This is a genomic window from Streptomyces sp. 1114.5 (assembly GCF_003635085.1).
In the GTDB taxonomy this organism is placed as follows: domain Bacteria; phylum Actinomycetota; class Actinomycetes; order Streptomycetales; family Streptomycetaceae; genus Kitasatospora.
Genome location: NZ_RBXE01000002.1, coordinates 801,773 through 858,698 on the forward strand (window position 1 = coordinate 801,773; position 56,926 = coordinate 858,698).

Consider the following 56,926-nt stretch of genomic DNA (forward strand, 5'->3'; position numbering starts at 1 on the left):
GCCTTCCCGGAGGGGGTCAGGAAGACCAGCTCGCGGGCCGGCTGCTTGATCCGGAACCCCAGCGGCAGCCGCACCCGGCGGTTGAAGTCCTCGAAGCCGTCCAGCACCCGTGCCATGGTGTCGCGGATCCGGTCGTAGTCCTCGATGTACCACTCCCACGGGGTGGGGCTGTCCGGCAGCGCCGCGCGGGCCATCCCGGCGATGATCGCGGGCTCGGAGAGCAGGTGCGATGAGGCCGGTTTCTTCATGCCGACCGAGAGATGAACCATGCTCATGGAGTCCTCGACCGAGGTGGACTGCACCCCGCCGCGCTGGTGGTCCTTCTCGGTGCGGCCCAGGCACGGCAGGATCAGCGCGCTGCGGCCGTGCACCAGGTGGCTGCGGTTCAGCTTGGTGCTCACCTGGACGGTCAGCTCGCACCGGCCGAGTGCCTCGTAGGTGTAGGGCGTGTCCGGTGCGGCGAGCGCGAAGTTGCCGCCCATGCCGACGAAGACCCTGACCGCGCCGCGCCGCATCGACTCGATGGTGGCGACGGTGTCCAGGCCGTGCTCGCGCGGCGGCTCGATCCCGCACACCTCGGCGAGCCGGTCCAGGAACTCCCCGTCCGGCCGGTGGTCGATGCCGCAGGTGCGGTTGCCCTGGACGTTGCTGTGCCCGCGCACGGGGGACGGCCCGGCGCCCTCGCGGCCCAGGTTGCCGCGCAGCAGCAGGAGGTTGACGATCTCCCGGACGGTGTCCACACCGTGCTCGTGCTGGGTGATGCCCAGGCACCAGCTGAAGATCGAACGGTCGGCGTCGCGGTAGATCCGCGCGGCCTTGAGGACGTCCGCCCGGCCCAGCCCGCTCTGGCGCTCGATCTCCTCCCAGGGCGTGGCCGCGCAGACCTCCCGGTAGGCCTCGAAACCGGTGGTGTGGCGGTCGATGAACAGCTGGTCCAGCGCCTTGTCGTCGGTCGCGGACTGCTCCAGGACGGCCTTCGCCATGCCGCGCAGCAGCGCCATGTCGCCGCCGATGCGCGGCTGCAGGTTCAGCGTGCCGGTGCGGGTGGACTTGTTCAGCGCCATGTCCGTGAAGTCGTGCGGGATGATCGTCCGCCTCGCCGCCGCCTCGACCAGCGGATTGACGTGCACGATCTGCGCGCCGCGCTTGAACGCCTCGGCGAGCGCGGTCAGCATCCGGGGCGCGTTGGAGGCCACGTTGACGCCCAGGATGAACAGCGCGTCGGTGACCTCCCAGTCCTTGAGGTCGACCGTCCCCTTCCCCGTGCCGAGCGCGGCCTGCAGGGCCCGCCCGCTGGCCTCGTGGCACATGTTGGAGCAGTCCGGCAGGTTGTTGGTGCCCAGCTCGCGGGCCATCAGCTGGTACAGGAAGGTCGCCTCGTTGCCGAGCCTGCCGGAGGTGTAGAACGCCGCCTGATTCGGGTCGTCCAGTCCGCGCAGGGCCCGGCCGACCAGGTCGAAGGCCTCCTTCCAGCCGATCGGCACGTAGTGGTCGGTGGCGGAGTCGTACACCATCGGCTCGGTGAGCCGGCCCTGGTCCTCCAGGGCGAAGTCGCTCCACCCGGACAGCTCGGTCACCGAGTGCGCGGCGAAGAACTCGCGGCCGACCCGCCTGCGGGTCATCTCCCAGGTGACGTGCTTGATGCCGTTCTCGCAGATGTCCAGGTGCAGGCCCTTGGTGTCGTCGGGCCAGGCGCAGCCGGGGCAGTCGAAGCCCCCGTTCTCGTGGTTCATCCGCATCACCGCGCGCGGCCCGTCCACGTACGCGCCCTCGCGCACCATGAAGCGGGTCACGCTCTTGGCCGCGCCCCAGCCCGCGGCCGGGTGGTGGTACGGCTCGAACTGCGGAGCCCCGTCGGGGGAGGGGCCCACCTCGGGCTCGGGCCGCTCCTGGGCGGGGGTGGTCCCGGCGTGGGCGGGTGTGGTCCCAGCGCTGGTCCCGGCGTCATCTGAGGTGGTCACGGCACATCGCCTTCCGTCGCGGGGGTCGGGATTCGGCGGACACCCGGCGCTCGGGTCGAGGCTATGGCGGGCGCCCACCGCCCGCGACCCGGGCCGAGCGGGCCAGGGCAGGCCGCCCGGCCCGGCGGCACTCCGGTCAGGGCAGGCTGCCCAGGACGGCGGCGATCTCGGTGCGCCGGGCGACCTCCAGCAGCGCCCGCGCCATCACCGAGCCCGGCTCCCGGGCGGCGATCACCAGCCCGATCGGTGCACTGTGCACCGGCTCCACCAGCGGGACGGCCTGCATCCCGGGCGGCACGCCGAACACGTGCAGCCAGGCGTACGGCACCACGCTCGCCCAGTGCCCGGTGCGCACGTGGGCGAAGAGCGAGGCCACCGAGTCCGTCTCGACCCGCGGCGTCGGCGCCAGCCCGAGGCCCGCGAACACCTCGTCCAGCACCCGTCGGCCCTGCATGCCCGGGTGCAGCAGGCACAGCGGCAGCCGGGAGGCCTCCTCCCAGGTCGCCCGGGAGTGGCGGGCCGGTCCGTCGGCCGGGCTGGTCAGCAGGACGTACCGCTCCTCGTAGAGGGGGAGCGTGCGCAGGTCGTCGGCGCCGGGCCCGGGCAGGTAGGTGATGCCCGCATCGATCTCGAAGTTCCGTACCTGGCGCAGCAGTTCCTCGGAGCGCAGATCGGTGGACAGCTCCACGGTGGCCAGCGGATGGGCGGCGCAGAGCGGCCCGGTGAGCAGCGAGACGGCGCCCGAGGCGGTCGGCACCGAGCCGATCCGCAGCCGTCCGCTCAGACCGGTGCGCAGGGCGTCCACCTCGTCCCGCAGGGCGTCCCGGTCCGCCAGGATCCGCTGCGCCCACCGCACGATCCGCTCGCCCTCGGGAGTCAGCCCCTCGAAGGCGCGCCCGCGACGCACCAGCAGCACCTTCAGCTCGTCCTCCAGCTTGCGGACGGCCTCGGACAGGGCGGGCTGGGAGACGTGGCAGGCCTGGGCGGCCCGGGCGAAGTGCCGCTCCCGGGCGAGGGCGACGAGGTATTCGAGCTGGCGGAAGAGCATCTACTCGGCCTTGAGGGCGGCGGCCCCGTGGCCGGTGGCCGGCTCCGTGTCGATGCGGCCCGTGTCGATGCGGTCCGTGCGGGTGTAGACGTTCATCGATTCGCCGCGCAGGAAGCCGACCAGGGTCAGGCCGCTCTCCTCGGCGAGGTCCACGGCCAGCGAGGAGGGCGCGGAGACCGCGGCGAGCATCGGGATGCCCGCCATCACGGCCTTCTGCACCAGCTCGAAGGAGGCCCGGCCGCTGACCATCAGCACCGTGCCGCGGGCCGGCAGCAGGCCCTCCCGCAGGGCGTGGCCGACCACCTTGTCCACGGCGTTGTGCCGACCGACGTCCTCGCGCAGGCAGAGCAGCCGCCCCTCCGCGTCGAACAGGCCCGCCGCGTGCAGACCGCCGGTGCTCTCGAAGACCTTCTGGGCGGCGCGCAGCCGGTCGGGCAGGGCGGACAGCAGCGCGGGGGTGACGCGCAGCCCGTCCTCGGCGACGCTCCAGGGCGCGGTGGTGCGCACCGCGTCCAGGCTGGCCTTGCCGCACAGGCCGCAGGAGGAGGTGGTGTAGAAGTTGCGCTCCAGCGAGGCGTCGGGGGCGGGCACACCGGGGGCGAGCACGACGTCGACGATGTTGTAGGTGTTGCCGCCGTCGGCGGTGGCGCCCGCGCAGTAGCGGATCCCGGCGACCTGGTCGGCGGCCTGCAGCGCGCCCTCGCTGACCAGGAATCCGGCCGCCAGGTCGAAGTCGTTGCCCGGGGTGCGCATGGTCACCGTCAGCGGGCGCCCGCCGACCCGGATCTCCATCGGCTCCTCGGCCGCCAGGGTGTCGGGGCGGTGCGAGGGCGTGCCCTGGCGCAGGCGCAGCACCCTGCGCGGAACGGTCACTCGGCCCATCGTCGTCGGCTCCTCGGTGGTGGTGTCGGTCTCGGTCCCGGTCCGGACTGTACGGACTGTACGGACGAACCCTCGCTTGGATCGTCGTTCGGATCCTCACCCGAATCCTCGCCCGTCCCCGTCCCCGTCCCCGACCCCGACCGCGCCGGGCCCGCCGACGCGGGCAGGTGGCGGCGGCTGTGCGCACCGGTGACGGCCAGGCAGAGCACGCCCACGACGGCCATGCCCACCAGCAGGGCCGGGTAGGAGGCGTGGCCGGCCGTCCCGGCGAGCAGCAGCGGGGTGAGGAAGCCGCTGGAGATGGTGCTCTGGTAGAGCGAGGCGGAGGTCGGGCCGCGGCTCCGCGTGGCCAGTCGTTCCACCTCGTGCAGTCCCGCGCCGAGCGTCAGCCCGTACCCGGTGCCGAGGACGACGGCGGCCACGAGCACCAGCCCCACCGAGTCGCGCTGGGCGGCGAGGGCGCCGATCAGCAGCCCGGCGATCACGGTGGCCATGGCGGTGAGGGTGGCCCGGGCGCTGCCGTGGTCGTCCAGACGGGCCGCGAAGGGCTGGGCGAGCACGCCCATGGTGAGCGTCAGCGCCGCCACCAGGCCGCCGAACAGCGGCGCGTAGCCGGGCACGCGGTCGGCGACGAGCGGGGGCAGCACGACGTACGCCACGGTGGCGGCGCCGAGGACGGCAGGGCTGGCAGGGAGCACGACGTAGCGGAACCGGGGGTGCTGGACGGCCGCACGGTGCTCCGCCACGGTGGCCGCACCGGCGTGGGCCCCGGCAACGCCATCGACCCAGCCGCCGTTACGGGCTGTCGCCGGCAGCGTTGCCGTTTCGGGGAGCCGGCGGGTGGCGCGCAGCACCAGCAGGCAGCCCAGGGTGTGGGCGAGCGCGGGCAGCACCGTCGGGCCGGGCAGCCACTCGGCGAGCACCCCGGTGGCCAGCGCGCCCGCCGCGAAACCGGCTCCGGTGGCGTACATCGCACGGCGCGCCGAGGTCTCGGGCGGGACGGACGGCCCGGACAGCTCCCGCAGCCAGGTCGTCCCGGCCAGGAAGACCAGCCCGGCCGCGAAGCCGGTGACGGGCCGGGCGGCGTACACGGCGGGCTCGTCCGCGACGGCCAGTACGGCGCTGGCGACGGCCGACAGCACCAGTGCGCCGCGCACCACCCGTCGGCGGCCGTACCGGTCGGCGGCGGGGCGACCCAACAGCAGACCGGGTACCAGCCCGACCAGGTAGACCGAGAACATCGCGGCCAGCGACAGCGCCGACCAGTCGGTGCGCGCCCGGTAGACGGTGGCCAGGGCGGTGAACTGGTTCGCTCCCCAGGCGGCCACGGCCACGGCTGCTGCCGCCGGGAGCCAGCGGCGGGCGGCGCGGGAGGCGCGCGAGGCGACCGGCGTCGGAGTCGGGGCCGGGGGCAGGTGCGTGCTCATGCTCTGCGCTGCCCCATTTCCGGATCTCGGATTTCCTGGATTCCTTTTGTCCAGTGTGTTGTCGGCGGTCGAGAACCGTCAAAGCGGAAATTCCGCTGAGCTGATAGGCGGCGCTTATCGAGGGATTTTCCTTCGCGCCTGCCAAGGGCGCGCCGCATTTCCCCGACCGGGCGGGCGACCGGGAATTCCCCGCATTGCCGCCCGCCCCGTCGGAGGCCGTCACACCGCCGGAGGCCGCTACTCCCCGCCCCCGCGGCCCACCGCCACCACGACCGCGCTGGCCGCTCCGCCCGGCGTCTCGTAGTTCACCGTGTCCCCGGCGTGGCGGCCCAGCAGTGCCTTCCCGAGCGGGCTGTCGGCCGTCACCAGGGTCAGCTCCCGCTCCTCGGCGAGCTCGGAGACCTCGACGGTCTCCTCCTCCCCGTCCGCGAACCGCACGGTGACGGTGGACCCCACCCCCACCACCTCGGTGGACGGCGCACCGGCGACCGACGCCTCCCGCAGCCGTCCCTCCAACTCGGCGATCCGCCGGTCCAGCCGCGTCACCTCCGACGCCCGCTGCAACTCGTCCGCCGCATCCGCCCGGTCCCCCACGGGCTCCACCCCACGCAGCGTCGCGGCCACCTGCTCCCGCTCGGCCCGTAGCTGTGCCAACTCCTCCTGCACCGCGTGCAGGCCCTCAATACTGATGGGTTCGGGACCACCGGTCATTGCTGCTCCCGGGTCTCTCGCGGAACGGATCTCTCACGGAACGGATCTCTCACGGAAACGGGTCTCTCCCGGAACGGACCTGTCGTGGAACGGATCTGTCGCGGAACGCTCGAATTACCGGCCGCCTCCCATTACCCCACCCCACCCGGCCCCGGGCAACTCCGTGCCGCGGTACCGCGGCCCAACTCCGGCTCCGCCTCCGCCGGTTCGATCCCCTCGACCTCGTTCGGCCGTCGTAGGAGGTCCCGCCGTGTATCCGTGACGAGGGCCGCCCGCGCGGGGTCCCGGAGCCGGCCCCGAGGGTGGCGGTGATCACCTTCCGGGGTGGGGCGGCGGGGGAAACCGCAGGTGGGCGGGGTGGCGCAGGCGCGGGAAGGTGGGACCGGCCGCTGGGCCGCGGGCGGGCGAAGCTACCATGTGCGCAACACCCTCAGCTCGAAAGATGGACTTGTGACTGTCAACGACGACGTGTTCACGGACTGGAAGAACCGCGAGGAGATCGCGGAGTCGATGATCCCGATCATCGGGCGGCTGCACCGGGAGCGGGATGTCACCGTTCTGTGCCACAGCCGTTCCCTGGTGAACAAGTCGGTGGTCAGCATCCTCAAGACGCACCGTTTCGCCCGGCAGATAGCGGGCGAGGAGCTCTCGGTCACCGAGACGATGCCGTTCCTGAGCGCGCTGACCGCCCTGGACCTCGGCCCCTCGCAGATCGACCTCGGCATGCTCGCCGCGACGTACAAGGCGGACGACCGCGGTCTGTCGGTGGAGGAGTTCACCGCCCAGGCCGTCGCGGGCGCCACCGGCGAGAACAAGCTGGAGCGCCGGTCCGCCCAGGACGTCGTGCTGTACGGGTTCGGTCGCATCGGCCGACTGGTCGCGCGGCTGCTGATCGAGAAGGCCTCGGGCAACGGCCTGCGGCTGAAGGCCATCGTCGTGCGCAACAGCGGCGGCGACGACCTGGTCAAGCGGGCCTCGCTGCTGCGCCGTGACTCCATCCACGGCCAGTTCCAGGGCACGATCACCGTCGACGAGGCGAACAACAAGATCATCGCCAACGGCAACGAGATCACGGTGATCTACTCCGACGACCCGACCAAGGTCGACTACACGGAGTACGGGATCCGGGATGCGATCCTGATCGACAACACCGGCCGGTGGCGTGACCGTGAGGGCCTGTCGAAGCACCTGCAGCCCGGCATCGCCAAGGTCGTGCTGACCGCCCCGGGCAAGGGCGACGTCCCGAACATCGTGCACGGCGTCAACCACGACACCATCAAGCCGGACGAGCAGATCCTGTCCTGCGCTTCCTGCACCACCAACGCCATCGTCCCGCCGCTGAAGGCGATGGAGGACGAGTACGGCGTGCTGCGCGGGCACGTGGAGACCGTCCACTCGTTCACCAACGACCAGAACCTGCTGGACAACTACCACAAGGCCGACCGTCGCGGCCGCTCGGCACCGCTGAACATGGTGATCACCGAGACCGGTGCCGCCTCGGCCGTCGCCAAGGCCCTGCCGGACCTCGACGCGAAGATCACCGGCAGCTCGATCCGCGTGCCGGTGCCGGACGTCTCCATCGCGATCCTCAACCTCCAGCTGAAGCGGGAGACCAACCGCGAGGACGTCCTGGAGTACCTGCGCAACGTCTCGCTGACCTCGCCGCTGAAGCGCCAGATCGACTTCATCGACTCGCCCGACGCCGTCTCCAGCGACTTCATCGGCTCGCGCCACGCCTCGATCGTGGACGCCGGCGCGACCAAGGTCGAGGGCGACAACGCGATCCTCTACCTGTGGTACGACAACGAGTTCGGCTACTCGTGCCAGGTCGTCCGGGTCGTGCAGTACATCTCGGGCGTCGAGTACCCGACGTACCCGGTTCCGGCGGTCTGACCGGACTGCGGTAGTTCGTCAGTGGGGCGGTGGCCGGTCGGTCACCGCCCCGTCGGCGTTCCCGGGGCCGGTACCGGGCGGCCGGGACGCTGCCGGACGGGCGTCCGGGGCCCGGCGGTGGGCGGGGGCGGAGCTGCGGCTATGTTGAGGGATCACTGACAGCCGGAGGGAGCGGGGCGATGGGGATGGGTGGTCGGCGGATGGCCGCCGCAGTGGCGACCGGGGTACTGGTGGCGGTGCTGGCCGGGTGCTCGTCCGGGGGGTCGAAGGACGTCAAGGGGGCGGCGCCGGGGGTGCCGAGCGCGGCCGGGGCGAGTACGGCCGGGGCTGCCGGCACGGCTGCGGCGACCGCGCCCGCCGCCGGTGAGACCGCGTCGGCGCCGGCCGGTGTCGCGGCCGGTGCCGCCTCCGGGGCTGCCCCGGCGCCCGCGGGTGGGACCGCGCCGGCCGCCGCGGAGACGCCCGGGGCGGACCTGGAGGGCGTGCTGCTGGACGACAAGGTGGTCGGGCAGGTGCTGCCGGACGCCAAGGTGATGGCCGGGTGGGAGGAGGAGAAGCGCAAGGTCGACACCGCCGACCACACCGTCACCTGCACCGCCGCCGTGCCCTGCACGGGCAAGCCGCTCAGCGGGTCGGTCCGGTTCTCCTCGGGCGACGTGGTCACCCGCTTCATCGTCGAGACCCTGCCCAGCCGGGACGCGGCCAAGAACCGGCTGAAGGAGTCGTACGCCTCGTACGCCGCCGGGCCGTTCAGGAAGCTCGACGCCCCGGCACTGGGCAGCGAGAGCCAGGCGTTCCAGGGGCCGCTGGCCGAGGGCGAAGGCGTCGGCATCGTCGTGCGCTCGGGCACCGTGGTGGCGAGCGTGACCACCGAGGGGGGCCCGGTGGACGTGGCCGCGACGCGGCGGTTCGCGGTGATGCTGGTCAAGCGGATCGAACAGGCGCAGGCGGGCAAGACGCCGGACGCCGGGCTCGGCCTGGCCTGACGGGCGGAGGCGGTCGGGGTCTTCTCCTCCGGTGCGCTCCCCGCCGTGGGAGGGCGCTGGGCTGGGGAAACGGTTGCCGAATGGCGCGGCAGCTCCGACGGCAGCCACACCATCCGCACCCTGCCCGCCGCGGCCAAGCCGGAGCCGGGCACCACCGTGACCCTGGCCCCGCGCGCCAAGCCGGCGGGGCCCCGGGGGCGCGCCCCCGGGGCCCGCGTACCTGTGGTTCCGTCGTGCGGTTCCGGTGTACGGGTTTTCGCTGCGCGATCTCGTCGCGCGGCTCGGTCAGCAGGGCCCGTCGTCGGCCCAGACGCCCCACTGGCCACTGGCGGTCGGCACCTCGTTGAGCGTCCACCACTTGGCGTGGTAGTTGCGCCCGTTGTACGAGACCTTGGCGCCCGCGGTGTACGTGGTGCTCGCGCTCCAGGGCGGTGCGGTGCAGGTGCCGGGGGTGGTCGGCGGGGTGGTCGGGGGAGTCGTGGGCGGGGTGGTGGGCGGCGTGGTGGGCGGGGTCGCGCCGGCGAACTTCACCGTGTACTTGGTGAAGTCCCAGTCGTTCTGCGCCACGCTGGAGCACGAGCCGGACAGCCCCGGGTCCACCGGGCCCGGGCACTGCCGGTCCCGGTTGACCGACCAGTAGGTGTACCGGGCCAGGCCGTGGGCGGTGGCGAAGTCCAGTACGGTCTGGAAGTCGGCCTGGCGGAAGTACTCGGCGGCGTCGGTGCGGCCGTTCATCATCGACACGCCCTCGTGGGCGTACGCGGTGGCCTCGTTCCAGCCGAAGGTGCTCTGCAGGATCTGGTTGAACTTCACCAGTGCGTCGGTCTGCGCCGCCGCGCCGTTGAAGCCGCCGTCGAACGGCATGATCGAGTAGTTGTTCGGCGTGAAGCCCTGCGACTTGGCCTCGTTGAGCATCTGGGTCCCGAACCAGCCGGTGCCCGCGTTGGTGCCGGCGGTGGTGATCGAGACGTACAGACCGGGGTTGTTCTGCTGGAGGATCCGCGCGGCGCCGATCTCGTTGTGGATGGCCGCCGTGTTCTCGTACTCCGGTTCCTCCAGGTCGAAGTCGATCGCCTTGAGCTGGTACTTGGTGATCACCTTCTGGTACCCGGCGGCGGTTGCCTCGGGCGTGCCGCAGACCTGGCCCAGCTTGGTGCCGCCGTACCCGCCGACCGACACCGAGACGTCGCCGCCCTTGCCGCGGACGGTCTGGATGACGTTCGGCATGGTGGTGTCGGTGTCGATCGAGGAGGTGCCGCCCCAGGCGGGGGAACAACTGTTGCCCTGGGCGAGGATGAACGCCAGCTGGAAGGCCTTCTGGCCGGTGGCGTCCATGACGGCGGCGGCGTCCGGCGGGCTGTTGTCCTCGGGCATCAGGTACGGCGCCGAGGCGTACCAGTTGCTGCCGAGGCCGGCGGCGGCGGTGACGGCGGTGGTGTCCGCGGAGGCGGAGCCGGTGCCGGCCAGTGCGGCGAAGCCTCCGGCGACCAGGCCGAGCACGCCGGCCACGGCGAGGGCGGCCCGGCGGGGGCGGCGTCGGTGTTCCGGCAGGGTCTGCGGGCTGACGGGGTGTGGGGGATGAGCGCGTTCCATCGGAAGCCTTCCAGGAAACGGCGGTGGGGGAGGTGCCCGTACGCGCGCCGGAGGTGGGGGTGGCGCGGCGGCGGGCCGAACGACCCAGGGACGTCCGGTGGTTGCCGTGGGCTCCCACTGGTATAGACCTGTCCCGGAGGGCGGGTCAAGACCCGGCGGGAGGGAGGAGTGGTGAACGCCGCGTGGTGAACGCTGCGTGGTGAACGCTGCGTGGTGACTCCCGTGTGGTGGCTCCGTGTTGGTGAACCCGGCGAATCCCGCCGGCATGACCCGGGCTTCGGCGCTGCGTCGGTGCCGTCGGTGCCCTCCGCCTCCTCGTGGTCCGGTCAGGGGAGTCCACGGACCGGGGGAGCCGGGACGGGCCCGGCGGCCTTGAGGGTGCGCAGGACGGGGGCGGTCTCCAGGGCGGCGATCTCCGGGACCGCGCCGAGCCGCTGTGTCAGGTACCGGTGGAGGTCGGCCGGGTCGGTGCACAGGGCGAACGCGGCGAGGTTGCTGGGGCCGGTGGTGGCGGCGACGAAAGCGAGTTCGCGGTGGGTGGCGAGGACCCGGCCGACCCGGTCGAGGTGGGCGGGGGCGACGCTCAGCCAGAGCAGCGCCTGCATGCCCGCGCCCAGCAGCCTGGCGTCGAGTTCGATGTCGAGGAACACCGTTCCGTCCGAGCGGAGTTCGGCGAGCCGGCGGGCCACGGTGGCCGGGGTGCGGCCGGTCGCGGCGGCCAGATCGCCGAGGGGTGTACGGCCGTCCCGGTGGAGTGCGCCGAGCAGGGCGTGGTCGGCTTCGTCCAGGCCGCCGGACGGTGAGGTCACGGCAGCCGGGTGGAGCAGGGCCTGCTGTTCGTCGGTGAGCGCCTCGGTGCTGACCGGCCAGGCGGACGGGCCGCCCCGGTAGGTGTGCAGCAGGCAGTGTGCGGAGACGGCGGTGACGGCCGCGCTGCGGGGGATGTCGCGCAGCAGCAGGGTGTGACCGGCGGCGCCGGGGCCGGTGTCCACGATGGCGGTGATCTCGGTGCCGCCGGAGGCGAGCTTCACCCAGGCGGTGTCGGGGCGTCGGACCAGCGCCTGGGCGAGGTTCAGGGCGGTGTGCGGGCCTGCGGTGAGGCGCAGCAGCCACTGGGTGCGCCCGGCCCGGTGCGGATCGGCCAGCCCGACCACCCGCAGCCCGGCCTCGGCCCGTAGCCGCCGGTAGCGGCGCGCGACGGTCTGCGGGGAGACGTCGAGGACGGCGGCGATACGGCTGAACGGGGCGCGCCCGTCCACCCGCAGGGCGTGGACGAGCGCGCGGTCGAGTTCATCGAGCACGGGTGGGCTCCCGTCGGTCGGACACACCGTCCGATTCTGCCGTGCGCGCGGCGGGGGGAGCCTGGTCGCTGGGGTGGGAGTCGGGATCGGAACCGGCGTGGGCGTCGCTGCAGCCATCGGCGCGGGCATCGGCGCGGACGTCATGAGTGGTGCTCATGACGCGTGCGGCCACGGCGACGGCGGCCAGCACACCGAGCGCCATCCAGCAGGCGTGCTGGGCCCCGGCGGCCTGCGGGGCGGACAGGTAGATCCGGCCGAGCACCGCGACGCCCAGCGTGGAGCCCAGCTGCTGCACGGCGTTGAGCAGGCCGGCCGCCGAACCGGTCTCCTGCGGTCGCAGCGGCCGCAGGGCGGTGGTGAAGAAAGCGGGGGTGAACAGCCCCTGCCCGAGTCCGACCACCGCGAGCGCGTACGGCAGCAACTCCGGCCGTTCGCCGGTGCGGTAGGCAGCGACGGCGGCGACCATCCCCGCCGCCATGACGGCGATCCCGGCGGGCATCACCCGCGCTCCGTACCGCCGGACCAGCGACGTGCCCGCCCACACTGAGCCCACCGCGAGCCCGGCCGACATCGGCAGCAGCGTCAGCCCGGAGGCCAGGGCGTCGGCACCGCTGCCGAGTTGGAGCTGAAGCACGACGACCAGGCTGAGCCCGGTGGTCGCCGCGAAGGCGAGCGACAGGGCGGTCAGCGCGGCCGGGAACCGTGCGGTGGTGAACAGGCTCGGCTCGACCAGCGTGTCGGCGCCGCGCCGGGCCCCGCGGCGCTGGTGGACGGCGAAGCCCACCGCGACGGCCGCCCCCAGGGCCGCTCCGGCGGCCGTCCAGCCGGGCGGTGTGCTTCCGGCGGCCAGGAGCGGCAGCACAACCAGCCCGGTGGCCAGCGCCGCGAGCGCGCTGCCGACCGGGTCGAGACCGGGGCGGCGCGGGGCGCGGTCCTCGGTCAGCTGCGGGGCGAGGGCGAGAACTGCCAGCGCGAGCGGAAGGTTGACCAGGAAGACCGAGCGCCAGGAAGAGCCGAACAGGTCGGCGTGGGTGAGCACCCCGCCGAGTACCGGCCCGGAGACCGCCGCAAGGCCCATCACCGGCCCGATCGTGCCGAGTGCGCGAGCCGTCTCCGGGCCGCGGAACATGGCCTTGATCAGGCCGATGGTCTGCGGCACGATCACGGCCGCCGCCGCGCCCTGGACGGCCCGGAACACGAGCAGCGTGCCGAGGGTGGGCGCGCAGGCACAGGCCAGCGAGGCGAGCAGGAAGCCCACGACGCCGACCCGGAACACCCGGCGCCGCCCGGCCCGGTCGCCGAGCCGACCGCCCGTGAGCAGCAGGACGGCGAACGGCAGCGTGTACGCGGTGGTGAGCCAGGGCACGGCGGCGGCCGGGCCGCCCAGGTCGGCGCGCATGCGCGGCGCGGCGACCTGGACGATCGTCGCGTCCAGCAGGTTCATCGCCTCGGCGGTGAGCAGCGCGCAGAGCGCCCACCAGCGGCGGGGGTGCGGGCGTGCGGGCACCTGGTGCGTAGGCGCCTGCTGTGCGGACTCCTGCTGTTCGGGCGTCGGGTGTGCGGACATCGGGGACTCCCTCGGGTGTACGGCTGGAATGCCGTCACCCTGCGCCCGTACGCCCGCGCCGACCAGTCACGGCCGCCCGGGGCGGTGGGAAATTCCACCGACCCGGCCTTTGGCGCCGAAAAACTCCACTCAGCCAGGTGCCACCGCCACTGCCGTTGCCGCCATAGTCAGCGCCCCCGCCCTGGCCTTGGCCCCGGCTTTGGCCTTGGCCTTCGTCATCGCCCCCACGCCGGCCAGCAGACCGCTGGCCGCCGGCGACCACGGCCGGCTGGCCGGCCCGGTCAGCGTCAGCGTCCGGTGGACGGCGGGGCGGATCGGGACGAGGACGCAGTCGGCCGGAAGCATGGTCACCGCCAGCGCGGGAATCACCGAGATCCCGACACCCGCGTTCACCATGCCGATCAGGGTGTTGAGGTCGCGGATGCGGTGCCGGGGCGCGAAGCGGGCGCCGGCCCGCCGGTAGGCCTCGCGGATGTGGCGCTCGCATCCGCCCTCGGAGAGCAGGAAGTCGTCGTCCTCCAACTCGGCGACGTGGATGCTCTCCTGGCCAGCGAGCGGGTGGTCGCGGCGCAGCAGCGCGTGCATCGAGTCGGCGCCGAGCGCGACAGCCCCGGGCTGCAGGGGCCCGGTGTCCACCAGGACGGCGGCGTCCACCGTGCCGGCTTCCAGCCAGGCGGCCAACTCGGCATCCTCGCCCTCGAAGACCCGGACGGTGACCTCCGGGTACGAGGCCTTCCAGTCCCGCAGCAGCCCGGGCAACAGAGACTGGCAGACGGTGGTCGGCGCGGCCAGCCGTACGGTGCCGGTCAGGCCGCCGGTGTGCTGGGTGGCGATGGTGCGCACCGCGGCGGCGGAGGCGACGGCCGTCCGGGCGTGCGGCAGGACCTGCTCGCCCAGCGGAGTGGGCCGGCACGGGGTGCCGCGCATCAGGACGGGTGCGCCGAGGGCCCGCTCCAGCGCGCCGACGGAGTGTGAGACCGCGGACTGGCTGATACCCAGCTCGTCGGCGGCCGCGCCGAAGCTGCCGGTGTCGGAGACCGCGACCAGTGCCCTGAGCTGGGCCAGGTTGACGTCCGCGCTCACCGGACGCGCTCGGTCATGGGACCTCGGGTCATGAGACTTCCTCATCCAGGCCGGAGTGCCACTTGTTGGACTCATGGTCGGACGGCACAGCATCCTCTGTCCAGGTGCAGGGAACAGCGGAGGAATGCGGGGGTGTTTGCGGTGCGGCGCTGGTTGCCGGGTTTTGTGGCACTGTCGGCGATTTGGGGTGCGAGCTTCGCGCTGATCAAGGTGGCGGTCGACGCGGGGGTGCCCCCGGTCTTCGTGGCGCTGTGGCGCTGCCTGCTGGGCGCGCTCACGCTGGGCGCCGTCCTGCTGCTGCGCGGCGAGCGGATTCCCCGCGATCGTGCGCTGTGGGGGCACTCGGCGGTGGTCGCGGTGCTGCTCAACACCGTGCCGTTCATTCTGTTCCCGTTCGGTGAAACCAGGGTCAGCTCGGTGCTCGCCGGGGTGATGAACGCGACCACGCCGCTGTTCACCATGCTGTTCGCGGTGCTCACCGTCCCGGACGAGCGCCGCCCGGGCGCCCGCCGACTGACCGGCCTCGCCCTCGGCTTCGTCGGCGTGCTCACCGTGCTCGGGGTCTGGCACGGCATCGGCTCCGGCGAGGCCGTCGGGGGCCTCGCCTGCCTGGCCGCCGCCTGCTGCTACGGGGCGGGCTTCGCCTACCTGCGGCGCTTCCTGTCCGGGCGGCCGGAGTCGGTCACCACCCTGTCCGCGCTCCAGGTCGGCTGCGCCGCCGCCGAGTTGGCCGTCATCGCACCGCTCGCCGCGGGGGCCCCGCACTGGCCCGGGGCCGGCCCGGCCGTCGCCCTGCTGGGGTTCGGCATGGTCGGCACCGGCCTGGCGTACCTGCTGAACCTCGGCCTGGTCCGGACCGCGGGCACGACGGTGGCCTCGGCCGTCACCTACGTGATGCCGCTCTGGTCCACCGCGATCGGCGCGCTGTTCCTCGCGGAACCGGTCGGCTGGAACGCCCTGGCCGGCGGCGCGCTGGTGATCGCGGCCGTCGTCCTGGCCCGCCCCCGCCCCCGGCCCGCGGCCGACCCGGCGGACCAGGCCCCGAAGGCGCGCCAGGCCGTCGGTTAGGGCGCGCGCCGCCCCGACGACGGCACGTACGAAGATGCCACGCATGGGGATCTCCCTCCCCGAACGGACCCTCCCGGACAAGCCGGTGGGAACCAGGCTGATCGGACAGCCGAATTCGTACCCGATCTTACGTTCGGTGTCCACTGAATTACGGAATGTCTCAGGGTCCCGCTATGGTGGCCGCGTGGTGAGGACGTGGGACGGGGCGGTGGAGCGGGCGCAGGACCGGTTGGCGGCCGGCCCGCGGCTGAGGTCGGCCGCCGAGGGAGAAGAACAGCGGTTCGCACTCTGGGACTTGGCGTCCCTGGTGGAGGGCGAGCTGGGCGAGCTGGTGACCCCGGACGCGCTGGCGCCGCGGGCCGAGCGCGACTGGCGCGCACGACTGGGGGAGAGCGGCCGGGAATGGCCCGGCGGGGAGCTGTACCGCCGCCGCTACTGGATCCTGGACGAGGGCGGGGCCGTCGCGGGCACGGTCGCGGTGGACAACTGGACCAAGGGCCCGGGCCAACTCGCCGTCTCCTCCCTCTACCTGAGCCCGGCCGCGCGCGGGCGCGGGCTGGCCGCGGCCGCACTGGACGCGGTGTACCGGGCGGCCACCGCCGAGGGCCTGCCCGGGTTCCGGTTGGAAGCGCACTGGACCTGGCGACCGGCCGTCCGCTACTACCTGCGCCGCGGCCTGTGGGTGATCGGCTGGAAGCGCTCCCTCTCGCTCGCGCGGATGCCCCAACTCCCCGCCTACCGGGTGCGCGAGGAGGACGGCCGGCTGCTCCTGTTGGTCGCCGACCGGTCGCGCGGCTGGGTGCCGATACTGGCTGCCGGCCGCGAGGGCCGCTGGCTGCGGCTGGACGAGACCGCCGACTACCGGGGCGCCGACGGCTGGGTGCACGAGTACGCGCGCTCCACGCTGGCCCTGCACCTGGCCCTGGCGGGCTTCCCCCTGGTGCGCGGCCCGCAGTGGTGGGCCGAGGCGTGGCGCTGGGCGGACGCGGGCGAACCGGAGGGACTGGCGCACCGGATCGAGGAGTTCGAGCGGGCCGCCCGGGCGACGGGCCGCGGCACGGCCACCGCGCACCCCCAGGTGCCCGCTCCCCACGCGCCCGCGGCACAGGCCCCGGCGCCGACCGCGCTGCCCTCTCCGCAGCTGGCAGACTCGGGGGATGGCTGAGATCGAGATCGACGGCGCCCCGGCCGACCCGGCGCGGCTGGCCGCGCTGGGGCTGCTCAACTACGGGCACTTCACCACCCTGCGCGCCGAGGCGGGCCGGGTCCGCGGCCTGACCCTGCACCTGGACCGGCTGGTCCGGGACTGCCGGACGCTGTTCGCCGCCGAGCTCGACCGGGCCGCCGTGCGGGAGCGGATCCGTGCGGTGCTGCCCGCCGACGGCGCGCCGGTGACCGTCCGGGTCACCGTGTACGACCCGGCACTCGGCCTGGAACGCCCAGCCGCCCCGGCCGCGCCCGCCCTGCTGGTCACCACCCGCCCGGCCGCGGCCGCCGAGCCCGCCCCGCTGCGAGTCCGCAGCGTCGCGTACCGGCGGGAGCTGCCGCAGGTGAAGCACGTCGGCCTGTTCGGCCTGGTCCACCACCGCCGACAGGCCCAACTCGCGGGCTGGGACGACGTGCTGCTGGTGGACGAGGACGGCCGGGTGACCGAGGGCGCGACCTGGAACGTCGGCTTCCTGGACGAGGACGGGCTGGTCTGGCCGCAGGGCCCGAGCCTGCCCGGCGTCACCGAGGCCCTGCTGTCCGGGGCTTACCAGGGACCGCAGTCCCGCGAGCCGCTGCCCGTCGCCGAGCTCGGCCGCTTCACCGCCGCGTTCGCGGTGAACGCGGGCATCGGCCTGCGGCCGCTCGCGGCCGTCGACGGCACCGCCCTCGACCCCGCCCACCCGCGGCTCGCCGAACTGTGCGCGGCCTACCTCGGGATCGCCGCCGAGCCGCTGTAGGGACAACCTCCGTAGGCACGACGCCGTAGGCACGACCGCTGCGGGGACGACCACCGCCGTGGGGATAACCCCACCACCGGTCCGCCGGTGACCTCCATGGTTCGCCGCGCCCGGACTTCCTAGCGTGGAGCACGTTGACGACGAGCGACACGGAACCGAAGGAAGGCCCCTCCATGGCACGCCGCCACCTCCGCCGCAGGACCGACGAGCACGGCACCGATCCGACCGGCCCCGGCGGCGGGTACGCCACAGACGCGTACGGCGCCGACCCGTACGCCGCACCGCAGGCGGCCCCCGCGATCGAACTGCGCGGCGTGCGCCGCAGCTACGGGCACGGCGAGGGCGCGGTACAGGCGCTGAGCGGGATCGACCTGGCGCTCGCCCGCGGCAGCTTCACCGCCGTGATGGGCCCGTCCGGCTCCGGCAAGTCCACCTTCCTGCAGTGCGCGGCGGGCCTGGACCGTCCGGACGCGGGCGAGATCCGGCTCGGCGGCGAGGAGATCACCGCGCTGAACGAGAACCGCCTCACCAAGCTGCGCCGCAGCCGCATCGGCTTCGTCTTCCAGTCCTTCAACCTGCTGCCCTCGCTGAGCGTCGAACAGAACGTGCTGCTCCCGCAGCGGCTCGCCGGCGAGCGCCAGGACCGCGCCCGGGCCCAGGACCTGCTGGAGCGGGTCGGCCTCGATCGGCACGCCCGGCGGCGGCCCGGCCAGCTCTCCGGCGGACAGCAGCAGCGCGTCGCGATCGCCCGCGCGCTGATCACCCGCCCGGACGTGGTGTTCGCCGACGAGCCGACCGGCGCCCTGGACACCAGTACCGCGCACGAGGTGCTGGGCCTGCTGCGGCAGGCCGTGGACTCCCTGGGCGCGACCGTCGTGATGGTGACCCACGACCCGGTGGCCGCCTCCTTCGCCGACCGGGTGCTGTTCCTGGCCGGCGGCGCGATCGTGGACGACCTGCCGCACCCCGGCCCGCAGGCCGTCGCGGACCGGATGGTCGCGCTCACCGCCCGCCCGGTGGGGGCCGCGGCATGACGAACGGACTCGCGCGCGCCTCGGTGCGCTTCCGGCCCGCCTCCTTCGCGGGCACCCTGGTCGCCCTGCTGCTCGGCGCGGCCGTCGTGGTGGCCTGCGGAGTGCTGCTGCAGACCGGTCTCACCGCGGGCCTCAAGCCCGACCGCTACGCCTCCGCCCCCGTCGTGGTCGCGGCCGAGCAGGCGGTGAAGATCGAGACGAAGGTCGGCGAGGACACCGAGACCCGGGAGCAGGCCACCCCGGAGCGGGCCCGGACGGACGCCGCCCTGGTCGGCCGGCTGAGCGCCCTGCCGGGGGTCGCCGCCGCCCGGCCGGACACCGCCTTCCCATTGCCCGCCTCCGCCTCGGCCCCGGCGCTGACCGGCCGGGGCTACGCCGCACTCGGCATCGCCGGACCGGGCGATCACCTGGTCGAGGGCCGCGCACCCGGCGCGAACGAGGTGGTGCTTGACGCCGACACCGCGCGCACCGCCCGCCTCGCGCCCGGCGCGAATCTCACGCTCACCGCGCCCGGCGGCACTGCGAGCTACCGGATCTCCGGCCTCGCCGCCGCCCAGCCGGCCGGCCCGACCGCCTGGTTCGCCGACGCCACCGCCGACCGCCTCTCCGGCCACCCCGGCCGGATCGACGCCATCGCCGTCCAACCCCGCGCGGGCGTGACCACCACCGCGCTCGCCGCGCAGGTCCGCCAAGCTGTCGGCGGCGACGCCAGGACCTTCACCGGCGACGGCCGCGGCACCGTCGAACACCCCGCCCTCGGCGAGGCGCGGACCACGCTGATGGGCATCGGCGGCAGCTTCGGCGGCTACGCCGTGATGACCGCGATCTTCGTGGTGATGAGCACCGTCGCCCTCGCCACCGGCCAGCGCGCCCGCGAGTTCGCCCTGCTGCGTGCCGTCGGCGCCACCCCGCGCCAGATCCGGCGCACCATCGCCGCCGAGGCGATGCTGGTCGCACCCGTCGCCGCGGCACTCGGCATCCTGCCCGGACTCGCCCTCGCCCGCTGGTGGTTCGACCAGCTGGTCGCGCGCGGGGCCGTCCCCGCGGGCATCCACCTCGACATCGGCCCGCTGCCGCCGCTCGCCGCCGTCCTCACCTGCACCCTCGCCGCGCTGACCGCCGGCTTCCTCGCCTCCCGCCGGCCGTCCAAGCTGCGCGCCGGCCAGGCGCTCGGCGAAGCCGCCGTCGAGGCGCCCCGGCCGGGCAAGGTACGCACCGTCCTCGGGCTCGTCTTCGCCGGTGGCGGCATCGCGATCGCCGGTGTCGCCGCCGCCCTCGACGGCGACAAGGCCGCGCAGACCGCCCTCGGCGTGGTCATGTGCCTCATGCTGGCCGTTGCTCTGCTCGGCCCCTGGGTGGCACGGATCGCCACCGCCGTGCTCGGCGCACCCCTCCGGGCCGCCGGCGCGCCCGGCTCGCTCGCCGCCGACAACACCCGCGCCAACGCCCGCCGTCTGGCCTCCGCGATCACCCCGATCGTCCTGGTCACCGCCTTCTGCGGCACCCTGCTGATCCTCCAGAGCACCCTGCGCCACACCGCCGGCGAGAACGTCCGGGCCGCTGTCACCGCCGACCACGTGATCGGCGCCACCGGCCCCGGCCTGCCCGCCGGCACCGCCGAACGAGCCGCGAAGGTGCCCGGCGTGGACACCGCCATCGGCGTGCTGCGCACCGGCCTCGTCTACCGCAGCGGCGGCGAACTGGGCTCCGCCCCCGCCCTCGGCATCGACGGGGACCCGGCCCGGCTGCCCGCGGTACTCGACCTGGACGTACGCGACGGAGCCCTCGCGGACCTCGGCCGCGCCCCCGACACCATCGCGCTCAGCACCGGACTGGCCGACACCCTGGACGCGAAGGTCGGCGAGCGGGTCGCGCTGCGGCTCGGCGACGGCACCGCCGTCCGGCCCATCGTGGTCGCCGTGTACGGCCGCGGGCTCGGCGTCGGCCAGGCGCTGCTGCCCCGGGCCGCCGTGAGCGGGCACGTCACCACCGGGTACGACAGCCAGGTGCTGGTCGCCGACACGCCGGGCGCCGACCGGGCGGCGGTGGCCGCCGGGCTGGGCGCGCTGGGCGGGGCGAACGTGACCGACCGGGCCGGGTTCGCCGCCCAGTCCGACAAGGCCATGGAGCTCAGCGGCTGGGCCAATTCAGTGATGGCCGGTGTGCTCGGCGGGTTCGCCGCCGTCAGCGCCGCCAACACTCTGGTGATGACGGTGCTGGACCGCCGCCGCGAGGTCGCACTGCTGAGACTGGCCGGCACCACCCGGCGCCAGGTGCGCGGCATGATGCGCTGGGAGGCGCTGCTGGTGGCCGCGACCGGGCTGGCGCTGGGCGCGGTGATCGCCTGGATCACCCTGGTGCCGGTCGCCCGGGGCGTCGCCAACGCCTCGCCGTACGTTCCGCCGACGCTCGCCCTGCCGCTGGCCGCCGGAGCCGTGCTGCTCTGCCTCGGCTCCACCGGACTGCCCGTCCGCGCGCTGCTGCGGACCCGACCGGTGGCACTGGGAGCGGCCCGGCAGTAGCGGGGGGCGATGAGAGAAGGCTGATGAGAGAAGACCGATGAGAGAAGGCTGATGAGAGGAGGTCATGGGGCGGCCCGGTGAGAGGAACTCATGGGGTCGCCTCAATGGGTTAACCGCATGGTCCAAATGCCTTGATCGGAGCTGATCGTGATGTCCGATCAGCTACGCTCTCGCCCGCTCCGCCCCCGTTCCGCCCCCGACCCGCCCGCCCGAAGCAGAGAGTAGGCCCGACATGAGCAGCCCCCCTGCCGCCCCCGCGCCCCGCTGGCCGCTGATCCTGCTGCGGACCACCGCCACCGCGCTGGCCGTGCTGGCCCTGCTCCAGGTCATGCTCGCCGGCAGCTTCCTCAACGGCACCTACGACTCCCTGAAGGACCACGAGGACACCGCGATGCTGCTGGCCACCGTCGTGGTGGTCCAGCTGGCGGCGGCCGTCGTGGTCCGGTGGCCCGGCCGGGGGCCGCTCTGGCCGCTGTGGACCACCGGGCTGCTCACCGCCGCGGTCATCGGCCAGATCGCCGCCGGCTACGCCCGGTCGCTCGGCGTGCACGTCACCCTCGGCGTGCTCCTGGTCAGCGGCCTCCTGTTCGGCCTGGTCGGCGCCTGGCGCCTGCCGCTGCCCGCCCGCTCGGAGCAGTACGAGGCGGGTCCGGACGGCAGCGGGCGCCTCCCGCGCCCCGGCGCGCCGCTGGAGGTGTCCAAGTGAACCGACGCCGGTTCCTGGGCATCGGCGTCTCCGCGCTCGGCGCGGGCGCGCTGGCCGCCGTCGCCGCCCCCTCGGCGGCCCGGCTGTTCGCCGCGGGCCAGCCCGGTCGGCTGCTGACCAGCGAACTCGACCTGCCCGAGGCCTTCCGGATCCCGCTGCCGGTGCCACCCGTGCTGCAGCCCGTGCGCACCGACGGGACCACCGACTACTACGAGATCACCCAGCAGGTCGCCGAGCTGGAGATCCTGCCCGGGGTGAAGACCCAGGCGTGGACGTACGGCGGCAGCTTCCCCGGGCCGACCGTGGTCACCCGTGCCGGGCGGACGGCCGTGGTCAAGCACCGCAACGAGCTGCCGGTGCCGTCCGTGACCCATCTGCACGGCGGGCACACCCCGGCGGACAGCGACGGCTACCCGGTCGACCTGCTGCTGCCGGTGGGATCGGCGACGGACGCCGACCAGCGGACGGCCGGCATGGCAGGCATGAGCGGCATGCAAGGCACGCCCGGCGCGACTGGTACGCACGGAACACCCGGTACGCACGAGATGCATGGGATGCCGGGGATGCGCGCCGCGGCGGGCCGCAACGTCGTCGGCGAGCGCAGCTACACCTATCCGGGCAAGCAGCGCGCCGCCACCCTCTGGTACCACGACCACCGGATGGGCTTCACCGGCCCCGGCGTCTGGCGCGGCCTGGCCGGCTTCCACCTCGTCCACGACGAGCCGGAGGACGCCCTGCCCCTGCCGCGCGGCGAGCGCGACCTGCCGCTGATGATCGCCGACCGCTCCTTCGCCGCCGACGGCTCCTTCCGGTACCCCGCCGTCGACCCGTCGCTCGCCGACCCCGGCGTCACCGGCCCCTACGCCAACGGCGTGCTCGGCGACGTCCTCCTGGTCAACGGAGCGCCCTGGCCCCGGCTGGACGTCGACCGCGCCCGCTACCGGCTGCGCCTGCTCAACGCCTCCAACGCCCGCCCCTACCGGCTCGAACTCGACCCGCAGCCCGCCGGCGGCGGCGCCCTGGTCCAGATCGGCTCCGACGGCGGCCTGCTCGCCGCCCCGGTCGCCCACGACGGCATCCAGATCGCCCCCGCCGAACGCTTCGACGTCGTGGTCGACTTCTCCCGCTACGAGCCCGGCACCCAGGTGCGCCTGGTCAACCGCCTCGGCAGCGACCGGACGGCGGAGGTGATGCGCTTCGACGTCTCCTCGAAGCCGGTGAAGGACGACGCGATGGTGCCCGACAAGCTCGTCGCCGTCGAGGCCTTGGACCCCGCCGCCGCCGTCACCACCCGCGACTTCGCCTTCCGCCGCAGCCGCGGCGACGGCTGGACGGTCAACGGCGACCCGTACCAGCCCGGCCGCAGCATCGCGGCACCCGCCCTCGGGACGGTCGAACGCTGGCGCTTCTCGTCCGACCTGCACCACCCCGTGCACGTCCACCTGGACCATTTCCAGGTCATCGGCCGCAACGGGGGCGACCCGGGACCGTTCGACGCGGGCTGGAAGGACACCGTGGACCTGCGCCCGGCCGAGGCGGTGGAGGTGCTGGTGCGTTTCACCGACTACGCGGGGACGTACATGCTGCACTGCCACAACCTGGAGCACGAGGACATGGCGATGATGGCGGACTTCACCGTGCGGTGACCCGGGCGGTTCGTCCGAACGGCCGAGTGCCGGAGGGTGTGCGCTGCGCCCTCCGGCACTCGTGTCCTAGCGTCGCGGGGAGGGTACCCGTCGCCTCCTGGCGGCGCGGGGAGGGGTGCCCGAGGGACGGAGCTGCCGCATGACCACCCCCGCCGAACGCCGCCGGCGCGGCCGAGCCGCCCGGGACCGCGTGTCCCGCTCCGCCCACGGCCGGTGGATCCCCGCCGCCGACCGGCCCGACCCGATCGGCGTGCTGCAACGGCAGGCCGAGGACCGGGTGGCCCGGCTGCTGCCGATCCGCTACGGACGGATGGCCGACAGCCCGTTCGCCTACCTGCGCGGCGCCGCCGCGGTGATGGCCGCCGACCTCGGCGCCGTCCCCGGCACCGGCCTCACCGTCCAACTCTGCGGCGACGCGCACCTGGTGAACTTCGGCGTGTACGCCTCCCCGGAACGCGCCCTGCTCTTCGACGTCAACGACTTCGACGAGACCTTCCCCGGCCCCTTCGAGTGGGACGTCAAGCGCCTCGCCGCCAGCGTCGCCGTCGCCGCCCGCGACAACGGCCAGGACGAGCAGCGCGTGCGCCGCGCCGCCCGGGCGGCCGCCGAGGGGTACGCCGTCGCGATGCGCCGACTGGCGGGTATGGGCGAACTCGACGTCTGGTACACCCGGGTGGACACCGCGGACCTGCTGCCGATGCTGCGCAAACCCCGCCGGCGCAAGCGCGCCGAGACCAACCTCGCGCACGCCCGGCGCCGCACCAGCCTGCAGGCCTTCGACAAACTCACCGAGGAACGGGACGGGCAGCGGCGGATCATCAGTGCGCCGCCGCTCGTCGAGCCGTTGAAGCGGTCCGAACTGGGCGGCATCGGCAAGGTGTTCAGCGACTACCGGGCCACCCTGGCCGAGGACCGCCGGGTGTTGCTCGACCGCTACCGGTTCGTGGACGCCGCGACCAAGGTGGTCGGCGTCGGCAGCGTCGGCACCCGCTGCTACATCGTCCTGCTGGAGGGCCGGGATCCCGGCGACCCGCTGTTCCTGCAGCTCAAGGAGGCAGGACGGTCGGTACTGGAGGATCACCTGCCGGCCGCCCGGGTGGACGCCGAGGTCGCCCCCCACCACGGCGGCCGCCGGGTCGTCACCGGCCAGCACCTGATGCAGGCCGCCAGCGACATCTTCCTCGGCTGGACCACCGGCCCGACCGGGCGCCACTTCTACGGACGCCAACTGCGGGACATGAAGGGCTCGGTGGAGATCGGCGACCTGAAACCTGCCGGCCTGCGCGCCTACGCCGACCTGTGCGGCCGCACCCTCGCCCGGGCCCACGCCCGCACCGGTGACCGCCTCGCCATCGCGGGCTACCTCGGCGGCGCGGACACCTTCGCCGAGGCGATCGCGGACTTCGCGGTGCGGTACGCGGACCGGACGGTGGCGGACCACGCGGAGCTGGTGGCGGCGATCGCGGCCGGCCGGGTGCCGGCGACCCGCGGTGTGTGAGGCGGTGGTGTGTGAGGTGGTGTGTGACGTGGGGCCGGGAGCCGGACCGGGCGCCGGGAAACGGGCGGGCCGGGGCGGGGGCGGTCAGGTCGAGCCGAGGTTCGTGACGGCGGCGAGGCGGTCCAACTGCTCCAGCTGGTCCGGCGGTTCGAGCGCGCCGAGGCGGGCGACGAGGTGGTGGGCACCGGCGGCCGTGTAGCGGGCGAGCGTGGCGGCGACCTCCTGCGGTGTGCCGAGCGCGAAGGCCTGGATCCGCTCCGTCTCGGCAAGCGGCAGACCGTAGTTGGCGCGGGTGTAGGCGTCCATGACGCGGCGGGCGGACCGGGCGCTGCGGTCGATCCGGACGTTGACGAACAGGGCCGGGGTGACGGACTCAGGCGCACGGCCGGCCTGCCGTGCCGCTGCGCGCACGGCGGCGAGCCCGGTGGCGTAGTCGGCGGGGTCGGGCGGGTAGGGCATCCAGCCGTCGTAGTGGCGGCCGGTGCGGGCGAGGGCCGCCGGGGTCGCGCCGCCGAGCCAGACCGGTGGGCCTTCGGTGCGGAACGGCCTGGTCGCGGGCGGGAGTTCGGTGAAGGAGTGGAACGCTCCGCGGAACTCCGTCGCCCCGGCCCAGAGAGCCCGCCACAGGGCGACCGTTTCGTCAAGCCGGGCGAAGCGGCGCTCCCACGGGACCTGGGAGAGTTCGTGCAGCGGCCGGCCGAAGCGTCCCGGGAAGCCGGCGCCGACTGCGACCGTCAGCCGCCCGCCCGAGAGCTGGTCCACCGAGGCCAGCGTCTGCGCGGTCTGCACCGGGCGGCGCAGGACCGGCAACAGGGCGCCGGTGCCCAGCCGGATGCGCTCGGTCACCGGGGCGACGGCCGCCAGCATGGTGAGCGGTTCGATCCTCGGGGTGAGCAGGGAGTCGTTGACGAAGAGGGAACAGAAGCCCGACTGCTCGGCCCGGCGGGCGAATTCGATCAGGCTGCGGGGGCCTGCTGCCGCCCACTGGGCCTGGCCGGTGGGAAGGTAAACACCGATGTCCATGGCGTCGATGCTGGTCGCCGGGATGCATGGGCTCAATTCCCCCGGGGGAATGGCGCGCTGCGGCCCGCCCGGTGTTGGCTGGTGGCGTGGACTTCCCCCGAGCGCTGCGTGAGCGCCGTTCCAGCCGCCGGCTCAGCCAACTCGACCTCGCCCTCCGTGCGGGCACGACGCAGCGGCACGTGAGCTTCATCGAGTCCGGCCGCTCCGCACCGGGCCGAGGAATGGTCGTCCGGCTCGCCGAGTCGCTGGACCTGCCGCTGCGGGAACGCAACGAGCTTCTGCTGGCCGCCGGTTACGCACCCGCCTACCCGGAGACGCCGCTGGACGGGCCGGAGCTGGCACCGGTGCGGGAGGCGATCGACCACCTGCTGGCCGGCCACCACCCCTACCCGGCACTGGTGGTGGACCGCCGGGGCGACGTGGTGGCCGCCAACACGGCTCTTGCGGTGATCACCGAAGGTGTCGACCCGCGCCTCGTCGGCCCCGGGACCAACGCCTACCGGCTGGCGCTGCACCCGGACGGCCTGGCCCCGCGCATCCTCAACTTCGCCGCCTGGGCCCGGCACATCGTCGAACGCACCCGCCATCTCGGCGACCTGCACGAGGAGTTGTCCTCGTACGTGCCAGAAGTCGAGGTGACGGAGCAGCACTTGGGATTCGCCGTCCCGCTGGAGCTGCGCAGCTCGCTCGGTGAGCTGCGCTTGATGACGACCGTCACTTCCTTCGCCACCGCGGTGGACGTCACGCTCGCCGAGCTGAAGCTGGAGGCCTTCCTTCCGGCGGATGCGGCGACCGCGCGGGCGCTGCGGCGAGCTGCCGGTCAGAGCCCGGGGAACTGGTAGTCGGCGGTGGCCCGACCGGAGCAGGTGCACGCCGTCCTCGGCCCACAGCCCTTCGATCGCCTGCCGGCGGGAGCCGGGGAATGGCTCGGTGGGAACGGTGAGCAGGAACGGGCGGGGTGGGACGGCCTGGCGGCGAGCGGAGGAGCGCCGGGTCAGGGGCGGGGCCGGAAGCCGTCCAGCACCAGCCGGAAGAGATGGTCGCGCCGCTCGGTGAGGGTGGGCGCCCGGTCGGTGATCCAGCTCAGCGCGTTGGCGAGGGCGAAGACGTCGAGAGGGGTGACGTCCGGGCGGATCAGGCCGTCCCGCTGGGCGGCGGCGAGCAGGCGTCCGCCGGCCTGGCGCATCCGCAGGCAGCCCGCGTACAGGGCGGACTCCGGGTCTTCGAGGGTGGCCATCAAGGTGGCGGGCAGGCCCTGGTAGGCGCCGGCATCGAGGGTGAACTCGTAGAGCCAGTCGGTCAGGGCGCGTTCGGCCGGCTCGGTGGCGGCGAGGGTGTCGGCGCGGGCGGCGAGGTGGTCGAAGCGGCGGCCGAGCAGGGCCTCCAGCAGGTCCTCCCGGGTGGGGAAGTGCCGGTAGAGCGTGCCGAGGCCGACCCCGGCGCGGCGGGCGACGTCCCGCAGCGAGGCCTGGGTGCCCTGCTCGGCGACCAGGGCGGCCGCCTCGGCCAGGATGCGGTCGCGGTTGCGCTGGGCATCGGCGCGGGGGGTGCGGGGATCGACGGGAGTGCTCGGCTCAAGGGGCATGGGGTTCCTCGTGGTTGACAATCGGAGCAGCGCTCCGGTTAATCTCTTCCGGAGCACTGCTCCGGATTCTAGCCGGGCAGTCCGACCTGCGTTGGGGAGAAGCATGGGTGCGGAAGCGACGATGAAGGCCGTCCGGCTGCACGCCTTCGGCGGGCCCGAGGTGCTGGTGTACGAGGAGGCGCCGCGGCCGGAGCCGGGGCCCGGCGAGGTGCTGGTCCGGGTCCACGCCGTCGGCCTCAACCCGCTCGACTGGTACGCGCGGCGCGGCTTCGTCGACTTCCCGCCCGAGGTGCGGCCCGACTGGCGACCGCCGCTGATCCTCGGCACTGACGTCTCCGGGGTGGTCGCGGCCGTAGGCGGCCCGGACACCGGGTGGAGCGTCGGTGACGAGGTCTTCGCGCTCGTCAACTTCCCAAGCCGCCCGGTCGGTTACGCCGAGTACGCCGTCGTGCCGGTCGCCGACCTGGCCCGCAAGCCGGCCGCGCTCGGGCACGTCGAGGCCGCCGCCGTCCCGATGGCCGGGCTCACCGCGTTCCAGTTCCTGCACAAGCGCCTCGGTTACGACGGGGGCGGGCCGGCCGTGGTCGTCGGCGCGGCCGGCGGGGTCGGGCACTTCGCGCTCCAGCTCCTGCGCCTGGGCGGGGCGGAGGAACTGATCGCGGTCGCCTCGGGACGCCACGAGGAGTTCCTGCGCGGCCTCGGCGCCGACCGCTTCGTGGACTACACCCGCACCCCGGTCGCCGAGGTCGTCGAGGGCGCCGACCTGCTGGTCGACACCGTCGGCGGCCCCGAAGCCCACCGCCTGCTGCCCGCCCTGCGGCGCGGCGGCCGACTGGTCTCCTGCTTCCTCGGCGACTACCGGCCCGAGCGGGCGGCCGAGCTCGGGGTGGAACTCCAGCAGGGCCGCTGGCAGGTCCGCTCCAGCGGCGCCGACCTCGCCGAACTGGCCGCCCTGCTGGCGGACGGCCGGATCCGGGTGGCGCTGGACAGTGTGTACCCGCTGCGCGAGGCCGCGGCCGCCCACCGCAGGGCAGCGCAGGGGCACATCCAGGGCAAGATCGTGCTCAGCGTGGTCGAGTAGCGGGAGCTGATCGGTCCGCGGCCCTCCGTCCGCTGGTTGCCGTCCGTGGTCCGGTGGTCGGCGGCAGACGGCGCGGACGGTGCTGGTAACGGCATGAGCGAGGCTCAAGAGGGTGGCCCATGAGCGTCGCTCATGACCGCGAACGATGAGCGTTGCTCATGGGCGCCGACATGAGCGTCGCTCATGGGCCGGCGGCCTCCCCAGGAACCGGGTTATTCCACTTGCCCCGGCCGGCCGGTGTGACGTTGGCTTGGCTGCGTGAACGAACTGCGCACCGAACGCCTTCTGATCCGCCGCTGGCGGGAGTCCGATCTCGCCCCGTGGGCCGCGATGAACGCCGACCCGGAGGTCCGCGAGCACCTCGGGGACCTGCTCACCCGCGAACGGAGCGACGCCTCGGTGGCGCGCTTCGAGGCGGCGACAGAGCAGCGCGGGTACGGCTGGCTGGCCGTCGAGGTGCGGGAGAGCGGCGAGTTCATCGGCTTCGTGGGCCTGGACGACATCGAGGAGACGGACCCGGTGGACGGGGTCGAGATCGGCTGGCGGCTGGCCCGCTCCGCCTGGGGCCACGGCTACGCCACGGAGGCGGCCCGCGCCGTCCTCGCGCACGGCTTCGACACCCTCGGCCTCCCCGAGATCCTGGCCATCACCACGGCCGCCAACCTGCGCTCCCAGTCGGTGGTGCGCCGCCTCGGCATGACCCACGACCCCGCCGAGGACTTCGACGACCCCGCCGCCCCCGAGGGGCCGCTGCGCCACAACGTGGTCTTCCGGGTGCGGCGGGAGGACCACCTGTCGTAGGGCAGCCCGTCGGTGCCGGACGCGCGGCCCGAGCCGCACCGGAACCGAACTGCCGGATCGGCCGGGGTGATTGTCAGTGGTGGGTGCAAGGGTGGCCCCATGCTGGCGATCACGGTGCAGACGAACGACGGACAGCGGTGCTTCCGGCCGAGTGCGGACGAGTTGGCGGGGCTGGTCCGGCGCATCGGTGCGGAGGACGACCGCTTCCTCGTCGTGGAGCGGATACCGGACTTGCCGGACGTGTACATCCAGGTGTGGCACGCCGCCGGCGGGGACTACACGCTGGAGCACCGCGACGGCTCCGCCGAGCGGCACTTCGAGGTGCGGCTGGACGGACCGGGGCAGGTGGCTCAGGTGATGACGGCGTGGGCGCGAGGTGCCGCGGGCTGGGGTGACGGTCTGGGCTGGGCGTCGCTCGACATGGGCCCGGCCCCGGAGCCCGTACCGCCGCTGGAGCTGGCGGCGGGCGCGCGGCGGGAGCTGGAGGACCGGCTGCGGCTGAGTCTGGCCTGTGGTTACACCGACCGGGCCCGGCTCGCGGAGGAGGCCGAGGAGTTCCTGGTCTCGGACGGCCGCCGGCCGGTCTCGCGCGCCCAGGCGGAGCAACTCGCCGACCGGCTCTGGCTGGAGCGTGTCGGCGAGCAGACCGGCTGGATCGGCGAGACCGACCCGGAGCGCCTGGCCCGCGCCTTCGCCGCCCTGGAGGCGGGCGGCATCACGGCCCGGGAGGACTTCACCTGCTGCCGCTCCTGCGGTGAGGCCGAGATCGGCGCCGCCGGCGCCGCGGACGCCCGCGGCTTCGTCTACTTCCATTCCCAGTGCACCGAATCCGCGGCCGCGGGCCGGGGCCTCTCCCTCCTCTACGGTGGCTTCGACGGCTCCCCGTCGACCACCACCGCCATCGGCCACGAGGTGGTCGCCGCCCTCGCTGCCGTCGGCCTGCCCGCGGTCTGGGACGGCGACGCCTCGCACGCGATCGAGATACGTCCGCTGCTCTGGCGGCGCCGGCTGGGCGGGTGAGCGGCGTTCTGCAGCGGGGGCAGGTGCCGCGCAGTAGCGTGCGGGAGCTCCGCCGAGCCCGGCAGGTCGAGGCCGCCTACCCGGTCAGGGCAGCAGCCGACCCACCACGGACTGCCGGCCAGGCGGGCACCGGCCAGGAGGGCATGGGACGAGCGACGGCGTGCTGCCGGTGATCCCGACCGACTCCTGTCGGTGGGGATGCGTGGCGCTCATCGGGTGGTGGTGGCGATGAGTGCCGTGAGCACGGTGGCCGCGTGGATCGTGGACGCGGTGACCGGTGCCGCGGGCGGGAGCGGCCGGGCCGCGGCACCGGTGTGTCAGGGCACCAGGAGGTGCAGGGCTGCTCTCTCCACTGCCACCTCCACCGGCAGCGGGGTGATGAACTCGCCGTCGGCGTAGGCGGTGATGCCCGGGGACTCGATGCGCAGGGACTGGGTGCGCAGCGTGGTGACCTCGGGGCGGGTGGTGTGGGTGCCCTTGAGGAGGGTGGGGAAGAAGCGGGCGATGCGCAGCCGGGGCATGGCGTCGACGAGGGTGACGTCGAGCAGGCCGTCGTCAGGGAGGGCATCGGGGCACATGAGCATGCCGCCGCCGTAGCTGCTGGTGTTGCCGACGGCGGCGAGGGTGAGGTCGCGTTCGATGACGGTGCCGTCGGCGAGGGTGATCCGGAACGGCAGGGGGCGCAGGTTGGCGAACTCGATGAGGATGGCGAGGTTGTAGCGCATCCGGCCGCGCGGCCAGCGCAGGCGGTTGGTGCGGTCGCTGACCAGGGAGTCGAAGCCGGTGGCGAGGATGGATCCGTACCGGCGGACGGTGCCGTCGGGGCCGGTGACCCGGCCGAGGTCGACGGCCCGTACCCGTCCGGCGGCGATGACGTCGGTGGCGGCCTCGGGGTCGCCGAGCGGGAGGCCGTACGCGCGGGCGTGGTCGTTGCCGGTGCCGGCCGGTATCACGCCGAGCGGGACGGGGGTGCCGGCGAGGGCCTGCAGGGCGAGGTTGATCATGCCGTCGCCGCCGACCACGGCCACCGCGTCGACGCCGTCCGCGGCCGCTTCGCGGGCGAGACGGACGGCGTCCTCGGCGGAGCGTCCGGCGTGCGGTTCGGCCTCGATGCCGAGGGAGCGCAGGCGGGCGACGGCCCGCCCGGCGGCGGGGCCGGCGTGACCGGCGCCCGCCGCCGGGTTGCTGAGGACGGCGACCCGGCGGATGCTTCTCCGGCCGGTCGGGCCCGGAGGGCCAGCCGGCCCAGAAGGGCCGGTCGGACCGATCGGGCCGTTCGCCCCATGAGCTTCGCTCATGGGATCAGCTTGCCGGGGTTGAGGATGCCCGCAGGGTCGAGCTCGGCCTTGACGGCACGCAGGATGCGGACGCCGAGGTCGCCGACCTCGTCGGTCATCCAGGGGCGGTGGTCGGCGCCGACGGCGTGGTGGTGGGTGATGGTGCCGCCCGCCCCGAGGATGGCGTCCCCGGCGGCGCGCTTGGCCGCGTCCCAGTGGGTGAGCGGGTCCTCACCGAGCGCGGCGACGACGGTGAAGTAGAGCGAGGCGCCGGTCGGGTAGACGTGCGAGATGTGGCAGAGCACGAGCGCACCGGGCAGGGCGGCGGTGAGCGCCTCGGTGACGGCGGCCCGCAGGGCGGGCAGCCGGCTCCAGCTCGCCGCCGTCTCCAGGGTCTCGCACAGCGCACCGGCGTTGAGCAGCGAGTCGCGCAGGTAGGGGGCGTTGAACCGGCCGTGTTCCCAGGCCCGGGCGGGGCCCTCGCCGAGCGAGGTGGCGCCGGCGGCGAGCAGGGCTTCACGGGTGGCGCGGTGCCGGGCGGCGGCCTGGTCGGCGCTGCCCTCGAAGACGGTGACGGCCAGGCAGCCGCTGACCGCCGGGGCGCCGCCGATCTGCTCGGTCATGGCGAGGTTGACCATGGTCTCGGCCTCGTCGGAGAGCCGGATCACGGTCGGGCCGGTGCCCTGCTGCTCGACGGCGCGCAGCGCCGCCGTCCCGGTGGCGAAGTCGGGGAAGCTCCACGCCTCGTACACCTTGACGGCGGGCAGCGGGTGAACGCGCAGCCGGACGGCGGTGATCACGCCGAGGGTGCCCTCGGAGCCGAGGAAGAGCTGGCGCAGGTCGGGGCCGGCGGCGGAGGCCGGGGCACGGCCGAGGTCGAGCACCCCGACGGGGGTGATGACTCGCAGGCCGCGCACCATCTCGTCGAAGCGCCCGTACCCGGCGGAGTCCTGGCCGGAGGAGCGGGTGGCCGCGAAGCCGCCGATGGTGGCGTAGCGGAAGCTCTGCGGGTAGTGGCCGAGTTCCCAGCCGCGTTCGGCGAGCAGTTCCTCGGCGGCCGGGCCGGTGAGGCCGGCTCCGAGGACGGCCTCGCCGGAGGTCTCGTCCAGGTCGAGCAGCCCGTCGAGGCGGCGCAGGTCGAGCGAGACGACGGCTTCGAGCCCGCCGCGCTCGGGGTCGAGGCCGCCGACGACGCTGGTGCCGCCGCCGAACGGGACGACGGCGATGCGGTGTTCGGCGCACACAGCGAGGACGGCGGCGACCTCCTGCTCGTTGCCGGGCAGCACGACCGCGTCGGGCGCGTCCTGCGGCTCGCGGCTGCGGCGGCGCAGCAGGTCGGGGGTGGACTTGCCGCCGGCGCGCGGGAGGCGGTCGGCGTCGGCGGTGCTGACGTGGGCCTCGCCGACGGCGGCGGCGAGCGCCTTGAGGCCCGCGGCGGGGAGCCGGGAGGGGCGCAGGACGACCTCGTCGGCGCTCGGGCCGGGGGAGGCGTCGCCGGTGACGCCGAGGGCGGCGGCGAGCAGTCCCTTGATGTCGGCGGACAGCTCCTTGGCGAGGGCCGGGTCGCCCCAGGCGTCCCACTTCATCGGGGGGAGCGGAAGGGCCGCGCCGGCCGGTCCCGCTTGCGTCTCAGGTGCCATGCGTTACAGTTTCACACATCATGTCAAGTAGTAACGCCGCCGAGTCGGCGACCCCAGCCGAGCAGCCCGGCAGCGTCGGAGCCGCGCGGCCCGCGAAGCCCGGGGCCCGCAGCACCGACGACGCGATCCTGGACGCCGCCGCCGACCTGATCGTCCATCTCGGTGTGCGCCGCACCCAGTTGGCCGAGATCGCGCGCCGCGCCGGGGTCAGCCGGCCGACCGTCTACCGGCGCTGGCCGGACGTCCGGGCGGTGATCGGCGCGCTGCTCACCCGGGAGATCCTGGCCACGCTGGAGGGCACCGCGCTGGACGTCGAGGACCGAACGACCCTCGTGGAGCGGGTCGTCGAGGTCGCCGTCCGGCTGCGCGACCACCCGGTACTCGGCGCGCTGCTCCGCTCCGACGACTCCGACCTCCTGCTGGAGTACGTGGTCGAACGGCTCGGCGCCAGCCAGCGCGGCCTGCTGGAGGCGCTGCGCAGCGGAATCGAACACGGCCAGGCGCACGGCTCGATCCGCGCCGGGGAACCGCTCGAACTGGCCGCCATGGTCCTGCTGATCGCCCAGTCCACCGTCCAGTCGCACCGCATGGTCGCCTCCCTGCTGCCCGAGGCGGCCTGGCGGCGCGAACTGGCCAGAGCGCTGAACGGATACCTCGCACCATGACGACGCCCGCCGTCGGTCCCTTCGCGGGAACGAGCCGACTCAACGCCGCACGCCGCACACTGGAACTCCAGGCGCTCGGCGACGACCCGCACGTCGACCTGCTGGTCATCGGCGGCGGCGTCACCGGCGCCGGGGCGGCCCTGGACGCCGCCTCGCGCGGCCTGCGCACGGTGCTCGTCGAGTCCCGCGACCTGGCCTTCGGCACCAGCCGCTGGAGTTCCAAGCTGGTGCACGGCGGCCTGCGCTACCTGGCCTCCGGCCGGATCAAGGTGGCCCGGGAGAGTGCGGTCGAACGCGGCGTGCTGATGACCCGCACCGCCCCGCACCTGATCCGCGCGCTGCCCCAACTGGTGCCGCTGCTCCCGGACCTGCTGCGCCCCGGGCAGGGCGCGCTGATCCGCGCGGGCTTCCATGCCGGGGACGCGCTGCGGGTCAGCGCCGGCACGCCCGGCACGCTGCTGCCCCGGGTGCGCCGGATTGACGCCGCCCGCACCCGGCGACTGGTGCCGGGCGTGCGGACCGCCGGCCTGCGCGGCGCACTCGTCGCGCACGACGGTCAACTCGTGGACGACGCACGGCTGGTGGTCGCCCTCGCCCGCACCGCCGCGCAGTACGGCGCGAGCGTGCTGACCAGGGTGCGCGCCGAGTCCGTGACCGGCACCTCCGCCCGGCTGGTCGACACGCTGACCGGGCAGGAACTGACCGTACGGGCGGGCGCGGTGGTCAATGCCACCGGCGTCTGGGCGGGCGAGGTGGACACCTCGATCACGCTGCGCCCCAGCCGCGGCACCCATGTCCTGGTGGACGCCGGGGCGTTGGGGAATCCGACCGCCGCCCTCACCGTGCCGGTGCCCGGCTCGACCAGCCGTTTCGTCTTCGCCCTGCCGCAGCAGCTCGGCCGGGTCGCGATCGGCCTGACCGACGAGGACGCCCCGGGCCCGATCCCGGACGAGCCGCAGCCCACCGAAGCCGAACTGGCCTTCCTCCTCGACACCGTCAACACCGCCCTCGCCACCGCGCTGACCAGGGCGGACGTACGCGGCGCCTACGCCGGGCTGCGTCCGCTGATCGACACCGGCGGCGGCAGCACGGCCGACATCTCGCGCGAGCACGCGGTGCTGGAATCCCCGTCCGGGGTGGTCACCGTGGTCGGCGGCAAGCTCACCACCTACCGCCGGATGGCAGAGGACGCGGTGGATGCCGCCGTCCGGCTGCGCGGCCTGCCCGCCCGGACGTGCTGGACGGCCCGACTGCCGCTGGTCGGCGCCCCGGGGCACCGGGACAGCCGCCCCCTGCCCGGCGAGGGGGTGCCCTCCTCGCTGCTCGCCCGGCACGGCGGCGCCGCCCACGAGGTGCTGGCCGCAGGGGAGTTGACGCCGGTGGCCGAGGGCCTGGACGTGACGCGCGCCGAGATCGCGTACGCCCTCACCCATGAGGGTGCGCTGGACGCCGCCGACGTGCTGGACCGCCGCACCCGGATCGGGCTGGTCGCCGAGGATGCGGAGCGGGCCCGGAAGGCGGTCGAGGAGATCCTGACGGAGTGTCAGGAGGGCTGATCCGCCCAGCGGAAGGGCGTCAGGTCCGGCTCGACCCAGGCCGTCCGGGCCTGCTCGCTTGCGAGCGTGGCGGGCCGGTAGTGGCGGGCGAGCAGTTCCTTGTCGAGCAGGTCGGGGTGGCGGTCGGCGAATCCGTCGAACTCGTTGAACCCGTCGATCTCTTCGATCTCTTCGATCTCTTCGATCTCTTCGATCTCTTCGATCTCCGCGAAGTCCGGTGCGGCGTCGGCGTGGTGGGCGGCCAGGTGGTGGGCGACCAGTTCGACCCAGGCGCGGGTCATGGTGACGTGGAACTTCTGCGGCGCTCCGGCCTTGGCGGCGGTGCGCCGGATCCCGTCGGTGATCAGGCCGAGGGCGGCGTCCACGCCGTGCCGGCGGACCGCGAGCCAGGTGAGGCGGACGTGCTGGCGGTGGCCGAAACGCTCGGCGCCGGTCATCGCCTCGCCCAGCAGCAGCCCGAAGGCATCCGGGGCCTCCTGGGTCTCCTGGGCGTCCGGGGCGTCCGGGGTGTCCGGGGTGTCGGCGGGAGCCGGAGCGTCGGCGGGATCGGGGGAGGTGGAAGGGGGTGTCGGGGAGGTCATGCGGAGGCCTTCGTCAGGGCCCGGAGTGCGGCGTGGAAGCCGTCCACCTGGGCGGGCGAGAGGTCGCCGAGCGCGCGGCGTTCGAGGTCGGTCACGGTTCGCCGGATGGTGTCGGCCGCGAGCCGGCCGGTGGGGGTGAGTTCGATCAGTACCGAGCGGCGGTCCCCGGCGCGGGTGCCGCGGGTGATGTGGCCGCGCCGCTCCAGCCGGTCCAGGATGCCGGTCAGGGTGGTCGGCCGGGTGCCCACGGCGGCGCCGAGCTCGGAGACCGTCCGGCCCCGCCCGTCCGCGAGGTTGGCGAGCGCGTTGATCTCGGAGGCGGTCAGGTCGAGGTCGACCAGTTCGGCGGCGAGCAGCTGCAGCGTGGCGTGCGTCGCGCGCTGCAGGGCCAGCAGGGCGGATTGCTCGGGGGAGGTCGCGGTGGTTGCGTTCTCGGACGTCACGTTTTCGGATAGTACGGTTTCGTAGTATTCGGTCGCAAACGGCCGAGGCAGGGTGGGGAGGGGTGGGGTGGGGCCCGGGCCTCAGCGCGCCGTTCGCTCCGGCATGGCGTGCTCGGCGCCCGCCAGCTCCAGGACGCAGGAGAGCGGGTGCTCGGCCGTGCCGGTGCGCTCCAGGGTGACCGCGAGCGGCCGGGGCGGTTCCTCGGCGAGCTGAGCGGCGAGCGTCAGAGGGTAGCCGCCGTGCCCGTGGACGCGGTGGAAGGCGAGTTCCTTGCCGTCCACCAGCAGTTCGGTCTCGGTGATCCAGCCGGAGCGGACGTTGACGGTCACCGAGTGCCCGCCCTGGTCGACGTGGAAGCTGTACCGCTGGCGCATGGGAACCTCCCGCGAGGCGCCGCACCCGGGGGACCGGGATTCGGGGGATCGACGCCAGTCTAGGTCGGGCGCACCGCCGGGGCGCCCCGGCCGGGGCGACGGGCGCGAGGTCGGTTGCAGCGCCGGCCCGGGTACGGCCGTACGGACCGGTGCGAGCGGTTCCGGCCGGGAACCCCGAAAAGCCCCGGAGAAGCCCCGGAGAAGCCCCGGAGGCGACACCGGGGAGAATTCCTGGGTGGAGCCCGCCTGCAGGCGGATTCTCGTGATCTCTACAGTGTTGTAGATTCGTCCGCAGGGAGAGATCGAGGAGGGCATTGTGGGAGTTTCGCTGGCCAAGGGCGGCAACGTCTCGCTGAGCAAGGAGGCGCCCGGTCTGAGCGCCGTGATCGTGGGTCTCGGCTGGGACGTGCGCACCACCACCGGGGCCGACTACGACCTGGACGCCAGTGCGCTGCTCTGCAACGCGCTCGGCAAGGTGGTCTCGGACCAGCACTTCGTCTTCTTCAACAACCTTCGCAGCCCCGAGGGTTCGGTCGAGCACAGCGGCGACAACCTGACCGGTGGCGGCGACGGCGACGACGAGCAGATCAAGGTCGACCTGGAGCGGGTGCCGGCCGACGTGGCCAAGGTCGTCTTCCCGGTGTCGATCTACGACGCCGACGCCCGGCTGCAGAACTTCGGCCAGGTCCGCAACGCGTTCATCCGGATCGTCAACCAGGCCAACGGCCAGGAGATAGCGCGCTACGACCTGTCCGAGGACGCCTCGACCGAGACCGCGATGGTCTTCGGTGAGCTGTACCGCAACGGCGCCGAGTGGAAGTTCCGTGCCATCGGCCAGGGTTACGCCTCGGGCCTGCGCGGCATCGCCACCGACTACGGCGTCAACGTCTGATCCTCGCAACGGATTCGACCGGATCCGGCCGGGCCCCGCACGGGGCTCGGCCGCATCCCGGTGGTGCCCCGCCGGGTTCCGGCGGGGTTCCGGCGGTCATGGTCATGGTCATGGTCATGGTCGCGGAGACGGGGACGGGGACGGGGATGGCTCGGTCCGGCCGAGCGCGTGGCCGCCGAACCCTGCGCTGCCGGTGACCTGGTGCTGCCACCAGGCGACCATGGCCGACTCGCCCATCGCGGACCAGTCCGGCGCATCGGTGACCTGGGCCCGGCCGAGCTTCCGCCCCAGGTCCACCAACTCCCGCCCGGCCGCGCTGCGTTCGCGGTCGTAGGCGGCCAGCAGCGCCGACCAGGAGCCGGCTGCCCGGCCCGCATTCCCCGCGTTCACCGCATTCCCCGACTGCCCCGCCTGCTCGAAGGCGTGCGCGTCCTGGAGAGCCTTCACCGCACCGCTGGTGTTGTGCGGACGTACGACGGTGGCCGCGTCCCCGCCGATGAGCAGTCGCCCGGCGGTGCGGTGCGGCGTCGCCAGGTCGTAGACCGGCTGCAGGAAGGTCCGTTCGCGCGGGGTCAGTGTGACCACTCCGGCCCAGTACGGTGGCAGGTGCCGTTCGGCGAGCTGCCGCAGCCCGTCCAGCCGTGCGTCGGTGAGGGCGCCGGCCGGGATGCTGGTCGGGCCGTCCAGGCGCAGCCAGGCCGGGGTGGGCGCGTAGAAGACCCAGTTCACCTGAGTGCTGCCGGGGGCGAGTCCGGGGATGCGGTAGATCACGACCTGCCCGCCGCGGTAACAGACGGTGATGCACTCCTCCTCCGGCCAGGCCCCGGCACCGCCGGGCAGTTCGGCCAGTAGCGCGGTGTCGTAACTTCCGCGCCAGCACACGTACCCGGCGAACTCGGGTGCGGCCTGCGGGCAGACGGCGTCGCGCACCACCGAGCGGTAGCCGTCCGCGCCGATCACCAGGTCGTACGGGTGCCGGCCGCCGTCGGCCTCCTCGACCCAGGCGCCCTCCTCGTCGCCGCCGACCGCGGTGACGGTGGTGCCCAGCCGGTACTCGACCTGTTCGGGGGTGCGCTCGCGCAGCGCCTGCCAGAGCACGGCCCAGTGGTGGGAGTGGAACGGGAAGGGCTGGTCCCAGAGCAGCCGCCCACGCCCGTCGGGGCCGTCGCCCTCGCCGGCCGGCCCCCGGGTGACCCAGCGGCGGACGGTCAGGCGGTGGCGGCGGGTGTCCGTGGCGAGGTGCCCGGCACGGACCAGTTCGTCGAAGCGGTCGTTGTGGGTGCAGATCCCCACGCCGCGGTCCTCCAGTCGGCCGGGGCTGCGCTCCAGCACCACGACCCGTTCCGCGCCCAGCCGGGCGGCGGCCCCGGCGAACGCGCTCCCGGCGATGCTGCCCCCGACCACGGCCACCGAACCACCGCGCACGGCCGCCCCCTCTCTCGGGCCTGTGACTTCCCGAGCCTGTGTTCCCAAGCCTGTGATGTCCGAGCCGTGTGATGTTAGAGCCCTGTGACGTCCGAGCGTGCGACGTCCGAGCGCGCGACGTCCGGGACACGACGATACGCGGCCGCCGTGGCGCGCGGGCCGGGTTCGGCCGAGTCGCGCTCCGCGGGCTTTATGCAACTAGTTGCATGCCGCTCCGCCCGTCCCCTACCCTGCGGTAACCACGACACCCAGCCCGCGCCCCAGGAGACGTCGATGAGCGCCCACCCCGGCAGCAGCCGCTACCCGCACCTGCTCAGCCCGCTCGACCTCGGCTTCACCACCCTGCCCAACCGCGTGATCATGGGCTCGATGCACGTCGGCCTGGAGGAGGCCCCCGGCGGGTACGAGCGGATGGCCGCCTTCTACGCCGAGCGCGCCCGCGGCGGCGTCGGCCTGATCGTCACCGGCGGCATCGCCCCCAACGAGGCCGGGCGCCCCTGGGAGGGTGGCGCGATGCTGACCACCGAGGAGGAGGCCGACCGGCACCGCGTGGTCACCGACGCCGTACACGCCGCCGGCGGGAAGATCGCCCTGCAGATCCTGCACTTCGGCCGCTACGCCTACCACCGGGACCTGGTCGCCCCCAGCGCCGTCCAGGCCCCGATCAGCCCCTTCGTGCCCAACGAGCTCACCGCCGAGCAGGTCGAGCAGACCATCGAGGACTTCGCCCGCTGCGCCGAACTCGCCCGCCGCGCCGGGTACGACGGCGTCGAGATCATGGGCTCCGAGGGCTACCTGCTCAACGAGTTCATCGTCGCCGCGACCAACCACCGCGAGGACGAGTGGGGCGGCCCCTACGAGCGGCGGATGCGCTTCCCGGTGGAGATCGTCCGGAGGGTCCGCGAGCGGGTCGGCGAGGACTTCATCATCGTCTACCGCCTCTCCATGCTCGACCTGGTGCCCGGCGGCTCCACCCTGGACGAGGTGGTCCTGCTCGCCCAGGCCGTCGAGGCCGCCGGCGCGACCATCATCAACAGCGGCATCGGCTGGCACGAGGCCCGCATCCCCACCATCGCCACCTCGGTCCCGCGCGGCGCCTTCGCCTGGGTGACCAAGAACGTCATGGGCAAGGTCGGCATCCCGCTGGTCACCACCAACCGCATCAACACCCCCGAAATCGCCGAGCAGTTGCTCGCCGACGGGAACGCCGACCTGGTCTCCATGGCCCGCCCGCTGCTCGCCGACGCCGACTTCGTCGCCAAGGCGCGCGACGACCGCGCCGACGCCATCAACACCTGCATCGGCTGCAACCAGGCCTGCCTGGACCACACCTTCAACCTCCAGATCACCTCCTGCCTGGTCAACCCGCGCGCCTGCCACGAGACCGAACTCGTCCTCGCCCCCACCAAGGTGCGCAAGCGCCTCGGCGTCGTCGGCGCCGGACCGGCCGGCCTCGCCTTCGCCGTCTCCGCCGCCGAGTGCGGACACGAGGTCACGCTGTACGACGCCGCCGAGGCCGTCGGCGGGCAGCTGAACATCGCCCGGCGCATCCCCGGCAAGGAGGAGTTCGACGAGACGCTGCGCTACTACCGCACCCGGCTCGCCGAGTTGGGCGTCACGCTGCGCCTCGGGACCACCGTCACCGCCGAGCAACTGGCCGCGGAAGGCTACGACGACATCGTCCTCGCCACCGGCGTCACCCCGCGAACCCCCGCCGACATCCCCGGAATCGACCACCCCAGCGTGCTCGGCTACCTCGACGTGCTGCGCGACGGCGCGCCCGTCGGCGAGCGGGTCGCCATCCTCGGCGCGGGCGGCATCGGCTTCGACGTGGCCGAGTTCCTCACCGACGAGGGCGACCAGGCGAGCCTCAACCCGCCGGTGTTCCAGGCGAGGTGGGGCATCGACCCGGAGTACCGCGAGCGCGGCGGCCTGCGCGCCCCCGAGCGCCCGAAGCCCCCGCGCAGCGTCCACCTGCTGCAGCGCAAGACCACCAAGGTCGGCGCCGGGCTCGGCAAGACCACCGGGTGGATCCACCGCACCGAACTCAAGCACCGCGGCGTGGTGATGGTCCCCGGCGTGACGTACGACCGCATCGACGACGCCGGCCTGCACATCACCGTGGACGGCGAGTGCCAACTGCTGCCCGTCGACACCGTGGTGCTCTGCACCGGGCAGGAGCCGCGCCGCGACCTGTACGAGGCGCTGCGCGAGCGCGGGCTGGCCGTGCACCTCATCGGCGGCGCCGACGTGGCCGCCGAACTGGACGCCAAGCGGGCCATCAAGCAGGGCACCGAACTGGCCGCCTCCCTCTGACGGCGGTCCCGGTGGCCGTACACCCCTAGGATCGTCGCCATGTCGCTGCCGCACGCCATCCTCACCGCCCTGCTGGAGAAGCCGTCCTCGGGGCTGGAGCTGACCAGGCGGTTCGACAAGTCGATCGGTTTCTTCTGGCCCGCCACCCACCAGCAGATCTACCGCGAGCTGGGCCGGCTGGAGGCCTCCGGACACATCCGGGCCCTCCAGCCGGACGGGCCGGTGCGCGGGCAGAAGAAGGAGTACGAGGTCCTGCCGGAGGGCCGCGCCGAACTGGCCCGGTGGACGGCCGACGGTGACGCGCCGCGGGCCGTCCGGGAACCGCTGCTGCTGCGGCTGCGGGCGGCCGCGGTGGTCGGCACGGACGGCCTGGCGGCCGAGCTGGAGCGCCACCTGGAGCTTCACCGTGAGCAGCTGGCCGACTACCTGGAGATCGAGCGGCGGGACTTCCCGGCGGAGAAGGCGGACGGGGAGAACCGGCTCCAGCACGCCGTGCTGCGGGCCGGGATCGGGTTGGAGGCCTTCTGGGTGGAATGGCTCACGGAGACGCTCGATGCGCTGCCGTCCGATGAGCGGCGCTCATCGCGACCGGGATGAGGCCCGCTCATCGAGTGCTTCGGCATGAGACCTGCTCATGTGTGCTCGGGGCTGCGGCATGAGGTTCGCTCATGGGGTTTCGCCATGAGGTTCGCTCATGTGCGCCGTCATGAGTTCCGCTCATGCGCACCCTGATGAGTTCTGCTCATCGGCCACCGTCATGAGCTCCGCTCACGTGCGTCGCACGGGCCGTGACCTGCGTCGATGCCTGCCCGCCGCGCCCCGGTCGGTACCCGGTGGGACACTGGTTGCCTGTCCCTGCCCGAACTCTCGACCGGGGGCTCGTATGTCTCTCCCGAGGCCTCTCCACGCTGTCACCGCCGCGGCCGTCGTCGTGGCGGTCGCCCTGGGCCCGGCGCACCTGGCGTCGGCCGCGCCGGCCCAGCAGCTTCCCTCGGCCGACCAGCTGAAGTCGGCGCTGCTCACCGCGGCCGACCTCGGCCCGGGTTTCACCGAGGCGCCCGCCACCGAGAGCCCCAGTCCGGGTGAGAACCCGAGCCCGGTCAGCGGCTGCGACACGCTCAGCGCCCTGATCAACATGCACGTCGGCCAGACCGGCCCGGCGAACCCGCGTGCCGAGACCGAGCTCGACGGCCCGGACGGCAACCCGATGGTGACCGAGGCGCTTGCCGCCGAGGCGCCCGACCAGCTCGCCACCGACTTCAACACGGTGGCGGATGCGTTCCGGACCTGCCACACCATCACCTTCAACGCGGGCATCGAGGACACGGTGACCTTCACCGTCACCCCCGTCACCCTCGGCGACCGCCAGGACGCCCCCGCCGTCCGTCTCGACGGCACCCTGGCCGGCGTCCAACTCAACGCGTTCATCGGCATCGAGCGCTTCGGTACGGTCGCCATGGCCTTCGGCTACTTCCAGCGCGAGGGCGCCTCCTCCCAGACTGCGTCGATGCAGTACCGCACCGCCGTCGCCAAGGTCGAACGCACCCTCGGCACGACCGCGGGCAGTACCACCCCGCCCACTGCCGTCGCCACCCAGGGCATGAAGGTCTGAGGGCCGATCACCCCGCTGCACTCCCCGGACGCGTCCTCGAAGTTCGGTAGGGTGATCGGCTCGTCCACGGCCCGACCGACGTGACGGTGGATGTGACCGGTATGCCAGGGCCGTTCCGGCGAGGCCGGGTGGAGAGCGCGTCGCCGGGCTCAGTCCCGGGCCGTGCCGAAGGGGTTGTCGATCACGTAGTGCCAGTGGCCGTCCGGGTCGCGGCGGGCGACGTCGGTGGCGGTGCCGGCGAGGTGGACGGGGGAGCCGTCCGGGGCCGTGCCGCTGATGCTCCAGTCGACGATCAGGAGGGCGATGTCGTCGGCCACGTAGGTGTGCCGGGGGCGGACCGTGATCGGCAGGCCGAGGGCGAGGAACTCGGCGTTGGCGCGGTGGAGTTCGGGCCCGACGGCGGTGGTGCCGGGCGATGGGACGAAGACGGCGCCGGGTTCGTAGACCCGGGCGAGGAGGGCCGGGTCGCCGGAGTTGAAGGCGGCGGCGAAGACGGCCGGGTGTTGTGCCGGGTCGGTGCTTGCGGGGAGGCTGCTGGGGTGGGTCATGTGAGCAGTGAAGCCGGGCGGGACGTAGGTCACCAAACGGGAAGCGACGTGCGCGCCGGGGACCGTTGCCGGGACGCCGAGTTGGTGCCGGACGAGCGCGGCCGTACGGCGCGACCGGAGGCGGACTGCCCGGTGGAGGTGGCACTGGCGGCGGTGGCGGGCCGCTGGACGACGCTGGTGCTGCGGGAGCTGATGCACGGCCCCGCCGCGTACGGGGACTTGCGCGAGCGGCTGCCGGAGATCAGCTCGAAGGTGCTCGCGGAGCGTCTGCAAGCCTTGGCCGAACGGGAGTTGGTGTCCCGGGAACGGCTGGCGGGCTTCCCGGTGCGAACGCGGTACCGGCTGACGCCGGCCGGGGAGGCGCTTCGCCCGCTGCTGGTGGAGCTGTACCGCACGGGGGAGCGGCTGACGGGCCGGCGGTGAGCCGAGGGCGCTGAGCGAAGGGGCGGCCGCACCCCCGTCGCGGCCGCCCCAGCACTCACCACATCCCCGGCTCGCCACATCACCACATCGCCGGCGAACCGGCGCACCGGCTCAGCCGTGGAAGGCGACCTCCGGGAAGGCCTGCGACGGCCCGTCGAGCAGATGGCGGCCGCGGTGGCGCAGGTGGAGGTCGAAGAAGGCGAGCGGGTAGGCCTGTTGGATGCGGATGCCGCGGTCGGGGTCGAGCGTCCCGACCATCTGCCGGACCTGCTGGACGGGAAGGCCGAGCAGTTTCGCCGCCTGCGGGACCAGCGTCATGTTGTCGCCGTACGAGGAGTGGACGGCCCCGGTGGCCTGGATGTCGAGCCGCCAGCCGCGCAGGTGGGTCCAGAAGGTCTGGGCGGCGGGGTTGACGGCCCGCGCGAAGTCGGCGGTCATCATCATGAACGGCCGGTCGAGGTCGGCGCTGGGGGCCGGGTTCGCCATCATCGGCCCGTCGACGGCGAGCCCGGCGCGGATGCGCGGGTCGGCGCCCATGGCGAGGGCGGTGGCGGTGCCGCCCTTGGACCAGCCGAACATGCCGACGGTGTCCGGGTCGAGGGCGCCGAGCAGGCCGGCCGGGAGGACGCGCCCGTCCACGTCGGGGTTGCGGCCCGCGGCGAGGCCTTCGACGCAGTCGAGGACGAAGCGGGCGTCGGCGGCGTGGTCCCTCGGGTAGATCGGGACGCTGTCGGACGGGGTGGAGACGGTGCCGTCCGGGAACTCGGTGAACGCGTCGTAGGTGTGATCGACGGTGAGGACGGCGTAACCGTGGCTGGCGAGTTCCTGGACGATGACCGTGTGGTCGGCTCGGTGGGAGCCCGCGCCGTGGGAGAAGACGACGACGGGCAGTCGGTGGCCGCTCCGGTGGACGGGCGCGCCCTGGTGGCCGGAGGTGAGCGGGGCGAGTGAGGGGTCGAGGGCGAAGCCGACGTCGGTGAGGAAGGCACGCAGGGCGCCGTCGGTCATCCAGGGGGCGAGCGGGTAGGCCGCGGCGTCGGCGCTGCGGGCCGGGTACCAGACGGTGGCCATCAGCTCGCGGAAGCGGCCGGGCCCGGCGGCCGGGTCGGGGCGGGAGGTGTCGCGCAGGTGGAGGGGCACCATGCCGACGGGGCACGGGCCGGTGGGTGCGGGGAGGGTGAGCCGGGCGGAGGGGGCCGTACCGGTGGCGGAACCGGGGGAGGGGGCCGAGGCGGCCCGGGCGGTGTCGGTGAGGCCGAGCGGCACGGCGGCGCCGACCGCCAGTGCGGCGGCCCCGCTGCGCAGCATGCGTCGGCGCGTCAGTCCGGTACGGCTTGCGAACGGCGTGGTGTCCATGCGCGGAACGCTGTCACGCGCGGCGGCCGACCGACATCAGCCCGCCGACGGAACCTCCGTCACCTCGTAGTGGCCCGGAGGTTTACGTCCCCGGGCTGATGCGACCGACACCCGGGCCGTCCCGGTCAGACGACGTTCTTGTCGATCAGCATCTGGAGCACGTTGACGTGGAAGTCCGGGAAGTCCATCGGCACGATGCCGAACCGGGCACGCTGCTGGGTGCGGGCGTTCAGGTACGGGTAGACGGTGTGGTCCATGAGGGCCTGCGAGCTGAGCTTGGGCCAGTAACCTCCGGCGTAGCTGAGGAAGTTGACGAACATCCTCGGGGAGTTCGGGGTGAGGAAGGCCTTGTCGAACTGGGCGACGATGTACTGGCCCTTCGCGCCCAAGGGGTCGAGGCCGCCGATCTCCCACACGTCCTGGGTGTCGACGTAGTCGTTCCGGCCGCTGGACCAGTCGATCAGGCCCCACGGGTTGGTGAAGTCGGCGAGCAGGACGACCTTGCCGCGGGCGGTGGCGAGGGTGGGCCAGCCGTAGAAGTGGAAGAGACCGCGGTAGCCGAGGCCGTCGAGGTAGTGGTCGACCCGCCGCAGGAACTCGTCGTCGCCGAGGGCCTGGCCGCCGGCCCGTTCGTTCCTGAGCCGCATCACGACGGTCTCGCCGGGGTGCGCCTGCAGGAAGGACCTGCACTGGTCCAGCACGTCCTGGAGGCGGATGTGCTGGTAGTTGTCGGAGTGGTAGATCCCGAGTTCGTCGGGTGCGCCCTGCAGGCCGTTGCAGCGGATGTCGAGGAAGCGCACGCCCTCCTGCAACTGTTGCGGGAGGCCCCAGTTCTGGGTGTGCGACCACTCGGTGCCGTAGGCGGGGTTCTCGCAGCACGAGTCGTGGGTGCCGGGGATGGTGAGGTCGAGCAGGGAGAGGCTGCCGTTCAGGTGGCTCATCCAGGTGTCGGTCGGCAGGCCGCGCGGGGTGGTCCGTACGGCACCCCAGGCGGTGGACGGCAGGACGAGGCCACCGACGACGGCCGAACCGCCCGCTCCGGCAGCCAACTTGAGAAGATCACGACGTGTGATGCCCATGGTGTGGCTCCTTAGGCCTACCGAAGGCCTGCCGAAGAGCGGTCGACGGCGGTCGATCGGCGGGGACGTGTGCGCTGTCCCTGGTCCTACCCCGTCGCGCGGTCGGCGAACAGCTGTTCCATGGGACGGCAGGTCGTCCGCGACCCCCATGAGCAACTCTCATGAGCGGAACGGGAAGTCGGCCGGGCCGACTTCCCGTTCCGGGCTCGGCTGCCGGGGCCGGGCCGTCCTTCGCCGGTCATCGGGTCTCGATGACGACCTTCTCGATGACCACGTCCTTCACCGGACGGTCGGTGCGGGGGTCGGTCTCCGTGGCGGCGATCGCGTCGACGACGTTCTCGCCGGCCTCGTCGGCGACCTCGCCGAAGATGGTGTGCTTGCCCGTGAGCCAGGTGGTCGGTCCGACGGTGATGAAGAACTGGGAGCCGTTGGTGCCCGGACCGGAGTTCGCCATCGCCAACAGGTACGGCCTGGTGAACGCCAGGTCCGGGTGGAACTCGTCGGCGAACTCGTAGCCGGGCCCGCCGGTGCCGTTGCCCAGGGGATCACCGCCCTGGATCATGAAGCCGTCGATGACCCGGTGGAAGACCGTGCCGTCGTACAGCGGGTCCGAGCTCGGCTGCCCGGTGTTCGGGTCGATCCACTGCCGTTCGCCCCTGGCGAGTTCGACGAAGTTCCGGACGGTCTTGGGGGCGTGGTTCGGCAGCAGCCGGATCACGATGTCGCCCTGGTTGGTCTTCAGCGTCGCGTACAGCTCTTCTGCCATCGCTAGTCCTTCGGTGTGTCCTACTGGCGCGGCCAGTCTTCCGACCGGAGCGGACCGACTCGGGACGACAGCGTGGCATCTCACCCGCACGAGTGAAGCGACAGCGGAGCGGGAATCAGGGGCACCGGTCGACGCCGCCTGGGACGCCTCGCCGGGCCTGCTCGACAAGGTCCGCCCGGCCTTTCCCGAGCTGCCGCCGGCCGGCGGGGCCCTGGCCCTGCGGATCTGGGGCCACCTGCCCGGCCTGGTGGCCCTGGAGGTCTACGGCCACCTGCGAGCCCAGGTCCTCGCCCCCGACAAGCTCCTCCGGGCCGAACTCGCCCACCTGCTCCGCTCCCTGGGCCTGGCCGTCGACTGACGCCCTTCCGTCAGCCCGGGCGGCCGACCCGGCGGCCGGTTCAACGGTCGGCGAGGTGTGCCGCCGTGCCGGTCGTCACTCATTCGGGTGGGGTGTGAGGGGGCGTCAGTTTAATCGTGCGTGCCCGGAACATGATGCGCCTGGGCGGCGCCTTCAAGGGCGCTTCCGGCTGTCATGGAAAGGGCGGTTCGTATGACTACTTCTGGTGGAGAGCCCATCCCCTCGATCACCGACGCGACACTCGACGACATCGCCACCAACGGCATCTGGGCGGGGGCCGGTCTCAATCCGAGCCCGGCGGTCATCGCCGTCGCCCGGGCTCTGCTCGCGGCTCTGGAGGGTGCCGAGGGCATCGCGCTCCCGCCGGAGTTGGCGGAGACGGTGGCCGACGTCCGCCGGCGGGCCGTCGCCGGTGTCTCGCGCATCGAGGCCTCGGACGGTGTCCAGCTGTCGGCGTTCTCGATCAGGCTGAGTGGCAGCGAGCCGCGTCCGGTCGTGATCGTCCCGGCCGGGTGGAACCCGTACGGCTGGCTGCCGTTCATGTACTCCTACCTCTCGCTCGCGCTGCGGGGCTACCACGTGCTGGCGTACACGCCCCGGGGGCTCGGCCTTCCGGGGTGGGTGTCCACCTCCGAGGGCTTCGTCGACGTCGCCGGGCCGAAGGACCGGGCGGACGGGTCCGTGGTGATCGACCACGCACAGGAGCACTTCTCCCCGAGCCGGATCGGATTCCTCGGCGAGTCCTACGGATCCGGCATCAGCCAGCTGGTCGCGGCGCACGACCGGTACGACGAACCGCGGGGGCGGGTCGACGCCGTGGTCGCGCTGAGCACCTGGGGCAACCTGGCCACCGCCCTGTACGACAACGGCACCCGGCACCTCGCGGCCGTACAGGCGCTGATCGAGTTCACCGGCGGCCCGCTGGAGGAGAAGTTCGACCCGGAGACCCAGCGGATCCTCCGGAACTTCCTCAGCGGCGAGGGCCTGGACGAGGTCGTGGCCTGGGGTGCCGAGCGCTCCCCGGAGTCGTATCTGGACCGCACCAACGCCCGGGGCATCCCGACCTTCGTCTCGAACACCTGGCACGAGAGCCTGTTCCCGGCCGGGCAGACGATCGACACGTTCGTCCGTCTCACCGTGCCGAAGCACCTGAACATGTGGATCGGCGACCACGGCGCGCCCGAGGGTCCTGGCCTGGCCGGCCTGGTGGGCGGGGTGCCGTTCCCGGGGCTGCGGGAGCCCATGCGGGAGGCCTACGAGTGGCTGGACCACCACCTGCTCCGCGCCGGCAGCAAGGTGCCCGACTGGCCGCAGGTGAACAACCAGATCATGTTCACCTACCGGACCGAGCCGGTCATCGGCGGTGGCCGGCGGATCACCGTCCCGGCGCGCCGCGAGCCGTACCCGACGTGGTCCGGGGAGCCCGCCGACATCGAGACCTGGTACCCCACCGGGACGGGTGGCACCGGTGACGGCGCGCTGGCCGAGAAGCCGGCCAGCGGCTGGACCCGGGACTTCACGGCCGGGGACCTGACCTCCGCCACCGCCATGGACGCCGTGATGGCGACCGGGCAGAAGGAGTGGTTCGGCAGTCCCAAGGCCTATGCGGTGGGCGGGTTCGAGCGGGAGCGGCTGCTGGTCTGGTCCACGGATCCGCTGTCCGGCCCGGAGGGTGTGGCCCGCCGGATCCGCGGCGCCGCGACGGTGCGGCTGACGGTGCGCAACACGGCCGGGGCCGCCACCCTGGTGGCGTACCTGTTCGACGTCGCTCCGGACGGCACCGCGCGGATCATCACGCACGAGCCGTTCACCGACCCGGACCTGCCCGCCGCGACGGACCGCACCGTCAGCTGGAAGCTCCAGCCCGCCGCGTACGACCTGCCGGAGGGCCACCGACTCGCGCTGGTGGTCAACAGTCGCGACAAGCTGTACGCGTTCACCGGCAGCGAAGGCAGCACGACGGCCGTCAGCTCCCCGAGCGGGAGCGAGGCGCGCCTGGAGCTGCCGCTCGGCTGACGCCCGGCCCGGCCGGGCCGACTCCTGGCCCCAGGCCGGTTCTGTCCGATCGCCGGTTCTGCCCGACGGCCCGTCGCGAGCTTGCGGCGGGCCGTCGGCGTATCCGGGGTCGTGGTCGCTGACCTGGGCGATTCCCCACAACGCGGTCCACACACGTTTTTAATACACCTGTTCGCTTCCACGTGGCCTACACCACAGTAGCTTCGCCGTGAACGGAGGTACGATCACGCTCGCACCTCCGATCGGAGGGGTACCTACATGCAGGAGCACAGAGGGGGAAGCTCAGCCATGTCCACGATCCTCGACGGTACTCTCACGTACTCGAACACCGTCCCGCGTGCCACCGTCCACCGGGCCGCCATCTGCGAGGTCTTCCTCACCGATTCCGTCCGGGTCGCCGAGGGCGAGTACCTCATCGCCGCGCAGCTCCCGCGCGTCCACAGCTACTACAGCGACAACGTCACCGCGCCCGCCGCCTATGACCCGCTGCTGCTGGTCGAGGTGTTCCGCCAGGCCTCCATCTACGCCGCGCACACCTTCCTGGGCGCGCCGCTGGACAACAAGTTCATCTTCGTCAGCGGGGAACTGAACATCACCGACCCGGAGGCGCTGCGGATCGGGGCGCGCCCCGGCCAGGCCGTGATCCGGGCCCACCAGGCCGACCTCAAGCACCGCGACGGCGTCGTCACCGGCAGCACCCTCGACCTGGTCCTCTCGGTGGACGGCAACGAGGCCGCCACCATGCGCACCGTGTGCCAGTGGATGCCGGGCGCGGCCTGGGACCGGATGCGCGACAAGGGCCGTGCCGTCCTCGCGCTGACGCCGGCCCGGCCGCACCACACCGGCCGCCGGGTGCCGGCGATCTCGGTCGGCCGCGCCTCCGGGCAGAACGTCGTGCTGGCCGGGGTCGAGGTGGGCGACCACGAGCTGCGCACCCAGGTCGTCGTCGACCAGGGCAACCCGGCGCTCTTCGACCACCCGCTGGACCACGTTCCGGGCGCGCTGATCTTCGAAGGGTTCCGGCAGTCCGCGATGTACGCGGCGCAGGAGCTGTTCGGGCTCTCGCCGCGCAGCCTGCTCCTCGCCCGGGTGGAGACGGACTTCACCCGCTTCGGCGAGTTCGAGCTGCCGACCGACTGCGTCGTGCGGGTGGTGGAGCCGCCGGCGGCGGACACCGTCGCGTTCGAGATCACCATGGTGCAGGAGGACGAGCAGATCGCCCGGGCCCGGGTGCACCTCACCCGCACCAGCCCGATCACCGGCGCGCTGGAGAATCGTTTCTCCTATGCCGCGGCCAGCGTCTGAGCGCCGCCGCCGAGCGCCGACACCGCGCGCCAGCACTGCGCGCCAGCACCGAGCACCGAGCACCGCAAGGAGACGCTGCAATGTCCAAGCCCATGATCTGGTTCGACTTCGGCGGAGTGCTCTCGCCGCCGCTGGACGACCTCTTCGACTCGTACCACGCCCGCACCGGCATCACCCCGCGCCAGCTGAAGACCGCCCTCGGCACCGTCGCCGGCGAGCTGGGCGTCGAACCGCTCGCGCCCATCGAACTCGCCATGCTCACCGAGGCCGAGTGGGGCGAGGCCATGGTCCGTGTCCTGCAGGACGGGAACCCCGGCATCGACCTGACCCGCGCCCGCTTCGAACGCTTCGGCGAGCAGTGGTTCGAGGGGGTCAACGCCAACCCGGTGATGGCCGCGACCGTCCGGCACGCCAAGGAGAACGGCTTCCGGGTCGGCATCCTCAGCAACAACGTCGCGGAGTGGGAGCCGTACTGGCAGGCCATCGTGGCGCCGGCCGGCGAGGTCGACTGCGTGGTCGACTCCTGCAAGGTCGGGTTCCGCAAGCCCGACCCGGAGATCTTCCGGCTCGCCGAGCAGGAGGCGGGGGTCACGGCGGAGGAGTGCGTGCTGATCGACGACCTCCCCGAGAACTGCGTTGCCGCCCGGCGCTGCGGCTGGCGCGCGGTGCACTTCCGCAACAGCGCCCAGGCCGTACGGGAACTGACCGGCCTGATCGGGCTGCCCGCGCTCACCTGACGCCCTGACCTCACGGGCCGGCGCTCCCCTGTTCCCGAGCCCCCTTGCTCCCGCACCCCCTCGCCTCACACGTCCAACCGGAGAACGCATGACCACCGTTGTCCCGTCCGCAACCGTCACCGTCACGGACGTCCCGCACCTGGACCCCGTCCCGGCCTTCATCCCGCTGGCCGAGCCCGGCCCGAACGGCGTGCCGCTGATCGAGCTGCCCAGCGGCCACCCCGCCGTTCACCTCACCCGGTACGCCGACGTCCACAAGCTGCTCACCGACCCGGCCTCCGGGCGCACCGAGACCAACGTCGAGGGCGGGCCCAGCTTCCTGCCCACGGTGATGCCGAAGGAGCTGCTGCTCAACCTGGACGCCCCGCACCACGCCAGAGTGCGCGGGTTCGTCGCCGCCGACTACAGCGCGAACGGTGTGGAGCGGCTGCGACCGGTGCTCGACCGGGTCATCGAGGAGGGGATCGCGCGGCTGCGCGCCGCCGATTCGCCGGACCTGTTCCGCGACCTGGTCGACCGGGTGCCGATCACCGTCAACTGCCACTTCCTCGGTGTGCCGCTCGACGACGTCGAGTACTTCCGGCCGTCCTCGCGGGTGGTCCAGATCGCCTCGCACGAGAACGTGCCCGACCTGGTCCAGCACTTCTACCGGGTCTACGGCTACGTGCAGGACCTGGTCACCGGTGTGCGGCCGGTGCTGCCCGGCGGGCTGATCGAGCAGTTCCGGGACAACCGGGACAAGGTCGAACCCGCGCTGGACGATGCCGAGTTGACCGGCCTGTTCTTCGGCTCGCTGCTCGGTGCCGACCAGAACATCGTGTCCGTGCTCACCAAGTCGCTCTACGCCCTGCTGGCTGCCCCGGCGCTGTGGCGCCGGCTCGCCGAGGAGCCGGAGATCGCGCCGCAGCTGGCCGAGGAGCTGATCCGGCTGATCCCGCTCGGCACCATCTCCGCCTTCCCGCGGATCGCCGGCCGGGACTTGGAGACCAGCGTCGGCCTGGTGCCCGAGGGCACCGTCGTGTACCCGGACGCCTTCGCCGCCAACCGCGACCCGGAGGTCTTCCCGGACCCGCTGGTCATCGACCCCGACCGTCAGCCGGCCAAGCGGCACCTGCAGTTCGGGTACGGCATGCACCACTGCATGGGTGCGGCGCTGGCGCGGATGGAGATCGTTTCCGTCCTGACCCGTCTGGCACAGGAGTTCCCGACGCTGGAGCTGGCCGTCGAGCCCGCCGACGTGCCGTGGGACATCGGCACGGTCCTGCGGCGGCCGACTGCGCTGCCGGTGCGGTGGTAGCGGCCGCGTAGGCCGGACGCGTTGGTCGGACGCGCAGGTCGGACGCGTAGGTCGGACGCGTGAGTCGGACCCGTAGGACACGGGGCGTAGGCGGAAGGGCGGGTACGGGATGCCGTACCCGCCCTTTCGGGTTCTGCCGGTCCGGGCCTACCGGGCCTGTCTGGCCTGCCGGTCGGGGTCGCCGCTGGGCTACGGTTCGCCGAACCATTCGCGCAGCGTGCCGGCCAGTGGGCCGCCGTCGGAGGCCCAGGCGACGTAGCCGTCCGGGCGTACCAGGACGGCGTCCCACGGGAGTTGGCGGTCGCTCTCGGCCCGGACCACGCGCAGCAGGTGCGACCAGCTCTCGGCCTGCTTGCGGTGCGCCTGCTCGTCGGCACCGAGCAGGAGCAGCACCGGGCGGCCGTCCAGCAGCAGGCGTATGACGTCGGTCGGGCCGTCCGCCGTGGTGAGGGGGAGGTTGGGCAGGAAGTGCCCCTCCCAGGGGGAGCCGTCCGAGGTGCGGGCGGGGTAGACGGTGTCCTGGGCGCTGATCATGTTGCCCAGGTGGGCGTTGGCGCCCTCGACGCCGAGCAACTCGGAGACCAGGTCGCGCAGCGGGTCCAGGCCCGGGTCGGGCCGCATCAGGGCGAGTTGGGCGCGGGTGTTGTCGACCACCCGGCGGGCGACCGGGCGGCGCTCGGCGGCGTAGGTGTCCAGCAGGTCCTTGCCCGCGGTGCCGGCCAGGGTGTGGGCGAGCTTCCAGCTGAGGTTGAGCGCGTCCTGCAGGCCGAGGTTGAGGCCCTGGCCGCCGACCGGGAAGTGCACGTGGGCGGCGTCGCCGGCCAGGAAGACCCGGCCCTTGCGGTAGTCGCACACCACGCGCGAGAAGTCGTTGAACTTGGAGAAGAACACCGGGTCGGTCATCGGCACCGGGTGGCCGAGGATGCGTTCGGCCTCGGAGCGGAGTTCGGCGAGGGTGAGCGGCGCGTGCCGGTCGGGGTGCGGGCCGCGGAAGTCGATGGTGAAGAAGCGGCTGTGCCCGTACGGGTTGACGCCCGCGATCGTCCAGCCGTGCGGGGTGCGGTTCCAGCCGGAGGGCACTCGGTAGGGGTCGGTCAGCCGGACCAGGCCGAGCAGGGCGGAGACGGTCGCGGGGTGGGTCTCGGAGGCGAAGCCGAGCAGGTCGCGCACCGAGCTGCGGGCGCCGTCCGCACCGACGACGTATTCGGCCGTGAACTGCCGTACGCCGTCCGGGCCCTGGGCAGTGACCTGGACGGCGTCGGGGCCCTGGACGAGGTCGGTGACGGTGTGGCTGCGCAGGACCGTGACGCCGCGGGTGCGGGCCCGGGCCTCGAAGTCCCGTTCCAGGTCGGCCTGGGAGCGGCCGTAGATGGGGGCGGGCTCGGTGCCGGGGGCGGTGATGACCAAGCCCGGCAGGCCGGCGAAGTGGAAGGCGTCGGCGTTCCGGCGGGAGAGGCCGTCGCCGGCGGCCGGCTGGGCGCGCAGGTGGCCGCGGCGGGCCAGGCCCTGGACGGTACGGGCGTGCAGGGTGCCGGCCTTGGGCTGGTCGACGGTCTCCGGATTGGTCTCCAGGACGACGGTGGAGACGCCGTGGTGGCCCAGCTCGGCGGCGACGAGCATGCCCACCGGGCCGCCCCCGACGACGACGACTTGGGCACGGGTGGTGACGGCGGGGTCCATTGGTGCGGAGTCCTTTCGGAGTGGATTGCGCGGGGCGATGAGGAACTCTCATGGGCGATCGGCATGAGTGGAGCTCATGGGCGGGGCAGGAGCGTATGAGTGGCGTTCATGAGCCAGCCCGATGAGAGGAGTTCATGAGCTCTGTCCATGAGCCGCACTCATGGGCCCGGCCTCATGAGTGGAGCTCATGGGCGCAGTGCATGAGCACCGCTCATGGAATGGGTGCGGGCCCGGCGCCGCTCGGGGGTGTCGGCGCCGGGCCCGGTCTCGGGGTGGTGCGGGTGAGGTGGTGGTGCGGGAGGGCGGCCCGGGGGTAGCCGCCCTCCCGCGTTTCGGAACGGCCCTGCGGCCGTTGGCTCTTACGGGAGGTCGGGGCGGCGGATCAGGCCTGGGCCTTCTGGCCGCCGCCGCGCAGCAGGGTCGCGATCACGACGATCAGCACGACGCCGACGGCCGCGAGGCCCCACAAGACGGAGTGGAAGGCGGAGTCGTAGGCGTTGGCGAGGAAGTCCACGAAGCCCTTGTGGTCGGTGGCGCCGGACAGGTCGGCCGCCCCGGAGAGGTCGCCGCCGGCCGCCTGGTCGGCGACCTTGTCGGCCTGCGAGGCGCCCTCGTGGGCGCCGATGCCGTCGGTGATCCGGGTGCCGAGCACGGTGGCCAGCGCGGAGCCGTACACCGCGACGGCGACGGCCTCGCTGCCCAGCCGCAGCGTGTTGAGGAAGCCGGCCGCCATGCCCGCCTTGGCCGGGTCGACCAGTTCCAGGGCCTGGCCGTCGACCAGGCCGGCCGACAGGCCCATGCCGGCGCCGGTGATCAGCATCGGGGCGGCGAGCGCCAGGACGGTGACGGAGGGGGAGAGCAGGGTGAGGGCGATGTCGCCGACGACCAGGCAGACCAGGCTGACGTAGATCAGGGTGAGCGCGGAGACGCCGCGGGTGACCAGCTTGGCGGCGAGCATCGGGAAGACCAGCACCGGCGCGGTGAGCAGCAGCATCAGCACGCCGGCGGCGCCGGTGTCGCGGCCGGTGACGGCGGTGAGGTAACTCGGCAGGTAGGTGAGCATGGTGACGAAGCCGAAGGAGGCGGCGACCGGCACCAGGCAGAGCCCGACGAAGCGGCGGTTGCGCAGCACGCTGAGGTCGAGCATGGGGTGGGCGCTGCGGTTCTCGACGGCGGCGAAGACGGCCAGCACGACGACCGCGCCGACGAACAGGCCGATCACCCCGATGCTGCCCCAACCCCACTGGGAGCCCTGCACGATGGCGGTGGTGAGCAGCACCATGGCGACGACGAACAGTGCGCTGCCGGGGACGTCGATGCGTCCGCCGCTGCCCGCGTCGGAGGGCATCGCGCGGGAGATCGCGGGGATCGCGAGCAGCACCACGGCGAGGGCGACGGCGTGCACCGCGAACACCCAGCGCCAGCCGAGGCCCTGGACCAGCACGCCGGCCAGGGACGGGCCGATGGCGACGCCGATGCCGGCGATGGTGCCGAACATCGCGAAGGCCTTCGCGCGGGCCGGGCCGTCGAAGACGGTGGAGACGATGGCGGCTCCGCAGGAGAAGATCGCGGCGCCGCCGATGCCGGTGAGGGCGCGGGCGGCGTCCAGCCAGATGACGTCGGTGGCGACGGAGCTGGCGAGCGAGGCGACGGCGTAGACGGCGACGCCGGCCGCGAAGGCCTTGACCCGGCCGATGACATCGGCGATCGAGCCCCAGACCAGGGTGAAGCAGGCGAAGGCCACGTTGAAGGCGTTCACCACCCACTGGAGCGGGGCGAGGTCGGCGTGGGTGCTGGTGCCGATGTCGGGGAGGGCGACCGCCGTGCCGGAGATGGACATGGGCACGACGAACACCGCGAGGAGGACCGCGGCCAGGGTCAGCGTACGGCCGGGCGGCTGCTGCCCTTCCGTCGCCACCGGTGGCGTGGCAGACGACGTGGTCTGCGTACTCATGGGGCACAACTCCAGGCTCGGCCCGGCCGCGGAGCGACCAGGTAAGGAATTTTTCGAACCTTACGGTGCCATGCGGCGAGGTACGATGCAACCCATACCTGAAGATGCCTGATGAAGCCTGAGGAAGGAGGATCCGATGCCCGACCCGGAAGGCCACCCCTCGATCGAGGAGATGGACCTGCGGACGGTCCTGAACGCACTCGCCGATCCGCTGCGCTACGGGGTGATCTCGGCCCTGCTGCG

Annotated in this window: 50 protein-coding genes (2 of these 50 cut by a window edge); 27 read left to right on the plus strand and 23 right to left on the minus strand. The window is 73.4% G+C overall.

The features are described from left to right. The 5 genes from BX285_RS26850 to BX285_RS26870 all read right to left on the minus strand — a co-directional run. A protein-coding gene (locus tag BX285_RS26850; RefSeq protein ID WP_183107272.1) for an FdhF/YdeP family oxidoreductase crosses the window boundary here: on the minus strand, window positions 1-1,871 show its 5' portion. 397 nt of this gene lie to the left of the window's left edge; 1,871 of the gene's 2,268 nt are visible here — the first part of the coding sequence; it begins with the start codon at window positions 1,869-1,871; the stop codon falls past the left edge of the window. 226 nt (window positions 1,872-2,097) lie between these two features. After that, a complete protein-coding gene (locus tag BX285_RS26855) occupies window positions 2,098-3,009 on the minus strand; it encodes a LysR family transcriptional regulator (protein ID WP_097235540.1) in 912 nt (303 codons plus the stop codon). Continuing rightward, the gene (gene fdhD / locus BX285_RS26860; protein ID WP_121178474.1) at window positions 3,010-3,891 is read right to left on the minus strand and encodes a formate dehydrogenase accessory sulfurtransferase FdhD; all 882 of its coding nucleotides are present in this window, start codon (window positions 3,889-3,891) and stop codon (window positions 3,010-3,012) included. It abuts the gene before it with no gap. Continuing rightward, a complete protein-coding gene (locus tag BX285_RS26865) occupies window positions 3,879-5,318 on the minus strand; it encodes an MFS transporter (RefSeq protein ID WP_121178475.1) in 1,440 nt (479 codons plus the stop codon). The genes fdhD and BX285_RS26865 overlap by 13 nt, the downstream gene beginning before the upstream one ends. A gap of 237 nt (window positions 5,319-5,555) precedes the next feature. Continuing rightward, a complete protein-coding gene (locus tag BX285_RS26870; protein WP_121178476.1) occupies window positions 5,556-6,029 on the minus strand; it encodes a GreA/GreB family elongation factor in 474 nt (157 codons plus the stop codon). A gap of 450 nt (window positions 6,030-6,479) precedes the next feature. On the opposite strand from BX285_RS26870, the gene BX285_RS26875 reads away from it, so the two are divergent. Together BX285_RS26875 and BX285_RS26880 are read left to right on the plus strand one after the other, a co-directional pair. After that, a complete protein-coding gene (locus BX285_RS26875) occupies window positions 6,480-7,922 on the plus strand; it encodes a glyceraldehyde-3-phosphate dehydrogenase (RefSeq protein ID WP_097235537.1) in 1,443 nt (480 codons plus the stop codon). 200 nt (window positions 7,923-8,122) lie between these two features. Then, window positions 8,123-8,908: a hypothetical protein gene (locus BX285_RS26880; protein ID WP_121178477.1), complete on the plus strand. Its 786-nt coding sequence runs from the start codon at window positions 8,123-8,125 to the stop codon at window positions 8,906-8,908. Between the two features lie 285 nt (window positions 8,909-9,193). Here BX285_RS26880 and BX285_RS26885 read toward each other — a convergent pair whose 3' ends face one another. From BX285_RS26885 to BX285_RS26900, 4 genes are all read right to left on the minus strand, one after another. Then, window positions 9,194-10,501 carry a carbohydrate-binding protein gene (locus BX285_RS26885; protein ID WP_121178478.1) on the minus strand — a complete coding sequence of 436 codons (1,308 nt, stop codon included), beginning with the start codon at window positions 10,499-10,501 and terminating at the stop codon, window positions 9,194-9,196. Window positions 10,502-10,827: 326 nt separating this feature from the next. Further along, the gene (locus BX285_RS26890; protein WP_179852620.1) at window positions 10,828-11,802 is read right to left on the minus strand and encodes an Lrp/AsnC family transcriptional regulator; all 975 of its coding nucleotides are present in this window, start codon (window positions 11,800-11,802) and stop codon (window positions 10,828-10,830) included. Next, the gene (locus BX285_RS26895) at window positions 11,792-13,369 is read right to left on the minus strand and encodes an MFS transporter (protein WP_121178479.1); all 1,578 of its coding nucleotides are present in this window, start codon (window positions 13,367-13,369) and stop codon (window positions 11,792-11,794) included. The genes BX285_RS26890 and BX285_RS26895 overlap by 11 nt, the downstream gene beginning before the upstream one ends. Before the next feature lie 129 nt (window positions 13,370-13,498). After that, window positions 13,499-14,452: a LysR family transcriptional regulator gene (locus BX285_RS26900; protein WP_220783978.1), complete on the minus strand. Its 954-nt coding sequence runs from the start codon at window positions 14,450-14,452 to the stop codon at window positions 13,499-13,501. Between the two features lie 165 nt (window positions 14,453-14,617). Here BX285_RS26900 and BX285_RS26905 point away from each other — a divergent pair, with 165 nt between their 5' ends. The 8 genes from BX285_RS26905 (at window position 14,618) to BX285_RS26940 (ending at window position 24,872) form a co-directional block, all read left to right on the plus strand. Then, the gene (locus tag BX285_RS26905; RefSeq protein WP_220783979.1) at window positions 14,618-15,520 is read left to right on the plus strand and encodes a DMT family transporter; all 903 of its coding nucleotides are present in this window, start codon (window positions 14,618-14,620) and stop codon (window positions 15,518-15,520) included. Between the two features lie 184 nt (window positions 15,521-15,704). Further along, a complete protein-coding gene (locus BX285_RS26910) occupies window positions 15,705-16,685 on the plus strand; it encodes a GNAT family N-acetyltransferase (RefSeq protein ID WP_183107236.1) in 981 nt (326 codons plus the stop codon). Beyond that, window positions 16,678-17,466 carry an aminotransferase class IV gene (locus BX285_RS26915; RefSeq protein WP_121178483.1) on the plus strand — a complete coding sequence of 263 codons (789 nt, stop codon included), beginning with the start codon at window positions 16,678-16,680 and terminating at the stop codon, window positions 17,464-17,466. Before BX285_RS26910 ends, BX285_RS26915 begins: the two co-directional genes overlap by 8 nt. A 173-nt stretch (window positions 17,467-17,639) precedes the next feature. Then, the gene (locus tag BX285_RS26920) at window positions 17,640-18,500 is read left to right on the plus strand and encodes an ABC transporter ATP-binding protein (RefSeq protein ID WP_121178484.1); all 861 of its coding nucleotides are present in this window, start codon (window positions 17,640-17,642) and stop codon (window positions 18,498-18,500) included. After that, window positions 18,497-21,022, plus strand: coding sequence for an FtsX-like permease family protein (locus BX285_RS26925; RefSeq protein WP_121178485.1), 2,526 nt, complete (start codon window positions 18,497-18,499; stop codon window positions 21,020-21,022). Before BX285_RS26920 ends, BX285_RS26925 begins: the two co-directional genes overlap by 4 nt. Window positions 21,023-21,254: 232 nt before the next feature. Beyond that, entirely contained in the window at window positions 21,255-21,728 is a 474-nt protein-coding gene (locus tag BX285_RS26930) for a hypothetical protein (RefSeq protein WP_097235529.1), read from the plus strand. Further along, entirely contained in the window at window positions 21,725-23,374 is a 1,650-nt protein-coding gene (locus BX285_RS26935) for a multicopper oxidase family protein (RefSeq protein WP_121178486.1), read from the plus strand. Before BX285_RS26930 ends, BX285_RS26935 begins: the two co-directional genes overlap by 4 nt. A gap of 139 nt (window positions 23,375-23,513) precedes the next feature. Then, a complete protein-coding gene (locus tag BX285_RS26940; protein ID WP_097235527.1) occupies window positions 23,514-24,872 on the plus strand; it encodes a DUF2252 domain-containing protein in 1,359 nt (452 codons plus the stop codon). 84 nt (window positions 24,873-24,956) lie between these two features. Here BX285_RS26940 and BX285_RS26945 read toward each other — a convergent pair whose 3' ends face one another. Continuing rightward, entirely contained in the window at window positions 24,957-25,895 is a 939-nt protein-coding gene (locus BX285_RS26945; RefSeq protein WP_121178487.1) for an LLM class flavin-dependent oxidoreductase, read from the minus strand. Between the two features lie 86 nt (window positions 25,896-25,981). Between BX285_RS26945 and BX285_RS26950 the strand changes: the two genes are divergently transcribed. Then, on the plus strand, window positions 25,982-26,737 hold the full coding sequence (locus BX285_RS26950; RefSeq protein ID WP_121178488.1) for a helix-turn-helix domain-containing protein: 756 nt from the start codon (window positions 25,982-25,984) through the stop codon (window positions 26,735-26,737). Window positions 26,738-26,889: 152 nt separating this feature from the next. Here BX285_RS26950 and BX285_RS26955 read toward each other — a convergent pair whose 3' ends face one another. Further along, a complete protein-coding gene (locus tag BX285_RS26955) occupies window positions 26,890-27,480 on the minus strand; it encodes a TetR/AcrR family transcriptional regulator (RefSeq protein WP_121178489.1) in 591 nt (196 codons plus the stop codon). 103 nt (window positions 27,481-27,583) lie between these two features. Between BX285_RS26955 and BX285_RS26960 the strand changes: the two genes are divergently transcribed. The 3 genes from BX285_RS26960 to BX285_RS26970 all read left to right on the plus strand — a co-directional run bounded on the left by BX285_RS26960 (window position 27,584) and on the right by BX285_RS26970 (window position 30,382). Further along, window positions 27,584-28,561, plus strand: coding sequence for an NADP-dependent oxidoreductase (locus BX285_RS26960; protein ID WP_259470804.1), 978 nt, complete (start codon window positions 27,584-27,586; stop codon window positions 28,559-28,561). A 258-nt stretch (window positions 28,562-28,819) separates the two neighbouring features. Then, complete coding sequence (locus BX285_RS26965) at window positions 28,820-29,362, plus strand: GNAT family N-acetyltransferase (RefSeq protein ID WP_121178491.1); 543 nt, start codon at window positions 28,820-28,822, stop codon at window positions 29,360-29,362. Between the two features lie 99 nt (window positions 29,363-29,461). Further along, entirely contained in the window at window positions 29,462-30,382 is a 921-nt protein-coding gene (locus BX285_RS26970) for a DUF6891 domain-containing protein (protein ID WP_097235521.1), read from the plus strand. 317 nt (window positions 30,383-30,699) lie between these two features. Here the strand turns inward: BX285_RS26970 and BX285_RS26975 are convergent, their stop codons facing one another. Further along, window positions 30,700-31,680, minus strand: coding sequence for a diacylglycerol kinase (locus BX285_RS26975; RefSeq protein WP_121178492.1), 981 nt, complete (start codon window positions 31,678-31,680; stop codon window positions 30,700-30,702). Next, window positions 31,677-33,245, minus strand: a complete 1,569-nt coding sequence (locus tag BX285_RS26980; protein WP_121178493.1) for an FAD-binding oxidoreductase — start codon at window positions 33,243-33,245, stop codon at window positions 31,677-31,679. The genes BX285_RS26975 and BX285_RS26980 overlap by 4 nt, the downstream gene beginning before the upstream one ends. 74 nt (window positions 33,246-33,319) lie before the next feature. On the opposite strand from BX285_RS26980, the gene BX285_RS26985 reads away from it, so the two are divergent. Then, on the plus strand, window positions 33,320-33,964 hold the full coding sequence (locus BX285_RS26985; protein WP_121178494.1) for a TetR/AcrR family transcriptional regulator: 645 nt from the start codon (window positions 33,320-33,322) through the stop codon (window positions 33,962-33,964). Next, a complete protein-coding gene (locus BX285_RS26990; protein ID WP_121178495.1) occupies window positions 33,961-35,520 on the plus strand; it encodes a glycerol-3-phosphate dehydrogenase/oxidase in 1,560 nt (519 codons plus the stop codon). The genes BX285_RS26985 and BX285_RS26990 overlap by 4 nt, the downstream gene beginning before the upstream one ends. On the opposite strand, the gene BX285_RS26995 is transcribed toward BX285_RS26990, so the two are convergent. The 3 genes from BX285_RS26995 to BX285_RS27005 form a co-directional block, all read right to left on the minus strand. Beyond that, the gene (locus BX285_RS26995; protein ID WP_220783980.1) at window positions 35,508-36,101 is read right to left on the minus strand and encodes a hypothetical protein; all 594 of its coding nucleotides are present in this window, start codon (window positions 36,099-36,101) and stop codon (window positions 35,508-35,510) included. The genes BX285_RS26990 and BX285_RS26995 overlap by 13 nt on opposite strands. After that, window positions 36,098-36,544: a MarR family winged helix-turn-helix transcriptional regulator gene (locus BX285_RS27000; RefSeq protein ID WP_220783981.1), complete on the minus strand. Its 447-nt coding sequence runs from the start codon at window positions 36,542-36,544 to the stop codon at window positions 36,098-36,100. Before BX285_RS27000 ends, BX285_RS26995 begins: the two co-directional genes overlap by 4 nt. An 81-nt stretch (window positions 36,545-36,625) precedes the next feature. After that, window positions 36,626-36,919: a hypothetical protein gene (locus tag BX285_RS27005; RefSeq protein ID WP_097235516.1), complete on the minus strand. Its 294-nt coding sequence runs from the start codon at window positions 36,917-36,919 to the stop codon at window positions 36,626-36,628. Between the two features lie 316 nt (window positions 36,920-37,235). Between BX285_RS27005 and BX285_RS27010 the strand changes: the two genes are divergently transcribed. Beyond that, the gene (locus BX285_RS27010) at window positions 37,236-37,811 is read left to right on the plus strand and encodes a TerD family protein (RefSeq protein ID WP_097235515.1); all 576 of its coding nucleotides are present in this window, start codon (window positions 37,236-37,238) and stop codon (window positions 37,809-37,811) included. A 114-nt stretch (window positions 37,812-37,925) separates the two neighbouring features. On the opposite strand, the gene BX285_RS27015 is transcribed toward BX285_RS27010, so the two are convergent. Continuing rightward, complete coding sequence (locus tag BX285_RS27015) at window positions 37,926-39,236, minus strand: monooxygenase (RefSeq protein ID WP_121178496.1); 1,311 nt, start codon at window positions 39,234-39,236, stop codon at window positions 37,926-37,928. A 273-nt stretch (window positions 39,237-39,509) separates the two neighbouring features. Here BX285_RS27015 and BX285_RS27020 point away from each other — a divergent pair, with 273 nt between their 5' ends. The 3 genes from BX285_RS27020 (at window position 39,510) to BX285_RS27030 (ending at window position 43,164) form a co-directional block, all read left to right on the plus strand. Next, window positions 39,510-41,552 (plus strand): NADPH-dependent 2,4-dienoyl-CoA reductase, encoded by a 2,043-nt coding sequence (locus tag BX285_RS27020; RefSeq protein WP_121178497.1) that lies wholly within the window; start codon window positions 39,510-39,512, stop codon window positions 41,550-41,552. Window positions 41,553-41,591: 39 nt separating this feature from the next. Next, window positions 41,592-42,149 (plus strand): PadR family transcriptional regulator, encoded by a 558-nt coding sequence (locus BX285_RS27025; protein WP_097235512.1) that lies wholly within the window; start codon window positions 41,592-41,594, stop codon window positions 42,147-42,149. 286 nt (window positions 42,150-42,435) lie between these two features. Then, complete coding sequence (locus BX285_RS27030; RefSeq protein WP_143685662.1) at window positions 42,436-43,164, plus strand: hypothetical protein; 729 nt, start codon at window positions 42,436-42,438, stop codon at window positions 43,162-43,164. Between the two features lie 149 nt (window positions 43,165-43,313). Here BX285_RS27030 and BX285_RS27035 read toward each other — a convergent pair whose 3' ends face one another. Continuing rightward, a complete protein-coding gene (locus BX285_RS27035; protein WP_121178498.1) occupies window positions 43,314-43,712 on the minus strand; it encodes a DUF4440 domain-containing protein in 399 nt (132 codons plus the stop codon). Window positions 43,713-43,760: 48 nt separating this feature from the next. Between BX285_RS27035 and BX285_RS27040 the strand changes: the two genes are divergently transcribed. After that, a complete protein-coding gene (locus tag BX285_RS27040) occupies window positions 43,761-44,135 on the plus strand; it encodes a helix-turn-helix domain-containing protein (RefSeq protein ID WP_259470805.1) in 375 nt (124 codons plus the stop codon). Between the two features lie 111 nt (window positions 44,136-44,246). Here BX285_RS27040 and BX285_RS27045 read toward each other — a convergent pair whose 3' ends face one another. From BX285_RS27045 to BX285_RS27055, 3 genes are all read right to left on the minus strand, one after another. Further along, complete coding sequence (locus tag BX285_RS27045) at window positions 44,247-45,491, minus strand: acetylhydrolase (RefSeq protein WP_121178499.1); 1,245 nt, start codon at window positions 45,489-45,491, stop codon at window positions 44,247-44,249. Between the two features lie 125 nt (window positions 45,492-45,616). Beyond that, entirely contained in the window at window positions 45,617-46,570 is a 954-nt protein-coding gene (locus BX285_RS27050; protein ID WP_183107274.1) for a phosphatidylinositol-specific phospholipase C, read from the minus strand. A 238-nt stretch (window positions 46,571-46,808) separates the two neighbouring features. Further along, window positions 46,809-47,336 (minus strand): peptidylprolyl isomerase, encoded by a 528-nt coding sequence (locus BX285_RS27055; RefSeq protein ID WP_121178501.1) that lies wholly within the window; start codon window positions 47,334-47,336, stop codon window positions 46,809-46,811. 13 nt (window positions 47,337-47,349) lie between these two features. On the opposite strand from BX285_RS27055, the gene BX285_RS37540 reads away from it, so the two are divergent. The 5 genes from BX285_RS37540 to BX285_RS27080 all read left to right on the plus strand — a co-directional run bounded on the left by BX285_RS37540 (window position 47,350) and on the right by BX285_RS27080 (window position 53,049). After that, complete coding sequence (locus BX285_RS37540) at window positions 47,350-47,694, plus strand: hypothetical protein (protein WP_183107237.1); 345 nt, start codon at window positions 47,350-47,352, stop codon at window positions 47,692-47,694. Window positions 47,695-47,886: 192 nt separating this feature from the next. Further along, entirely contained in the window at window positions 47,887-49,710 is a 1,824-nt protein-coding gene (locus tag BX285_RS27065) for a CocE/NonD family hydrolase (RefSeq protein WP_121178502.1), read from the plus strand. Window positions 49,711-49,998: 288 nt separating this feature from the next. Further along, the gene (locus tag BX285_RS27070; protein ID WP_121178503.1) at window positions 49,999-51,015 is read left to right on the plus strand and encodes a ScbA/BarX family gamma-butyrolactone biosynthesis protein; all 1,017 of its coding nucleotides are present in this window, start codon (window positions 49,999-50,001) and stop codon (window positions 51,013-51,015) included. Between the two features lie 80 nt (window positions 51,016-51,095). Continuing rightward, window positions 51,096-51,752, plus strand: coding sequence for an HAD family phosphatase (locus BX285_RS27075; protein ID WP_097235505.1), 657 nt, complete (start codon window positions 51,096-51,098; stop codon window positions 51,750-51,752). Window positions 51,753-51,840: 88 nt separating this feature from the next. Further along, a complete protein-coding gene (locus tag BX285_RS27080; RefSeq protein WP_121178504.1) occupies window positions 51,841-53,049 on the plus strand; it encodes a cytochrome P450 in 1,209 nt (402 codons plus the stop codon). A gap of 189 nt (window positions 53,050-53,238) precedes the next feature. Here BX285_RS27080 and BX285_RS27085 read toward each other — a convergent pair whose 3' ends face one another. Both BX285_RS27085 and BX285_RS27090 read right to left on the minus strand, forming a co-directional pair. Continuing rightward, window positions 53,239-54,729, minus strand: a complete 1,491-nt coding sequence (locus BX285_RS27085; protein WP_121178505.1) for an FAD-dependent monooxygenase — start codon at window positions 54,727-54,729, stop codon at window positions 53,239-53,241. A gap of 382 nt (window positions 54,730-55,111) precedes the next feature. Further along, a complete protein-coding gene (locus BX285_RS27090; protein ID WP_097235502.1) occupies window positions 55,112-56,683 on the minus strand; it encodes an MFS transporter in 1,572 nt (523 codons plus the stop codon). A 136-nt stretch (window positions 56,684-56,819) separates the two neighbouring features. Here BX285_RS27090 and BX285_RS27095 point away from each other — a divergent pair, with 136 nt between their 5' ends. After that, on the plus strand, window positions 56,820-56,926 hold the start of the coding sequence (locus BX285_RS27095; protein WP_097235501.1) for a helix-turn-helix transcriptional regulator. Its footprint extends 205 nt past the window's final position; only the first 107 of its 312 coding nucleotides appear in the window; its start codon is at window positions 56,820-56,822; its stop codon lies beyond the right edge, outside the window.

Bases quoted from the DNA above. Each gene is read 5' to 3' on its own strand.
- BX285_RS26855 (WP_097235540.1), bottom strand. From the start codon at position 3,009: ATGCTCTTCCGCCAGCTCGAATACCTCGTCGCCCTCGCCCGGGAGCGG.
- fdhD (WP_121178474.1), bottom strand. From the start codon at position 3,891: ATGGGCCGAGTGACCGTTCCGCGCAGGGTGCTGCGCCTGCGCCAGGGC.
- BX285_RS26865 (WP_121178475.1), bottom strand. From the start codon at position 5,318: ATGAGCACGCACCTGCCCCCGGCCCCGACTCCGACGCCGGTCGCCTCG.
- BX285_RS26870 (WP_121178476.1), bottom strand. From the start codon at position 6,029: ATGACCGGTGGTCCCGAACCCATCAGTATTGAGGGCCTGCACGCGGTG.
- BX285_RS26880 (WP_121178477.1), top strand. From the start codon at position 8,123: ATGGCCGCCGCAGTGGCGACCGGGGTACTGGTGGCGGTGCTGGCCGGG.
- BX285_RS26885 (WP_121178478.1), bottom strand. From the start codon at position 10,501: ATGGAACGCGCTCATCCCCCACACCCCGTCAGCCCGCAGACCCTGCCG.
- BX285_RS26895 (WP_121178479.1), bottom strand. From the start codon at position 13,369: ATGTCCGCACACCCGACGCCCGAACAGCAGGAGTCCGCACAGCAGGCG.
- BX285_RS26915 (WP_121178483.1), top strand. From the start codon at position 16,678: ATGGCTGAGATCGAGATCGACGGCGCCCCGGCCGACCCGGCGCGGCTG.
- BX285_RS26920 (WP_121178484.1), top strand. From the start codon at position 17,640: ATGGCACGCCGCCACCTCCGCCGCAGGACCGACGAGCACGGCACCGAT.
- BX285_RS26925 (WP_121178485.1), top strand. From the start codon at position 18,497: ATGACGAACGGACTCGCGCGCGCCTCGGTGCGCTTCCGGCCCGCCTCC.
- BX285_RS26930 (WP_097235529.1), top strand. From the start codon at position 21,255: ATGAGCAGCCCCCCTGCCGCCCCCGCGCCCCGCTGGCCGCTGATCCTG.
- BX285_RS26940 (WP_097235527.1), top strand. From the start codon at position 23,514: ATGACCACCCCCGCCGAACGCCGCCGGCGCGGCCGAGCCGCCCGGGAC.
- BX285_RS26945 (WP_121178487.1), bottom strand. From the start codon at position 25,895: ATGGACATCGGTGTTTACCTTCCCACCGGCCAGGCCCAGTGGGCGGCA.
- BX285_RS26955 (WP_121178489.1), bottom strand. From the start codon at position 27,480: ATGCCCCTTGAGCCGAGCACTCCCGTCGATCCCCGCACCCCCCGCGCC.
- BX285_RS26960 (WP_259470804.1), top strand. From the start codon at position 27,584: ATGGGTGCGGAAGCGACGATGAAGGCCGTCCGGCTGCACGCCTTCGGC.
- BX285_RS26970 (WP_097235521.1), top strand. From the start codon at position 29,462: ATGCTGGCGATCACGGTGCAGACGAACGACGGACAGCGGTGCTTCCGG.
- BX285_RS26975 (WP_121178492.1), bottom strand. From the start codon at position 31,680: ATGAGCGAAGCTCATGGGGCGAACGGCCCGATCGGTCCGACCGGCCCT.
- BX285_RS26980 (WP_121178493.1), bottom strand. From the start codon at position 33,245: ATGAAGTGGGACGCCTGGGGCGACCCGGCCCTCGCCAAGGAGCTGTCC.
- BX285_RS26985 (WP_121178494.1), top strand. From the start codon at position 33,320: ATGTCAAGTAGTAACGCCGCCGAGTCGGCGACCCCAGCCGAGCAGCCC.
- BX285_RS26990 (WP_121178495.1), top strand. From the start codon at position 33,961: ATGACGACGCCCGCCGTCGGTCCCTTCGCGGGAACGAGCCGACTCAAC.
- BX285_RS26995 (WP_220783980.1), bottom strand. From the start codon at position 36,101: ATGACCTCCCCGACACCCCCTTCCACCTCCCCCGATCCCGCCGACGCT.
- BX285_RS27005 (WP_097235516.1), bottom strand. From the start codon at position 36,919: ATGCGCCAGCGGTACAGCTTCCACGTCGACCAGGGCGGGCACTCGGTG.
- BX285_RS27020 (WP_121178497.1), top strand. From the start codon at position 39,510: ATGAGCGCCCACCCCGGCAGCAGCCGCTACCCGCACCTGCTCAGCCCG.
- BX285_RS27025 (WP_097235512.1), top strand. From the start codon at position 41,592: ATGTCGCTGCCGCACGCCATCCTCACCGCCCTGCTGGAGAAGCCGTCC.
- BX285_RS27030 (WP_143685662.1), top strand. From the start codon at position 42,436: ATGTCTCTCCCGAGGCCTCTCCACGCTGTCACCGCCGCGGCCGTCGTC.
- BX285_RS27035 (WP_121178498.1), bottom strand. From the start codon at position 43,712: ATGACCCACCCCAGCAGCCTCCCCGCAAGCACCGACCCGGCACAACAC.
- BX285_RS27045 (WP_121178499.1), bottom strand. From the start codon at position 45,491: ATGGACACCACGCCGTTCGCAAGCCGTACCGGACTGACGCGCCGACGC.
- BX285_RS27050 (WP_183107274.1), bottom strand. From the start codon at position 46,570: ATGGGCATCACACGTCGTGATCTTCTCAAGTTGGCTGCCGGAGCGGGC.
- BX285_RS27055 (WP_121178501.1), bottom strand. From the start codon at position 47,336: ATGGCAGAAGAGCTGTACGCGACGCTGAAGACCAACCAGGGCGACATC.
- BX285_RS27065 (WP_121178502.1), top strand. From the start codon at position 47,887: ATGACTACTTCTGGTGGAGAGCCCATCCCCTCGATCACCGACGCGACA.
- BX285_RS27070 (WP_121178503.1), top strand. From the start codon at position 49,999: ATGTCCACGATCCTCGACGGTACTCTCACGTACTCGAACACCGTCCCG.
- BX285_RS27075 (WP_097235505.1), top strand. From the start codon at position 51,096: ATGTCCAAGCCCATGATCTGGTTCGACTTCGGCGGAGTGCTCTCGCCG.
- BX285_RS27080 (WP_121178504.1), top strand. From the start codon at position 51,841: ATGACCACCGTTGTCCCGTCCGCAACCGTCACCGTCACGGACGTCCCG.
- BX285_RS27085 (WP_121178505.1), bottom strand. From the start codon at position 54,729: ATGGACCCCGCCGTCACCACCCGTGCCCAAGTCGTCGTCGTCGGGGGC.
- BX285_RS27090 (WP_097235502.1), bottom strand. From the start codon at position 56,683: ATGAGTACGCAGACCACGTCGTCTGCCACGCCACCGGTGGCGACGGAA.